The 55,715-nt window shown below is 46.2% G+C and carries 70 protein-coding genes, 1 pseudogene and 1 other annotated feature (1 of these 72 running past the window's edge); of the genes and pseudogenes, 68 read left to right on the top strand and 3 right to left on the bottom strand.

Annotated features, from left to right (window positions below; all coding sequences use genetic code 11):
• From radA to rpsI, 62 genes are all read left to right on the top strand, one after another.
• Positions 1-1,334: the 3' portion of a DNA repair protein RadA gene (radA, locus tag ABIA61_RS25545; protein WP_134912279.1), read on the top strand. Its footprint begins 40 nt before the window's first position; 1,334 of the gene's 1,374 nt are visible here — the last part of the coding sequence; its start codon lies beyond the left edge, outside the window; the stop codon is at positions 1,332-1,334.
• Positions 1,335-1,346: 12 nt separating this feature from the next.
• Positions 1,347-2,423 carry a DNA integrity scanning diadenylate cyclase DisA gene (disA, locus tag ABIA61_RS25540; protein ID WP_134912280.1) on the top strand — a complete coding sequence of 359 codons (1,077 nt, stop codon included), beginning with the start codon at positions 1,347-1,349 and terminating at the stop codon, positions 2,421-2,423.
• Between the two features lie 54 nt (positions 2,424-2,477).
• On the top strand, positions 2,478-3,224 hold the full coding sequence (pssA, locus tag ABIA61_RS25535) for a CDP-diacylglycerol--serine O-phosphatidyltransferase (protein WP_044647190.1): 747 nt from the start codon (positions 2,478-2,480) through the stop codon (positions 3,222-3,224).
• A 192-nt stretch (positions 3,225-3,416) separates the two neighbouring features.
• A complete protein-coding gene (locus tag ABIA61_RS25530) occupies positions 3,417-4,502 on the top strand; it encodes a PIN/TRAM domain-containing protein (RefSeq protein WP_283653474.1) in 1,086 nt (361 codons plus the stop codon).
• Positions 4,503-4,572: 70 nt separating this feature from the next.
• On the top strand, positions 4,573-5,271 hold the full coding sequence (ispD, locus tag ABIA61_RS25525; RefSeq protein WP_283653473.1) for a 2-C-methyl-D-erythritol 4-phosphate cytidylyltransferase: 699 nt from the start codon (positions 4,573-4,575) through the stop codon (positions 5,269-5,271).
• Positions 5,268-5,759, top strand: a complete 492-nt coding sequence (gene ispF / locus ABIA61_RS25520) for a 2-C-methyl-D-erythritol 2,4-cyclodiphosphate synthase (RefSeq protein WP_283653472.1) — start codon at positions 5,268-5,270, stop codon at positions 5,757-5,759. Before ispD ends, ispF begins: the two co-directional genes overlap by 4 nt.
• Positions 5,760-5,783: 24 nt before the next feature.
• Positions 5,784-7,244 carry a glutamate--tRNA ligase gene (gene gltX / locus ABIA61_RS25515; protein ID WP_283653471.1) on the top strand — a complete coding sequence of 487 codons (1,461 nt, stop codon included), beginning with the start codon at positions 5,784-5,786 and terminating at the stop codon, positions 7,242-7,244.
• A gap of 491 nt (positions 7,245-7,735) precedes the next feature.
• Positions 7,736-8,416 (top strand): serine O-acetyltransferase, encoded by a 681-nt coding sequence (gene cysE / locus ABIA61_RS25510; protein ID WP_283653470.1) that lies wholly within the window; start codon positions 7,736-7,738, stop codon positions 8,414-8,416.
• A gap of 24 nt (positions 8,417-8,440) precedes the next feature.
• Positions 8,441-9,844, top strand: coding sequence for a cysteine--tRNA ligase (cysS, locus tag ABIA61_RS25505; protein WP_283653469.1), 1,404 nt, complete (start codon positions 8,441-8,443; stop codon positions 9,842-9,844).
• Entirely contained in the window at positions 9,841-10,299 is a 459-nt protein-coding gene (locus ABIA61_RS25500) for a Mini-ribonuclease 3 (protein ID WP_014278328.1), read from the top strand. The genes cysS and ABIA61_RS25500 overlap by 4 nt, the downstream gene beginning before the upstream one ends.
• Positions 10,300-10,357: 58 nt before the next feature.
• Positions 10,358-11,104 carry a 23S rRNA (guanosine(2251)-2'-O)-methyltransferase RlmB gene (gene rlmB / locus ABIA61_RS25495; protein WP_404521548.1) on the top strand — a complete coding sequence of 249 codons (747 nt, stop codon included), beginning with the start codon at positions 10,358-10,360 and terminating at the stop codon, positions 11,102-11,104.
• Positions 11,105-11,108: 4 nt separating this feature from the next.
• On the top strand, positions 11,109-11,630 hold the full coding sequence (locus ABIA61_RS25490; protein ID WP_044647198.1) for an NYN domain-containing protein: 522 nt from the start codon (positions 11,109-11,111) through the stop codon (positions 11,628-11,630).
• Between the two features lie 177 nt (positions 11,631-11,807).
• Entirely contained in the window at positions 11,808-12,452 is a 645-nt protein-coding gene (gene sigH / locus ABIA61_RS25485) for an RNA polymerase sporulation sigma factor SigH (RefSeq protein WP_014278325.1), read from the top strand.
• A gap of 333 nt (positions 12,453-12,785) precedes the next feature.
• Positions 12,786-12,935, top strand: a complete 150-nt coding sequence (rpmG, locus tag ABIA61_RS25480) for a 50S ribosomal protein L33 (protein ID WP_023990562.1) — start codon at positions 12,786-12,788, stop codon at positions 12,933-12,935.
• Between the two features lie 20 nt (positions 12,936-12,955).
• Positions 12,956-13,147, top strand: a complete 192-nt coding sequence (gene secE / locus ABIA61_RS25475; RefSeq protein ID WP_044647199.1) for a preprotein translocase subunit SecE — start codon at positions 12,956-12,958, stop codon at positions 13,145-13,147.
• Positions 13,148-13,169: 22 nt separating this feature from the next.
• Positions 13,170-13,703 carry a transcription termination/antitermination protein NusG gene (nusG, locus tag ABIA61_RS25470; RefSeq protein WP_014278324.1) on the top strand — a complete coding sequence of 178 codons (534 nt, stop codon included), beginning with the start codon at positions 13,170-13,172 and terminating at the stop codon, positions 13,701-13,703.
• Between the two features lie 73 nt (positions 13,704-13,776).
• Positions 13,777-14,202, top strand: coding sequence for a 50S ribosomal protein L11 (rplK, locus tag ABIA61_RS25465; protein WP_014278323.1), 426 nt, complete (start codon positions 13,777-13,779; stop codon positions 14,200-14,202).
• Positions 14,203-14,290: 88 nt separating this feature from the next.
• Positions 14,291-14,983 carry a 50S ribosomal protein L1 gene (rplA, locus tag ABIA61_RS25460; protein WP_014278322.1) on the top strand — a complete coding sequence of 231 codons (693 nt, stop codon included), beginning with the start codon at positions 14,291-14,293 and terminating at the stop codon, positions 14,981-14,983.
• Positions 14,984-15,051: 68 nt separating this feature from the next.
• Positions 15,052-15,203 (top strand) — a sequence feature (ribosomal protein L10 leader region).
• 72 nt (positions 15,204-15,275) lie between these two features.
• Complete coding sequence (gene rplJ / locus ABIA61_RS25455) at positions 15,276-15,779, top strand: 50S ribosomal protein L10 (protein ID WP_134912299.1); 504 nt, start codon at positions 15,276-15,278, stop codon at positions 15,777-15,779.
• Between the two features lie 69 nt (positions 15,780-15,848).
• Entirely contained in the window at positions 15,849-16,214 is a 366-nt protein-coding gene (gene rplL, locus ABIA61_RS25450) for a 50S ribosomal protein L7/L12 (RefSeq protein WP_025685943.1), read from the top strand.
• Between the two features lie 149 nt (positions 16,215-16,363).
• A complete protein-coding gene (locus ABIA61_RS25445) occupies positions 16,364-16,978 on the top strand; it encodes a class I SAM-dependent methyltransferase (RefSeq protein ID WP_283657362.1) in 615 nt (204 codons plus the stop codon).
• Between the two features lie 342 nt (positions 16,979-17,320).
• On the top strand, positions 17,321-20,866 hold the full coding sequence (gene rpoB / locus ABIA61_RS25440; RefSeq protein WP_044647202.1) for a DNA-directed RNA polymerase subunit beta: 3,546 nt from the start codon (positions 17,321-17,323) through the stop codon (positions 20,864-20,866).
• Between the two features lie 144 nt (positions 20,867-21,010).
• On the top strand, positions 21,011-24,625 hold the full coding sequence (gene rpoC, locus ABIA61_RS25435; protein WP_044647203.1) for a DNA-directed RNA polymerase subunit beta': 3,615 nt from the start codon (positions 21,011-21,013) through the stop codon (positions 24,623-24,625).
• A 234-nt stretch (positions 24,626-24,859) separates the two neighbouring features.
• Positions 24,860-25,111, top strand: a complete 252-nt coding sequence (locus ABIA61_RS25430; protein WP_014278316.1) for a ribosomal L7Ae/L30e/S12e/Gadd45 family protein — start codon at positions 24,860-24,862, stop codon at positions 25,109-25,111.
• A 143-nt stretch (positions 25,112-25,254) separates the two neighbouring features.
• The gene (gene rpsL / locus ABIA61_RS25425; protein ID WP_007432587.1) at positions 25,255-25,677 is read left to right on the top strand and encodes a 30S ribosomal protein S12; all 423 of its coding nucleotides are present in this window, start codon (positions 25,255-25,257) and stop codon (positions 25,675-25,677) included.
• Between the two features lie 50 nt (positions 25,678-25,727).
• Positions 25,728-26,198: a 30S ribosomal protein S7 gene (gene rpsG / locus ABIA61_RS25420; protein ID WP_007432586.1), complete on the top strand. Its 471-nt coding sequence runs from the start codon at positions 25,728-25,730 to the stop codon at positions 26,196-26,198.
• A gap of 47 nt (positions 26,199-26,245) precedes the next feature.
• Entirely contained in the window at positions 26,246-28,324 is a 2,079-nt protein-coding gene (gene fusA / locus ABIA61_RS25415) for an elongation factor G (RefSeq protein WP_283653466.1), read from the top strand.
• A 94-nt stretch (positions 28,325-28,418) separates the two neighbouring features.
• Positions 28,419-29,609 carry an elongation factor Tu gene (gene tuf, locus ABIA61_RS25410; RefSeq protein ID WP_028542619.1) on the top strand — a complete coding sequence of 397 codons (1,191 nt, stop codon included), beginning with the start codon at positions 28,419-28,421 and terminating at the stop codon, positions 29,607-29,609.
• A 339-nt stretch (positions 29,610-29,948) separates the two neighbouring features.
• Entirely contained in the window at positions 29,949-30,257 is a 309-nt protein-coding gene (rpsJ, locus tag ABIA61_RS25405; RefSeq protein WP_005544556.1) for a 30S ribosomal protein S10, read from the top strand.
• 32 nt (positions 30,258-30,289) lie between these two features.
• Positions 30,290-30,913: a 50S ribosomal protein L3 gene (gene rplC / locus ABIA61_RS25400; protein ID WP_013312161.1), complete on the top strand. Its 624-nt coding sequence runs from the start codon at positions 30,290-30,292 to the stop codon at positions 30,911-30,913.
• 26 nt (positions 30,914-30,939) lie between these two features.
• Positions 30,940-31,563: a 50S ribosomal protein L4 gene (gene rplD / locus ABIA61_RS25395; protein ID WP_013312160.1), complete on the top strand. Its 624-nt coding sequence runs from the start codon at positions 30,940-30,942 to the stop codon at positions 31,561-31,563.
• Complete coding sequence (rplW, locus tag ABIA61_RS25390) at positions 31,563-31,853, top strand: 50S ribosomal protein L23 (protein ID WP_013312159.1); 291 nt, start codon at positions 31,563-31,565, stop codon at positions 31,851-31,853. Before rplD ends, rplW begins: the two co-directional genes overlap by 1 nt.
• Positions 31,854-31,883: 30 nt before the next feature.
• A complete protein-coding gene (gene rplB / locus ABIA61_RS25385) occupies positions 31,884-32,714 on the top strand; it encodes a 50S ribosomal protein L2 (protein ID WP_134912313.1) in 831 nt (276 codons plus the stop codon).
• Positions 32,715-32,786: 72 nt separating this feature from the next.
• Positions 32,787-33,065, top strand: a complete 279-nt coding sequence (gene rpsS, locus ABIA61_RS25380; RefSeq protein WP_044647210.1) for a 30S ribosomal protein S19 — start codon at positions 32,787-32,789, stop codon at positions 33,063-33,065.
• Between the two features lie 36 nt (positions 33,066-33,101).
• Positions 33,102-33,434, top strand: coding sequence for a 50S ribosomal protein L22 (gene rplV, locus ABIA61_RS25375; protein WP_013312157.1), 333 nt, complete (start codon positions 33,102-33,104; stop codon positions 33,432-33,434).
• 13 nt (positions 33,435-33,447) lie between these two features.
• Positions 33,448-34,113 (top strand): 30S ribosomal protein S3, encoded by a 666-nt coding sequence (rpsC, locus tag ABIA61_RS25370; RefSeq protein WP_044647211.1) that lies wholly within the window; start codon positions 33,448-33,450, stop codon positions 34,111-34,113.
• A gap of 2 nt (positions 34,114-34,115) precedes the next feature.
• Positions 34,116-34,550, top strand: coding sequence for a 50S ribosomal protein L16 (gene rplP / locus ABIA61_RS25365; protein WP_007432576.1), 435 nt, complete (start codon positions 34,116-34,118; stop codon positions 34,548-34,550).
• Positions 34,540-34,737, top strand: a complete 198-nt coding sequence (gene rpmC, locus ABIA61_RS25360) for a 50S ribosomal protein L29 (RefSeq protein WP_014278310.1) — start codon at positions 34,540-34,542, stop codon at positions 34,735-34,737. The genes rplP and rpmC overlap by 11 nt, the downstream gene beginning before the upstream one ends.
• A 50-nt stretch (positions 34,738-34,787) precedes the next feature.
• Complete coding sequence (gene rpsQ / locus ABIA61_RS25355) at positions 34,788-35,051, top strand: 30S ribosomal protein S17 (protein ID WP_007432574.1); 264 nt, start codon at positions 34,788-34,790, stop codon at positions 35,049-35,051.
• 34 nt (positions 35,052-35,085) lie between these two features.
• Positions 35,086-35,454 (top strand): 50S ribosomal protein L14, encoded by a 369-nt coding sequence (gene rplN, locus ABIA61_RS25350; protein ID WP_007432573.1) that lies wholly within the window; start codon positions 35,086-35,088, stop codon positions 35,452-35,454.
• 36 nt (positions 35,455-35,490) lie between these two features.
• The gene (gene rplX / locus ABIA61_RS25345; RefSeq protein ID WP_013312155.1) at positions 35,491-35,844 is read left to right on the top strand and encodes a 50S ribosomal protein L24; all 354 of its coding nucleotides are present in this window, start codon (positions 35,491-35,493) and stop codon (positions 35,842-35,844) included.
• 31 nt (positions 35,845-35,875) lie between these two features.
• On the top strand, positions 35,876-36,421 hold the full coding sequence (gene rplE / locus ABIA61_RS25340; protein ID WP_014278309.1) for a 50S ribosomal protein L5: 546 nt from the start codon (positions 35,876-35,878) through the stop codon (positions 36,419-36,421).
• A 76-nt stretch (positions 36,422-36,497) separates the two neighbouring features.
• The gene (locus ABIA61_RS25335) at positions 36,498-36,683 is read left to right on the top strand and encodes a type Z 30S ribosomal protein S14 (protein ID WP_013312154.1); all 186 of its coding nucleotides are present in this window, start codon (positions 36,498-36,500) and stop codon (positions 36,681-36,683) included.
• 32 nt (positions 36,684-36,715) lie between these two features.
• Positions 36,716-37,114, top strand: coding sequence for a 30S ribosomal protein S8 (gene rpsH / locus ABIA61_RS25330; protein ID WP_014278308.1), 399 nt, complete (start codon positions 36,716-36,718; stop codon positions 37,112-37,114).
• A gap of 33 nt (positions 37,115-37,147) precedes the next feature.
• Positions 37,148-37,690, top strand: coding sequence for a 50S ribosomal protein L6 (rplF, locus tag ABIA61_RS25325; protein WP_014278307.1), 543 nt, complete (start codon positions 37,148-37,150; stop codon positions 37,688-37,690).
• A 115-nt stretch (positions 37,691-37,805) separates the two neighbouring features.
• Entirely contained in the window at positions 37,806-38,174 is a 369-nt protein-coding gene (gene rplR, locus ABIA61_RS25320; protein ID WP_010348806.1) for a 50S ribosomal protein L18, read from the top strand.
• A 27-nt stretch (positions 38,175-38,201) separates the two neighbouring features.
• The gene (gene rpsE / locus ABIA61_RS25315; RefSeq protein WP_013312151.1) at positions 38,202-38,699 is read left to right on the top strand and encodes a 30S ribosomal protein S5; all 498 of its coding nucleotides are present in this window, start codon (positions 38,202-38,204) and stop codon (positions 38,697-38,699) included.
• Positions 38,700-38,711: 12 nt separating this feature from the next.
• Positions 38,712-38,897 (top strand): 50S ribosomal protein L30, encoded by a 186-nt coding sequence (rpmD, locus tag ABIA61_RS25310; RefSeq protein ID WP_014278305.1) that lies wholly within the window; start codon positions 38,712-38,714, stop codon positions 38,895-38,897.
• A gap of 43 nt (positions 38,898-38,940) precedes the next feature.
• Positions 38,941-39,381, top strand: coding sequence for a 50S ribosomal protein L15 (gene rplO, locus ABIA61_RS25305; RefSeq protein ID WP_013312149.1), 441 nt, complete (start codon positions 38,941-38,943; stop codon positions 39,379-39,381).
• Positions 39,381-40,679, top strand: coding sequence for a preprotein translocase subunit SecY (gene secY / locus ABIA61_RS25300; RefSeq protein WP_025685931.1), 1,299 nt, complete (start codon positions 39,381-39,383; stop codon positions 40,677-40,679). Before rplO ends, secY begins: the two co-directional genes overlap by 1 nt.
• Before the next feature lie 90 nt (positions 40,680-40,769).
• Positions 40,770-41,414, top strand: a complete 645-nt coding sequence (locus ABIA61_RS25295; RefSeq protein ID WP_134912318.1) for an adenylate kinase — start codon at positions 40,770-40,772, stop codon at positions 41,412-41,414.
• A 5-nt stretch (positions 41,415-41,419) separates the two neighbouring features.
• Entirely contained in the window at positions 41,420-41,959 is a 540-nt protein-coding gene (locus tag ABIA61_RS25290; RefSeq protein ID WP_149096346.1) for a M24 family metallopeptidase, read from the top strand.
• 9 nt (positions 41,960-41,968) lie between these two features.
• Positions 41,969-42,277, top strand: coding sequence for a hypothetical protein (locus ABIA61_RS25285; RefSeq protein WP_404581452.1), 309 nt, complete (start codon positions 41,969-41,971; stop codon positions 42,275-42,277).
• Positions 42,278-42,279: 2 nt separating this feature from the next.
• Positions 42,280-42,495, top strand: coding sequence for a translation initiation factor IF-1 (gene infA, locus ABIA61_RS25280; protein ID WP_006212898.1), 216 nt, complete (start codon positions 42,280-42,282; stop codon positions 42,493-42,495).
• Positions 42,496-42,613: 118 nt separating this feature from the next.
• Positions 42,614-42,727 carry a 50S ribosomal protein L36 gene (rpmJ, locus tag ABIA61_RS25275; RefSeq protein WP_003333770.1) on the top strand — a complete coding sequence of 38 codons (114 nt, stop codon included), beginning with the start codon at positions 42,614-42,616 and terminating at the stop codon, positions 42,725-42,727.
• A 21-nt stretch (positions 42,728-42,748) separates the two neighbouring features.
• Positions 42,749-43,117, top strand: a complete 369-nt coding sequence (gene rpsM, locus ABIA61_RS25270) for a 30S ribosomal protein S13 (RefSeq protein ID WP_007432560.1) — start codon at positions 42,749-42,751, stop codon at positions 43,115-43,117.
• 19 nt (positions 43,118-43,136) lie between these two features.
• Complete coding sequence (gene rpsK / locus ABIA61_RS25265; protein WP_013312144.1) at positions 43,137-43,532, top strand: 30S ribosomal protein S11; 396 nt, start codon at positions 43,137-43,139, stop codon at positions 43,530-43,532.
• 134 nt (positions 43,533-43,666) lie between these two features.
• Entirely contained in the window at positions 43,667-44,611 is a 945-nt protein-coding gene (locus ABIA61_RS25260) for a DNA-directed RNA polymerase subunit alpha (protein ID WP_014278300.1), read from the top strand.
• A gap of 51 nt (positions 44,612-44,662) precedes the next feature.
• The gene (rplQ, locus tag ABIA61_RS25255; RefSeq protein WP_013312143.1) at positions 44,663-45,028 is read left to right on the top strand and encodes a 50S ribosomal protein L17; all 366 of its coding nucleotides are present in this window, start codon (positions 44,663-44,665) and stop codon (positions 45,026-45,028) included.
• 150 nt (positions 45,029-45,178) lie between these two features.
• Complete coding sequence (gene truA / locus ABIA61_RS25250) at positions 45,179-45,964, top strand: tRNA pseudouridine(38-40) synthase TruA (RefSeq protein WP_025685927.1); 786 nt, start codon at positions 45,179-45,181, stop codon at positions 45,962-45,964.
• A gap of 183 nt (positions 45,965-46,147) precedes the next feature.
• Positions 46,148-46,585 (top strand): 50S ribosomal protein L13, encoded by a 438-nt coding sequence (gene rplM, locus ABIA61_RS25245; protein ID WP_014278298.1) that lies wholly within the window; start codon positions 46,148-46,150, stop codon positions 46,583-46,585.
• A 20-nt stretch (positions 46,586-46,605) separates the two neighbouring features.
• Entirely contained in the window at positions 46,606-46,998 is a 393-nt protein-coding gene (gene rpsI / locus ABIA61_RS25240) for a 30S ribosomal protein S9 (RefSeq protein WP_013312140.1), read from the top strand.
• 362 nt (positions 46,999-47,360) lie between these two features.
• Here rpsI and maeA read toward each other — a convergent pair.
• Positions 47,361-48,150 (bottom strand): annotated as a pseudogene (maeA, locus tag ABIA61_RS25235) (oxaloacetate-decarboxylating malate dehydrogenase); the annotation flags it as partial.
• 372 nt (positions 48,151-48,522) lie between these two features.
• Here maeA and ABIA61_RS25230 point away from each other — a divergent pair.
• The 4 genes from ABIA61_RS25230 to ABIA61_RS25215 all read left to right on the top strand — a co-directional run bounded on the left by ABIA61_RS25230 (position 48,523) and on the right by ABIA61_RS25215 (position 52,449).
• The gene (locus ABIA61_RS25230; RefSeq protein WP_044647216.1) at positions 48,523-49,215 is read left to right on the top strand and encodes a phosphoadenylyl-sulfate reductase; all 693 of its coding nucleotides are present in this window, start codon (positions 48,523-48,525) and stop codon (positions 49,213-49,215) included.
• Between the two features lie 51 nt (positions 49,216-49,266).
• Positions 49,267-50,436: a sulfate adenylyltransferase gene (sat, locus tag ABIA61_RS25225; protein ID WP_283653462.1), complete on the top strand. Its 1,170-nt coding sequence runs from the start codon at positions 49,267-49,269 to the stop codon at positions 50,434-50,436.
• Positions 50,437-50,505: 69 nt separating this feature from the next.
• Entirely contained in the window at positions 50,506-51,282 is a 777-nt protein-coding gene (gene cwlD, locus ABIA61_RS25220) for an N-acetylmuramoyl-L-alanine amidase CwlD (protein WP_283653461.1), read from the top strand.
• Positions 51,283-51,342: 60 nt separating this feature from the next.
• Entirely contained in the window at positions 51,343-52,449 is a 1,107-nt protein-coding gene (locus ABIA61_RS25215; RefSeq protein WP_404581451.1) for an Mrp/NBP35 family ATP-binding protein, read from the top strand.
• Positions 52,450-52,483: 34 nt separating this feature from the next.
• Here the strand turns inward: ABIA61_RS25215 and gerD are convergent, their stop codons facing one another.
• Positions 52,484-53,224 (bottom strand): spore germination lipoprotein GerD, encoded by a 741-nt coding sequence (gerD, locus tag ABIA61_RS25210; protein WP_044647220.1) that lies wholly within the window; start codon positions 53,222-53,224, stop codon positions 52,484-52,486.
• 106 nt (positions 53,225-53,330) lie between these two features.
• Positions 53,331-54,110, bottom strand: a complete 780-nt coding sequence (gene pdaB, locus ABIA61_RS25205; protein WP_404581449.1) for a polysaccharide deacetylase family sporulation protein PdaB — start codon at positions 54,108-54,110, stop codon at positions 53,331-53,333.
• Between the two features lie 99 nt (positions 54,111-54,209).
• Between pdaB and ABIA61_RS25200 the strand changes: the two genes are divergently transcribed.
• Together ABIA61_RS25200 and ABIA61_RS25195 are read left to right on the top strand one after the other, a co-directional pair.
• The gene (locus ABIA61_RS25200; protein WP_283653458.1) at positions 54,210-54,824 is read left to right on the top strand and encodes a stage II sporulation protein M; all 615 of its coding nucleotides are present in this window, start codon (positions 54,210-54,212) and stop codon (positions 54,822-54,824) included.
• Between the two features lie 194 nt (positions 54,825-55,018).
• Positions 55,019-55,249, top strand: coding sequence for a hypothetical protein (locus ABIA61_RS25195; protein WP_013312131.1), 231 nt, complete (start codon positions 55,019-55,021; stop codon positions 55,247-55,249).
• Positions 55,250-55,715 lie beyond the last annotated feature (466 nt).

Raw genomic sequence — 55,715 nt, 5'->3', positions numbered from 1 at the left:
GTTATGAATCGCCCAAATGGTATGGAAAATGTCCCGGATGCCAGGCATGGAATTCCATGGTGGAGGAAACGGAAAGCGTTGTTAAAACTCAAGGAATGGGTTCTTCCCTTCTTACTCATAGCACAAAAGATAAACCGCTCCCTATTATCGAAGTGGAGAGCGGCAAAGAAGCACGAATTTTGACGGGAATAGGCGAATTGAATCGCGTGCTCGGGGGAGGCGTGGTGCCAGGTTCACTCGTTCTGGTGGGCGGTGATCCGGGGATTGGAAAATCTACGCTTATGCTACAGACATCGAATGAGCTGGCTTTAACCGGTTTAAAGGTGCTGTACGTGTCAGGTGAGGAATCGGTCCGTCAGACGAAGCTGCGTGCAGACCGTCTCGGTGCCCTGTCCCCCAATTTATACGTATTATGTGAGACGAATTTGGAGACGATTGAAGAAGCGGTAGACAGCTTGAAACCGGAGTTTCTGGTGATTGACTCTATCCAGACTGTATATTTGCCTGAGGTGACGAGTGCGCCGGGGAGTGTAGCACAGGTACGGGAATGTACTTCACGTTTTATGCGGATTGCCAAGGGATTAGGAATTGCAACGGTGCTGGTAGGACATGTAACCAAGGAAGGGGCCATTGCAGGCCCGCGTCTGTTGGAGCATATGGTCGATTGTGTGCTTTATTTTGAAGGAGAGCGCCATCATACGTATCGGCTGTTGCGTGCGGTTAAGAATCGTTTTGGCTCTACGAATGAAATTGGTATTTTTGAAATGGCTGAAAGCGGCTTGCGTGAGGTGTCGAATCCTTCCGAGCTGTTTTTGTCCGAACGACCGCTGGGGGTGGCTGGTTCGACTGTTGTGGCCAGTATGGAAGGAACACGACCTGTATTGGTTGAGCTGCAGGCGCTGATTGCGACCACGCATTTTCCTTCTCCACGCCGAATGGGTACAGGGGTTGACCATCATCGAATGGGATTGATTATAGCCGTGTTGGAAAAGCGGATGGGCATGTTTTTGCAAAATCAGGATGCGTATCTAAATGTGGCCGGGGGCGTAAAGCTGGATGAACCAGCGGTGGACCTGGCAATAGCGGTGAGTATTGCTTCCAGTTTTCGAGATGCGCCTACCAAGCCATACGATGTGATTTTTGGCGAGGTGGGGCTGACGGGTGAGGTGCGTGCTGTATCCAGAGCGGAGCAGCGTGTGCGGGAAGCGGAGAAGCTAGGTTTTAAACGGGTGATTATGCCAGAGAAGAGCCTGAAGGGCTGGACGCATCCGAAAGGGATACAAATTGTAGGAGTAGGAACGGTGGCAGATGCATTGGCAGCCGCATTAGATTAGGGGGCAATGAGAATGAAAGAAGCGAGCCAACTGGATAAAATGAATGATTTGCTGCGGCTTGTGGCACCGGGAACTCCCTTTCGCGACGGACTGGAAAACGTGTTGCGCGCCAAAACGGGCGCTCTTCTGGTCGTTGGCTATAGCCCGGAGGTAATGGAGGTCGTGGATGGCGGCTTCTCGATTAACTGTGATTTTTCACCGAACTATTTGTATGAACTGGCTAAGATGGACGGTGCCATCATACTGAGTGAGGATTTGAAACGGATTTTATACGCAAATACGCAATTGATTCCTGATTCTTCTATCTCATCGATTGAAACGGGTATTCGTCACCGGACAGCGGAGCGGGTCGCCAAGCAAACTGGCAAGTTAGTCGTATCTATTTCGCAGCGGCGCAATATTATTACATTGTATCAGGGAACGCTGAGATATGCGCTCAAGGAAATCGGAGTTATTTTAACCAAAGCCAATCAGGCCATTCAGACGCTGGAAAAGTATAGATCCGTGTTGGGGCAAGCCTCGACGAATTTGACGGCATCCGAATTTGAAGAATTAGTGACCATGCCCGAAGTGGTAAATGTTATCCAACGGATCGAAATGGTGCTGCGCATCAAAATGGAAATCAAACGATTTATTAACGAGCTTGGGAATGAGGGCCGTTTAATTAGCATGCAGATGGATGAGCTTGTCAGTAATATCGAGGAAGAGGCTTGGCTACTGTATAAGGATTATGCCAAAGACGATAGCGATGAGAAAATTCGTGGCATTATATTGGGCCTCAAGCGTTCCACGGACGATGAGCTGCTGGATGCAAATCATATTGTGCGTTTGCTGGGATACCCGTCTTCGGCTGCGACATCAGAAGAATATATCGTGGCGCGCGGTTATCGGGTGCTGAACAAGATACCACGTCTACCGAATGTGATCATTCACAATCTGGTGGAGCGGTTTGGACGTTTTCCGCATGTTATGACAGCGACGATTGAAGAACTGGATGAAGTAGATGGCATTGGAGAAGTCCGTGCGCGTACCATTAAAGAGGGACTCAAACGATTGCAGGAACAAGTTTTCATTGACAGGCAAATGTAAATGTAATACAGTGAAAGGATTATAATGGAACAATTCATACATTGAGGTGAAGAGATGATTACCAAATCAATTCCGAACATGTGTACCTTAGGTAACTTGTTTCTCGGAATGATCGCCATTTTATTGGCCGTAGACGGAAAATACAGTCTTGCCGCTATTATGGTTATTGTCGCCATGTTGTTGGACGGACTGGATGGACGAATGGCCCGGGCGCTAAATGCCCAGAGCGAATTCGGTAAAGAACTGGACTCCTTATCAGATATGATATCTTTTGGTGTAGCTCCCGCAGTTATTATGTACATGGTTGCTTTTCATGATGCTAATTCGGCTTTGGCCTGGACGGTTACGGCTATTTTTCCGATGTGCGGAGCGTTACGTTTGGCTCGTTTTAATGTACGTCCTGGTGTACCGGGTTATTTTACAGGCTTGCCGATTCCGGCAGCAGGTGGTGTGTTAGCCACTTTGTCCTTATTCCATAACGATATTTCTCTGTTATACATGTCGATTGCGATGCTGCTTGTCTCTTATTTGATGGTCAGCTCGATGAAATATCCGAACTTAAAAAAGGTGGGCCTTCCGAAGAAAGCGATCTGGATCGCTCCATGGGTTGTAATTGCTGCCGTTGTACTGGCGGTTAAATTCCCGGATCAATTATCGAAGCTGATTTTCGTGCCGTTGGTGCTGTATGCATTGTATGGCATGAAACTCAATATCCGTAAGCTGTCACGTAGACGTGGACGCGGTCGAGGACGTTCCACTCAGGAAGAACAGGATGATCAATATCGTCATTCACAGCATTAGTATTAAGCGAGAAAACAATTAAGCATTTATTTCCTTGGATCACTTTAGGGAGATAGATGTTTTTTTTATGCATAAAAAATCAAATACATAGGGTTAGTTGAGTGAAAATTGGATCATACTGGTAAGGAAAGTGATGTATATCCAATAAATACAGGGTGTACGAACAGAAAACAAAGGAGGTATAGAGACTCGATGTGGAGAAAGGCTATTTTAACTTTTACAGGTTTGTGCGGAGCGTGGTTCGGCTATACGTTATACCATCGGGTAGGAGGTATCGTATCATGGTTGCCCCATTGGCTGAGTGATGGTTCTTTACCGGGAATGGCTGTTTGGATGATTGCGGGAGCTGTGTTGTTTATGGCTGGATGCTCGCTCGCCGGAACAGCTGTGGCTAATCGGTTACAACAGGGGATCGAAGGTTTGGTACGGATTCCGATGAACGAGATGATGGCAGGTGCGATTGGATTAGCGGTGGGCTTGATCCTTTCCTTAGCGGTTTACCCGCTCTTGTCATGGCTAGGGGCACCAGGTCAACTGATTCAAACGGCCGTTACCATCGTATGCGGATATGTGGGAGTGATGGTCGGACTGGAAAAGCGGGACGAGCTGTCCTCATTTTGGAGTTCGGGTTTTTTTGGTCGAGGTACGGGTGTGGAAGAACGCAAGCTGGAGGAACATAAAATTTTGGACACCAGTGTTATTATAGACGGACGTATTGCGGATATTTGCAAGACTGGTTTTATCGAAGGAACGATTGTTATTCCCGAATTTGTGCTGGAGGAGCTTCAGCATATTGCAGATTCGTCGGATTTACTCAAGCGTAACCGCGGGCGGCGAGGTCTGGATATTTTGAACAAGATTCAAAAAGAGTTGGATGTAAATGTATTGATTTACGAAGGCGATTTTGAGGAGATTTCAGAGGTCGACAGCAAATTGGTCAAGCTGGCAAAGGTGCTACAGGGTAAGGTGGTAACGAACGATTTTAACCTGAATAAGGTGTGTGAGCTTCAAGGTGTATCGGTGCTGAATATTAATGACCTGGCAAATGCAGTGAAGCCTGTAGTGCTGCCCGGTGAGGAAATTATGGTGCAGATTATCAAAGACGGCAAGGAGCATGGGCAAGGTGTGGCCTATCTGGATGATGGTACGATGATCGTTGTGGAAGGCGGACGTGACTACATCGGTTCGCTGATGGAGGTGCTGGTTACAAGCGTACTTCAGACCTCTGCGGGCCGTATGATTTTTGCCAAACCGAAATTATTGGAAAAAGCTCAATAAACGCGGTATGATGAAGTAGATGTGTAATCATACGGATCGTCCAAGTGCGATCAAGGCAGGAGTCATTTCAATGAACAATCGGGTAGGAGTCGTCATTGTGGCGGCTGGGCGCGGCTCCCGTATGGGAACGCCGGAAAGCAAGCAATTTTTGCTTTTGCGGGACAAGCCCATCTTCATACATACACTTGAGATATTCGCAGCCATGCCCGAAGTGGATGAAATGGTGATGGTGACGGGGGCAGAAGATGTCGAGCGCTGTCAAGAGTGGATTAGTCAATACCGAATCGGCAAGGACGTACAGGTGGTGGCTGGAGGCAGTGAACGTCAGCATTCGGTATATCGCGGTCTGAGCCACCTGCAAGCAGATTGGGTGATGGTGCATGATGGTGTACGCCCGCTCATTCAGCCTGAGCTTATACGTTCATGTCTGGAGACAGCCCAGCGTACCGGTGCTTCTGTAGCGGCAGTACCTGTAAAGGATACAGTTAAGCAAGTGAACGGGGATGGTGTCATTACGGCAACGCCGGATCGCCGAAGTCTGTGGAGCATTCAAACGCCACAGACTTTTCGTCTTTCCGATCTGCTGCTGGCTTACGAGGAAGCGGAGCAGGCAGGATTTTTGGGGACAGACGATTCGATGCTGGTGGAGCGATTAGGTATTCCGGTCACTGTCGTTCAGGGCAGCTACAAAAATATCAAAATTACCACGCCTGAGGACTTGGATATGGCGGAGTTATGGGTAAAGACAGAGGGAGAGGATATCAGATGATCAGAGTGGGACAAGGGTTTGACGTTCACCAGCTGGTGGAAGGAAGGCCGTGCATTATCGGGGGCGTGAATATTCCTTATGAAAAGGGATTGCTGGGTCATTCCGATGCTGACGTGCTGCTGCATGCGGTTAGCGACGCCATTCTGGGCGCGCTCGGTCTGGGTGACATTGGGAAGCACTTTCCGGATAACGATCTGGAATTCAAGGATGCCGACAGTCTCAAGCTGCTGGAGCATGTATGGAGTTTGGCCAAAGAGCGGGGATACCGCTTGGGGAATATTGATTCTACGATTATTGCGCAAAAGCCCAAAATGGCATCTTACATCCCGAAGATGAATGAAGTTATCGCTCGTGCGTTGGAAGCAGAAGATCCTTCCCAAGTAAACGTTAAGGCAACTACGACGGAGCAGCTTGGCTTTGCCGGGCGGGGTGAAGGAATCGCGGCTCAATCGGTTGTCTGTCTTGTAAAGGGTATGCTATCATCTTGAGAACTTAGATTTGGAGGAGATTTTATGAGCACGGAAGTTCGTGTACGTTATGCCCCAAGCCCAACAGGGCATCTGCATATTGGAAATGCCAGAACGGCATTATTTAATTATTTGTATGCTCGGAACCAAGGTGGCAAGTTTATTATTCGTATTGAAGATACAGATGTGAAACGCAACATTGCAGGCGGGGAAGAAAGCCAGCTTAAATATCTGAAATGGTTGGGTATGGATTGGGATGAAAGCGTGGATGTCGGAGGCGAGTATGGACCTTACCGTCAGACTGAACGTTTGGATATATACAAAACCTATTGGCAGGATCTGCTGGATCGTGGCTTGGCTTACCGCTGCTACTGTACCGAAGAAGAACTGGAACGCGAACGTGAAGAACAGACGGAACGTGGGGAGACACCACGCTACTCCGGGAAACACCGTGATCTGACGGAGGAACAGTGTCAGGCATTCGAAGCGGAGGGTCGTGTACCAAGTATCCGTTTCCGCGTACCAGAAGATCGCGAATATACGTTTAATGATATGGTCAAAGGCCAAATCACGTTCAATTCGAAGGAAAGCGGCGATTTTGTTATCGTCAAAAAAGATGGTATTCCGACATATAACTTTGCAGTGGCGGTGGACGATCATTTGATGAAAATATCGCATGTGCTGCGAGGCGAGGATCATGTCTCCAATACACCGCGACAATTGATGATCTTTGAAGCGCTTGGCTGGGAGCCTCCAATCTTTGGTCATATGACACTGATCGTGGGCGATGATCACAAAAAGCTTAGCAAACGCAACGAGTCCATTATTCAGTTTATGGAGCAGTACGACAAATTAGGCTACTTACCAGAAGCTATATTCAATTTTATTGCGCTGCTGGGTTGGTCCCCGGAAGGCGAAGAAGAAATTTATGACCGGGAACAATTGATTTCGATTTTCGATCCCAACCGTTTGTCCAAAAGTCCGGCTGTCTTTGATACCAACAAGCTGGCTTACCTGAACAATCATTATATTAAAAAAGCCGATCCTGAGCGGATTGCTGGTATGGCGATTCCTCATTTGCAAGCAGCGGGGCTGTTACCGAATGAATTATCTGCGGAGCAGCAGGACTGGGCCAAGGCTCTTGTTCGCTTGTATCAGGAACAAATGAACTCTGCGTCCGACATTGTGGCTTTGTCTGAGTTGTTTTTCCGTTCGCATCTGGAGCTTGATACGGAAGCTGCGGCTGTGCTGGCTGAAGAGCAGGTTCCTGAGGTGCTTAAAGCCTTTGCTGGCAAGGTGGAAGCGAGTGAGGAATTTGCGGCTCCACAAATGGCCAAGCTGATCAAGGAAGTTCAAAAGGAAACCGGCTTTAAAGGGAAACAGTTGTTTATGCCGATTCGTGTGGCCCTTACAGGTCAAACTCATGGACGAGATTTGAATGAAACGATCTTTTTGCTCGGACGTGACAAGGTACTGGACCGTCTCAGGGCACAAATTAAAGGCTGATATTTCTTGTCAATTTGTTGTCTTTTCGCTATAATGACTCCATTGATACGGATTGATATTTACGTGTAAAGGCTGAGAACAGGAGAAGTACACTGCATAAGGGCATTTGCCAGAGAGGACGGCCGAGGGGAACCCCGGGGCTGGAAGCCGTCCAGATGACCTGCGGAGGAAATGCACCTGGGAGCCGTGCGCCCGAACCCTAATTAGCGTCAGCGTCGACTGCTGATATGGCAAGGGTGTGCCGAATCGTTCTCGTTACCGGACGCCAAAGACGGGCTTCTCTGCTTATATGCAGCAGGTTTGCCTGAAGCAGAGTGGGACCACGTTCATGCGTCTCTGCAGCTTAGGCTGCGGAGGCGCTTTTTCATTTTTATCAGACTCAAGCTCGTTAAAGGTGAAAAATGTCGAAGTGTGCTGACGAATGCGAAAATTGGCGAAACATGGAGTTGTGTGAAGATGCGGCAAGGAAATGGGGGAAATAGGAGGGCGACATGTTCAGACATATCAAATCCGACATTCAAACTGTTTTGGATAATGATCCGGCCGCCCGGAGTAAGCTGGAGGTTATTTTTACGTATTCCGGCGTTCATGCCCTTTGGGCACACCGAATCGCACATTGGTTTTATCTGCGAAAGTGGTGTACTCTAGCCCGTATTATATCTCAGGTATCGCGGTTTATGACAGGGATTGAAATCCATCCCGGCGCTCGTATTGGAGATCGGCTGTTCATTGACCATGGCATGGGAGTGGTCATCGGCGAAACCTGTGAGATCGGCGACGATGTTGTGTTATACCAGGGGGTCACTCTTGGAGGGACGGGGAAAGAGAAGGGGAAGCGCCATCCCACCATTGGGAATAATGTTGTTATAGGCTCCGGCGCAAAGATATTGGGCTCTTTTACAATTGGGGCGCAGTCCAACATTGGCTCCAACTCGGTTGTACTTAAAGAGGTTCCGCCAAACAGTACGGTGGTGGGGATCCCGGGGCGAGTGGTCAGACAAGATGGCAGACGTCCAGACCGACTTAGTCACCAACTGCCTGATCCGGTTGTGGATTCTATGCGGGAGCTTCAATTGGAAATAGAACGATTACGTGCAGAATTGTCTGATTTGAAGGATGAGCGATCTGCTCAGAAACATCAGGTGACTCAAGAGAATAAATTACAAGGATAATTTTCATGAGGGAGGAATACAACGATGCCGCTTCAAATTTATAATACAATGTCGAGGAGCCGAGAGCCTTTTGTTCCACTGGAGCCTGGAAAGGTTAAAATGTATGTATGCGGACCTACTGTGTATGATTACATTCATATTGGTAATGCACGACCTGTAATTGTGTTTGACGTGGTGCGCAGCTACCTGGAGTATCTGGGCTATGATGTGAATTATGTGGTGAATTTTACGGATGTCGATGATAAGCTGATCCGCAAAGCTCGGGAACTTGATATGGATGTTCCGGCAGTTGCCGAGAAATTTATTGCAGCCTACCATGAGGATCTGACAGGATTGAATGTTCCTGCCGCCAGTATGAATCCGCGTGTAACTGAGAGTATGGATCTGATTATTGATTTTATCAAGGAACTGGTAGATAAAGGATATGCCTATGAGAATGATGGCGATGTGTTCTATAGGACGAAAAAATTCAAATGCTACGGTCAGTTGTCGGGTCAGAATCTGGAGGAGCTTCAGTTCGGGATTCGCATTAATGTGGATGAACGTAAGGAAAATGCCGAGGATTTTGTTCTCTGGAAGGCTGCCAAGCCAGGAGAAATTTATTGGTCAAGTCCTTGGGGCGACGGCCGCCCGGGCTGGCATATCGAATGCTCTGCCATGGCCCGCCACTATCTGGGAGATACGCTGGATATTCACGGGGGCGGACAGGATTTGCAATTCCCACATCATGAATGCGAATGCGCACAATCGGAGGTGATTACGGGTAAGCCATTGGCGCGTTACTGGATGCATAACGGATATATTCGCATTGATAATGAAAAAATGTCGAAATCACTCGGTAATGGTATTTTGGTTAAAGATCTGCGTGTTCGTCACAAGCCCGAGGCTTTACGTTATTTTATGCTGTCGACGCATTACCGGAATCCGTTAAACTACAATCATGAGACGATGAGTCAGGCGGAGAACAGTGTCGAACGGATTGCCAATGCAGTGGCCAACGTGCAGCATCGTTTAGCTAATGCGTTGAAAGGTAATGAAGAAGTATCGGCCGAGCTGCAAACGAAGCTTGACGGAATTTTGCAGCAGTTTGTCGAAAAAATGGATGATGATTTCAATACGCCTGATGCGATTACTGCTGTATTTGAATGGGTTAGCGAAGCCAACCATTTGTTGCAGCGTGACGTTGTCAATCAGGCAGAATTGCAGGCGGTGCTGCATACCTTTCATTCGATGAATAATGTACTTCGCATATATTCGGAACCAAAAGAAGAACTGCTGGATGATGAAATTGAGCAATTAATTGCAGAACGTGTCGAAGCTCGTAAAACCAAGAACTGGGGCAGAGCCGATGAAATTCGCGATCTGCTCGCTGTCAAAGGAATCGTGCTTGAGGATACAGCGCAGGGTATGCGGTGGCGGCGAAAATGAGTGATAAGCCATTGAACACGGGGGCTTCGGAAGGTGCGGGAAACTGGTTCCCGTATCCTGCGTCCAAGCCAGCCCGCCTGATGCCGCCGATTGCACTGGCTTACATTGGCGATGCTGTGTATGAGGTCGCGGTGCGGCAATATTTGCTGGCGCAGCCCAATCTGCGTCCGAACCATTTACATCGGCGGGCCACAGGGCTGGTCTCTGCCAAGGCGCAGAGCCGTATGCTCGTGCTGCTGGAGACGGTGCTGACGGAGGAAGAACGTGATATTGTCAGACAAGGCAGAAATGCCAAGTCAGGAAGCCTGCCCAAAAATGCGGATGTACTTGAGTATCGTCATGCTACTGCGCTGGAGGGATTGTTTGGCTTTCTTTATTGTGACGGACGTTTGGACAGAATGAGAGAATTGATTACGTATGGTATTGCACAAATGGAAAATACAGAAAAATCTTAATTGGGAACGTCGGATCAAATGCGCCAAACATCCGCCGTTTTCCGGGAGGAAGCTAGATATGGAAGAAGAATGGATTGCCGGTAAGCATTCGGTAACGGAGGCGCTTCGCTCAGGCAGAACGATAAATAAAATATGGATTGCGGATAATGCACAAAAGCATCTGACATTGCCCATTACGGCTGAGGCTAAAAAAGCGGGGATCATTGTTTTACAGGTGGATAAGCGAAAGCTTGATCAAATGGTTCCGGGAATACAGCATCAGGGAGTGGTTGCACAGGCTGCACCTTTTGCCTACGCTGAAGTGGAAGAACTGCTTGCAACTGCACGTAGTAAGGGAGAAGAGCCGTTTTTGATCCTATTGGATGAGATTGAAGATCCACATAATCTGGGGTCTATCCTTCGGACAGCGGACTGCACAGGGGCACATGGCGTAATCGTGCCGAAAAGACGTTCAGCGGCAGTAACTGTAACGGTGTCCAAAACATCAGCGGGGGCGGTTGAGTATGTTCCGGTGGCGCGTGTAAACAATTTGGGGCAAACCATCGACCGTCTCAAAGAGGAAGGTGTATGGGTAGTTGGCACAGATGTGACAGCTACGGACCCGGTTTTTGGAAATGGTGTATTCACAGGGCCAGTTGCTATCGTCATTGGTAACGAAAATAAAGGGATGGGCCGTTTGATCCGCGAGAAATGTGACGTACTCGTTAAGCTGCCGATGGCTGGGCAAATCAATTCCCTGAATGCTTCTGTAGCCGCAGGTGTCGTGATGTACGAAGTGTTGCGCGGCCGACAGGCACGGGGCTAATGATATGGCTGACACGCGGGATGTTCTGCTTGTGGACGGTTACAATATGATTGGAGCCTGGCCCGAACTTTCCGCACTGGTACAATCTGGTATGCAGGAAGCGAGGGACAGACTGCTTGAACGACTCGCGGATCATCAGGCGTATTCCGGCAGAAGAGTCATCGTCGTTTTTGATGCTTACCGGGTGCCAGGATTGGGTAAAACGTATTCCCAGAGTAAAGTACAGATTTATTTTACCAAAGAAAAAGAGACCGCTGACGAGTGCATCGAGCGATTGGTTCGGGAGTTAAGCAGCCGGAGAAGAAGCATTTATGTGGCAACAAGTGATCAGGTGGAACAACATGTCGCTTTTGGGCAAGGAGCGCTCAGGGTGTCGGCGCGTGAGCTTCTGATCGAGATTGAGGAATCTGAAAAGGAAGTGAAAAAGCGGATAGAGCAGGATAGCGCTAAGTTGTCCCGCAATTCGCTGGATGCCAAGCTGAGCCCGGAAATTCGAAAGCTGTTTGAGCGCTGGAGAAGAGAATAGCCCAGAGAAAAAAAATCCATTAATTGGACACTTCCCCATTTTGAAACCATTGACAATTTTGTTAGCGCTCTTCTTTTTTAGGCTGTTGTGGTTGACGGTATTAGGTTACATCGCGTATACTTGTCGTATATTTGAGAGAGTAACGGGTATCTTGCGTTGCAGCCGGAGGGATTGTTAGTGAGTGTGGACCTCAAGGATATCATGTTGTCAAAGTTTGATTACAAAAATGATGAAGACATTGTCGGAGCAGTCCATGAAGGTGATGGGGAGGCACTGGAGTTTCTGATTAATAAATATCGGAACTTCGTGCGGGCCAAGGCCAGATCCTACTTCCTGATCGGCGCTGATCGCGAGGATATTATTCAGGAGGGCATGATTGGTCTCTACAAATCTATTCGTGATTTTAAGGGAGACAAGTTTGCTTCGTTCAAGGGCTTTGCCGAGCTGTGCATTACAAGACAGATTATTACGGCAATCAAGACAGCTACACGACAAAAGCACATTCCTCTGAATTCCTACGTATCTCTGGACAAGCCCATTTATGATGAAGAGTCGGATCGAACGTTACTGGACGTGATTTGCGGAACACAGGTAAGTGATCCTGAAGAGCTGATTATCAATCAGGAAGAGTTTGTGGGCCTTGAGGACAAGATGTCCGAGATTCTGAGCGAGCTGGAACGGAAGGTACTTATGCTGTATCTGGACGGACGTTCATATCAGGAAATTGCCGAGGACCTTGACCGCCACGTGAAATCTATTGATAATGCGCTGCAACGGGTCAAGCGCAAACTTGAAAAGTATTTGGAAGTAAGGGATAGCTGAAAGTAGAGGCTGGCAGGGAAAAGGCTCGAGTCTGAGTCTTTTTTTATTCGTTAAGGGCAGGATATGCAGGTTTATATGTGTTAAGAATGATTTATACTGAAAAAGACAAATAATAGATATCGCATGGATCTTGGAGAGGTTTTTCAGAGATGACTTTTAAAGGATGAACAGATGTTAAAATGCACCACAGCCGGGACTGCGAAATGTATGCAAACATTCGTTGACATGCAAAACCGCGTGTGATAAAGTGTTTTAGGTAGGCCTAAATTCGCGGTTTTTTTTAGGATCAATTATGAGACTTCCGGTGTTGGATGTCTTCGGGAGGTGCACATCATGCGGGTAATTATTACTTTGGCTTGTACAACATGCAAACAAAGAAATTACACAACGACGAAAAACAAGCGTAATCACCCCGACCGCATGGAGATGAAGAAATTCTGTAAGTCCTGTAACGAACAGACTTCTCATCGGGAAACTAGATAGTTTTTGGAGGTGTAGTCGGCGTGAAACGCAGTTTCAAGTCTCTGTTTTCCTTTTTCTCTGAAAGCTGGGCTGAACTCAAGAAGGTTCGCTGGCCCAATCGTAAAGAACTGACCAACTATACGCTGATTGTCATTGGGACGATTGCGTTTGTCACGATTTATTTTTGGGTTCTCGATATCGGCATTTCCGCTGCGATCGAAGCGATTATCTAGGAAGGGTTCCAGGTGGCTTGATATGGAAAAAAGATGGTACGTCGTTCATACCTATTCAGGGTATGAGAACAAAGTCAAAGCCAATTTGGAGAAACGCGTTGAGTCCATGGGCATGGAGGACAAGATTTTCCGCGTTCTTGTTCCAATGGAAGAAGAACTGGTAACCAAGGACGGTAAGAAAAAGACCGTTATGCGTAAAGTTTACCCTGGTTATGTCTTGGTCGAAATGGTTCAAACTGACGACTCTTGGTATGTTGTGCGCAACACACCAGGTGTTACGGGATTTGTAGGATCAACAGGCTCGGGTTCCAAACCGACAGCTTTGCTTCCAGAAGAAGTTGAACAGATTCTGAAGCATATGGGCATGGTAGAGCCGAAACCGAAGATCGAATTCGATGTTAAGGAATCCGTGCGAATTAAAGTTGGTCCTTTTGCGAATTTTGTGGGCTCCGTGGAAGAAATTTTGGTTGAGAAGAGCAAGCTTAAGGTTCACGTCAACATGTTTGGACGGGAAACCCCGCTTGAGTTGGATTATACTCAGGTGGAGAAAATATAGATTTTTCTTACAGGTTTCTTGTGGGAGGATCATTAGGTCCGTCTACCACTATTGAGTCAAGGAGGTGTCATCCGTGGCAAAAAAGGTAATCAAAATGGTAAAACTGCAGATCCCTGCAGGTAAAGCTAATCCAGCGCCTCCAGTAGGTCCAGCTTTGGGTCAAGCAGGTGTCAACATCATGGCATTCTGTAAAGAGTTCAATGCTCGTACTGCTGATCAAGCAGGCCTGATCATCCCGGTTGAAATTTCGGTGTTTGAAGATCGTTCTTTTACGTTCATCACCAAAACTCCACCGGCTGCTGTGCTGTTGAAAGTTGCTGCTAAAATCGAAAAAGGTTCCGGTGAACCGAACAAAACGAAAGTTGCAACTGTAAATCGCGCTACCGTTCGTCAAATTGCTGAGCAAAAAATGCCTGACCTTAACGCAGCTTCCGTAGAATCGGCAATGCGTATGGTTGAAGGTACTGCTCGCAGCATGGGTATCACCATCGTAGACTAATTTTTATTAGTCTTCGTGTGCCGGCAGTTTGACTGTCCGGCAAGTGTGGGAGGAATATCCGCTAATACCACATAAGGAGGAAAAGATTATGGCTAAACATGGTAAGAAGTACTTGGAAGCCGCTAAGCTGATCGACAGCGAAGCGACTTATGAGCCTTTGGAAGCCGTTGAATTGGTGAAAAAAGGCGCAACTGCTAAATTTGACGAAACTGTTGAAGCAGCAGTCCGTCTGGGCGTAGATTCCCGTAAACAAGACCAGGCTGTTCGTGGTGTTGTTGTCCTGCCGCATGGTACGGGTAAAACACAACGTGTTCTGGTATTTGCAAAAGGTGACAAAGTGAAAGAAGCCGAAGCGGCTGGCGCTGATTTTGTTGGCGATCAAGATATGATCAACAAAATTCAACAAGGCTGGTTCGAATTCGACGTCTGCGTTGCGACACCTGATATGATGAGTGAGGTTGGTAAACTGGGTCGTTTGCTCGGTGGTAAAGGCTTAATGCCAAACCCTAAAGCAGGCACAGTTACTTTCGACGTTGCCAAGGCTGTTCAAGAAATTAAAGCCGGTAAAATCGAATACCGTCTCGACAAAGCAGGTCAAATTCATGCGCCAATCGGCAAAGCTTCCTTCAGTGCTGAACAACTGAACGAGAATCTTAAAGCTTTGATCGAAGCCTTGAACCGTGCGAAGCCAGCGGCTGCTAAAGGTGTATACCTGAAAAACATCGCTATTTCTTCGACTATGGGACCAAGTGCTCGTGTGAACGCATCTGTTTACAAATAATATTTTGATTGACACGTTCAATTGATTTTGTTATTCTGTAAAAGTTGTAAGTCCGTGTGACTGACCATTAAAGTTGAATATGCTTACCGTAGACAGTAGGTGCCTTCGGGCTTAATTTCCTACCGAGGTGTTATGATAGAACGTTTCATGTGACGGGCTCGTCTCGTCCATGTAGATTTATCAAGCCTTCGTACTCTACGGAGGCTTTTTTCATGCTCATGAAGGTAGCTTTGGACGACCACCGGATAGGTTGGTCGAGCAGAGCGGATAAATTGATCAGGAGGTGTACAGTTTGGCAAATGCAAAAGTGATTCAAGCAAAACAAGAAGCTGTTGAAGTTGTAGCTGCAAAATTGCGCGAGAGCGTAACGACTGTGGTTGCTGACTATCGCGGTCTGAATGTTGCCCAAGTAACTGAGCTGCGTAAGCAGCTTCGCGAAGCAGGAATCGAATTTCAAGTGCTGAAAAACACGCTGCTTCGTCGTGCAACTGCGGCAGCAGAATTGACTGAACTGGACGCAGTATTGACAGGTCCTACTGCAATCGCGTTCGGCAAAGATGATGCAGTGTCTGCAGCTAAAATCTTGAATGATTTCGCTAAGAAAAACACTGCGCTGGAACTAAAAGGTGCAGTTGTAGAAGGCCGTGTTATCGGTGTTGAGGAAATTAAAGCGCTGGCAGAACTGCCATCCCGCGAAGGTCTCCTTTCCATGCTCCTCAGCGTGCTTCAAGCTCCTGTGCGCAACTTCGCGCTTGCAGTTAAAGCTGTTGCAGAAAAAGAAGAGCAAAGTGCATAAGTTAGGGATTAAAGCTGCTGTATAGCAGATTGAAAACAAAAAAATAAGAATTTAAATGGAGGTTCAACCATGAGTAAAGAGCAAATCTTGGAAGCGATTAAAGGTATGTCCGTATTGGAACTGAACGATCTCGTGAAAGCAATCGAAGAAGAATTCGGCGTAACTGCAGCAGCTCCAGTAGCTGTAGCAGGCGGCGCAGCAGGTGGCGCAGCAGAAGCTGAGCAATCCGAGTTCGACGTAATTTTGACAAGCGCTGGCGCTTCCAAAATCAACGTTATCAAAGCAGTTCGCGAAATCACAGGTCTTGGCCTGAAAGAAGCAAAAGAACTGGTTGACAACGCTCCAAAACCACTGAAAGAAAAAATCGCGAAAGAAGAAGCTGATTCCTTGAAAGCAAAATTGGAAGAAGCAGGCGCTTCCGTAGAAGTGAAATAATTGACTGCTATCTAGCAGACAATGCACTAAAACAAACCCCTTGAGGTGATCTTCAAGGGGTTTGTTGCTGTAAATCGGCAGTACAAGCATGTCTGGAACGTAATAGTGAAGGCTATGATGGTATTACCAACCAAAGGAGGTGGTCATGAATGTCTGATCATTATTACTCCAAACGGCCAGAAACGGCGCATGAACGGCGGAGCCTCGAAACAGAGCTGCGGGGGCGGACATACCGTTTTGCCAGCGATTCAGGCGTTTTCTCCAAGCAGGGAATTGATTACGGTAGCCGTGTGTTAATTGAGGCGATGCAGCTTCCAGCACAGGCTTCGGTGCTGGATGTAGGGTGCGGCTATGGACCGATTGGTTTGACGGCAGCGACGCTTGTACCGAATGGTCACGTTACAATGGTAGATATTAACGAGCGAGCCGTTCAACTGGCAATAGAGAATGCCGAACGGAATGGGATTACCAATGTGACCATAAAGCAAAGCGATCTGTTTGAGCAAGTGAAAGATGATCGTTTTGACGTGATTCTAACGAATCCCCCTATACGTGCGGGTAAGGAAACGGTTCATACCATTTTTGAGCTTGCTTATGAACATTTAAATGAAGGTGGAACTTTGTGGGTGGTTATTCAGAAAAAGCAGGGTGCCCCTTCGGCAAGCGCTAAAATTGAGAGCCTTTTCGGACGTGTGGAGGAAGTTACGAAGGATAAAGGTTACCGTATTTTGAAGGCGAAAAAAAGTTTTAGAAAAATGCAATAGGACCATTGACTTGAATCCTGGTCTGTGATATTATTATAAAATGTCAGTATTAGGATGCCCTCCATGGCTTTAGTTTGTTGAAATGTCAATAGATTTATGCGTAGAAGGGTATAGTATTTATACCTATTACGTATAATACAATCATTTTGGGCAAATCTACAAGTGATGAAGATCTTCCGGTAAGAGGATTCTGCAGATACGTCGCTCTTTTTTCGAATGCATTCGAGTAAGGGCTTTTCTGTATTTGTGGATTGAATCTTCTGTCTGTGTCTTATTATAAGGTCACAAACAAAGGTTCGCAATGAATTTTTAAAGTGAGTAGACATGAGGGGTGAGTTTAAGTTGGCAGGACATCTTGTTCAATATGGTCGACGCACTCGGCGCAGTTATGCACGTATTAACGAGGTACTCGAGGTTCCGAACCTGATTGAGATCCAGCAAAAATCCTATGATTGGTTTTTGGAGGAAGGATTGCGGGAAATGTTTCGGGATATTTCGCCAATTCAGGATTTCACAGGAAATCTGATTTTGGAGTTTATCGATTATTCTCTCGGAGAACCCAAATATACCGTTGACGACGCAAAGGAACGCGACGTAACGTATGCAGCACCGCTTCGGGTAAAAGTCCGGCTTATTAATAAAGAGACCGGGGAAGTGAAAGAGCAGGAAGTATTCATGGGAGACTTCCCGCTGATGACTGATACGGGTACGTTTATTATTAACGGTGCGGAACGGGTTATTGTCAGCCAGTTGGTTCGCTCTCCCAGCGTCTATTTCAGCACAAAAGTCGACAAGAATGCGAAAACAACATACACCGCAACGGTAATTCCTAACCGGGGGGCTTGGCTCGAACTGGAGATGGATGCGAAGGACATTATCTATGTCCGGATTGACCGTACCCGTAAAATTCCGGTTACGGTGTTGCTGCGTGCGCTTGGCTTTGGCACTGATGCTGAGATTCTGGATTTGCTCGGCAATGACGAATATATCCGTAATACTCTTGATAAAGACAACACGGACTCTACGGAAAAAGCGCTGATTGAGATTTATGAGCGTCTTCGTCCGGGTGAGCCACCTACACTGGATAATGCAAAGAGCTTGCTCGTTGCACGTTTCTTTGATCCAAAACGTTATGATCTGGCCAACGTAGGCCGTTACAAAATCAATAAAAAGCTTCATATCAAAAACCGACTGTTCAATCAACGGCTTGCTGAGACTTTGATTGATACGACAACCGGCGAAATCATCGCTGAAGCAGGACAAATGGTGGATCGCCGCCTGTTGGACGAGATTTTGGCCCAGCTTGAGGAATCGGTAGGACACCGTACGTATCATGTTGCTACTGGCGTGCTGGAAAGCAACGATATTCCTCTTCAAACGATCGATATATTCTCGCCGATTGAGGATGGTAAAGTTGTAAAACTGATTGCCAACGGAAATATTGATAAATCGGTTAAAAATATTACGCCTGCCGATATTATTTCCTCCATCAGTTATTTTATTAACTTACTTCACGGAATCGGAAGCACGGACGATATTGACCATTTGGGCAACCGTCGTTTGCGCTCTGTCGGTGAATTGCTCCAGAACCAGTTCCGTATCGGTTTATCCCGTATGGAACGCGTGGTGCGCGAAAGAATGTCGATTCAGGATGCTAATGTGATTACGCCACAGGCACTGATTAACATACGTCCGGTAATTGCTTCGATCAAGGAGTTCTTTGGTAGCTCCCAGCTGTCCCAGTTTATGGATCAGACGAATCCACTTGCTGAATTGACACACAAACGCCGTTTGTCCGCACTCGGACCCGGCGGTTTGACACGTGAACGCGCAGGCATGGAAGTACGTGACGTCCATCCGAGTCACTACGGTCGTATGTGTCCTATCGAGACACCAGAGGGACCAAACATTGGTTTGATCAACTCCTTGTCTACCTTCGCACGTATCAACGAGTACGGATTTATCGAAGCTCCTTATCGTTGGGTAGATCCGAAAACCGGAAAAGTTACAGACCAAATTGATTACCTGACGGCTGATGAAGAAGATAACTACATCGTAGCCCAGGCAAATGAGGAACTGACAGAGGACAGCACTTTTAAGGAAGAAGTTGTCATTGTCCGTTACAACAAGCAGTCTGATAACATCATTCCAATGGCAAGTAGCCGTGTTGACTATATGGACGTTTCGCCTAAGCAGGTCGTGTCAGTGGCAACTGCACTGATTCCGTTCTTGGAGAACGATGACTCGAACCGTGCGTTGATGGGTTCCAATATGCAACGGCAGGCCGTTCCTTTGTTGATTCCGAAGTCTCCTTTGGTCGGAACAGGAATGGAGCATAAGGCTGCGAAAGATTCCGGGGTATGTATTGTATCCAAATACGACGGTGTAATCGAACGTTCTTCAGCTAACGAAATTTGGCTGCGTCGCATCGAAACAGTAGATGGTTCTGAAGTGAAGGGCGACATAATTAAGTATAAATTACACAAATTTATGCGTTCAAACCAAGGAACATGCATTAACCAACGTCCAATCGTCAATAGAGGCGATGTGGTGAAAGCTGGCGATATTCTCGCAGATGGTCCTTCCACAGAGATGGGCGAGCTGGCATTGGGACGTAACGTTGTCGTTGCCTTCATGACTTGGGAAGGTTACAACTACGAGGATGCGATCCTGCTGAGTGAGAAGCTGGTAAAGGAAGACGTATACACCTCCATTCATATTGAGGAATACGAATCCGAAGCCCGCGACACGAAGCTTGGACCGGAAGAAATCACCCGTGATATTCCGAATGTCGGTGAAGAAGCGCTCCGTAATTTGGATGAGCGTGGAATTATCCGCATTGGTGCCGAAATCGGCGCAGGTGACATTCTCGTTGGTAAAGTAACGCCTAAGGGTGTGACGGAGCTGACAGCCGAAGAACGCCTTTTGCATGCGATCTTTGGTGAGAAGGCACGCGAGGTTCGCGACACTTCTTTGAGAGTTCCTCACGGAACAGACGGGATTGTTGTGGACGTCAAAGTATTTACACGTGAGAATGGCGACGAACTGCCACCAGGCGTGAACCAACTGGTTCGTGTATACATTGCTCAAAAACGCAAAATTTCCGAAGGCGATAAAATGGCCGGACGTCACGGTAACAAGGGTGTCGTTGCCCGTATTTTGCCTGAAGAAGATATGCCGTTCCTGCCGGACGGTACACCAGTACAAGTCGTTCTGAACCCGCTGGGGGTACCTTCACGGATGAACATCGGACAGGTGCTTGAAATTCATCTGGGTATGGCTGCAATGCGCCTTGGTATTCATGTGGCAACGCCTGTATTTGATGGTGCCAAGGAGTATGACGTGTTCGATACGATGGAAGAGGCAGGCATGCAGCGCAATGGTAAGACGGTGTTGTATGACGGACGTACCGGTGATCGTTTTGAACGTGAAGTTACTGTCGGTGTCATGCACATGATCAAACTGGCGCACATGGTTGACGATAAAATCCATGCTCGTTCTACAGGTCCTTACTCTCTCGTTACGCAACAGCCGTTGGGTGGTAAAGCTCAATTCGGTGGTCAGCGCTTCGGGGAGATGGAAGTATGGGCACTGGAAGCCTACGGCGCGGCTTACACGCTTCAGGAAATTTTGACTGTCAAATCCGATGATGTGGTTGGACGTGTTAAAACATACGAATCCATCGTCAAAGGTGAAAATGTACCTGAACCGGGTGTGCCTGAATCATTCAAGGTCTTGATCAAAGAGCTGCAAAGCTTGGGTATGGACGTGAAGATTCTGTCCGGAGACGAACAAGAGATCGAAATGAGAGAGCTTGATGATGAAGATGATACAACCAGCGACAAGCTGAGTTTGAATCTGGAAGGCTCTGAGGTTGGCGTAGAGTAGTCTGTCTGCTGACTGAATCATATCAGCTTTGTTATATGCCTCGATCCATTTTCTACAGGATGGATCGGGCTTCTTGATACCGCCCGGTGCTGCCGGGCGGTATCAAACCTAAAAACTCAGGATTTGGTTAAGGAGGGTTGCTCCTTGTTGGACGTTAACAATTTCGAATATATGAAAATCGGGCTTGCTTCCCCCGAAAAGATTCGTTCTTGGTCCCGCGGAGAAGTCAAAAAACCGGAGACGATTAACTATCGTACGCTTAAACCGGAAAAAGAAGGACTATTTTGCGAGAAAATTTTCGGACCTACGAAAGACTGGGAATGTCATTGCGGTAAGTACAAGCGCGTGCGCTATAAAGGTGTTGTCTGTGACCGTTGTGGTGTAGAGGTTACCCGCGCTAAGGTTCGTCGTGAGCGTATGGGTCACATCGAGCTGGCTGCCCCTGTATCGCATATTTGGTACTTTAAAGGCATCCCGAGCCGTATGGGTCTTGCTCTTGATATGTCTCCAAGATCTCTGGAAGAGATCATTTACTTCGCATCTTATGTTGTAACTGATCCAGGAGATACGCCATTGGAGAAAAAGCAACTCCTGTCCGAGAAAGAATACCGCAGCTACCGTGAAAAATACGGCTACGGATTCCAGGCAGGTATGGGTGCTGAAGCGGTTAAGAAGCTCCTTCAAGATTTGGATATAGACAAAGAACTGGAATTCCTGAAAGAAGAGCTGCGTACAGCTCAAGGACAACGCCGCAACCGTGCGATCAAGCGTCTTGAAGTAATTGAGGCGTTCCGTAACTCCGGCAACCAGCCGGACTGGATGATCATGGACGTGCTGCCTGTTATTCCTCCGGAGCTTCGTCCGATGGTACAGCTGGATGGTGGACGTTTTGCTACCTCTGACTTGAATGACTTGTACCGCCGTGTTATTAACCGTAACAACCGTCTGAAACGCCTGCTAGATCTGGGTGCTCCGGATATTATCGTACAAAATGAAAAACGGATGCTGCAGGAAGCTGTTGACGCCCTGATCGATAATGGTCGTCGTGGCCGCCCTGTTACAGGTCCGGGTAACCGTCCTTTGAAATCCCTCAGCCATATGCTGAAAGGTAAACAAGGACGCTTCCGTCAAAACTTGCTCGGAAAACGTGTTGACTACTCCGGTCGTTCCGTTATCGTTGTAGGTCCGTACTTGAAAATGTACCAATGCGGTTTGCCGAAAGAAATGGCATTGGAACTGTTCAAACCTTTTGTCATGAAAGAACTTGTGAACAAAGGTCTTGCACACAACATTAAGAGCGCGAAACGTAAAGTAGAGCGCGTGAGCGCAGAAGTATGGGATGTGCTCGAAGAAGTAATCAGGGAGCATCCGGTTCTTCTGAACCGTGCCCCTACGCTGCATAGACTCGGTATTCAGGCGTTTGAACCGATTTTGGTTGAAGGTCGTGCAATCCGTTTGCATCCGCTCGTATGTACGGCATATAATGCCGACTTTGACGGTGACCAAATGGCGGTTCACGTTCCATTGTCTGCGGAAGCCCAAGCAGAAGCTCGTTTGCTCATGCTGGCATCCGGTAACATTTTGAATCCGAAAGACGGCAAACCTGTTGTTACTCCTTCCCAGGATATGGTCCTTGGTTCTTTCTATCTGACTATGGATAACAAAGAAGAAGAAGGCAGCAACATGATCCTTCGCAATATGAACGAGGCTATATCGGCTTACCAGCGCGGTACAGCGGGTCTTCATGCTCGTGTAGCTATTCCGGTTAAAGCTTTGAATAAAACGAGCTTTACGGAAAAACAACAGGATGCGATGCTGATCACTACGGTTGGTAAAATTATCTTTAATGAAATTTTTCCGGCCAGCTTCCCGTACATCAATGATGCTACCCGTGCTAACCTGCTTTATGGTACTGCTGAGGAGTTCTTTGTTTACGAAAAGGGTGTAAACCTTACAGAAGCGATTCAAAATGCTCCGCAAGCTAACGGGGTAGGTAAGGATTACCTTGGTAACATTATTGCCCGTTGCTTTGAAACTTACCATACAACAGAAACAGCTGTGATTTTGGATAAAATCAAACAGCTTGGCTTTACGTATTCTACTCGTTCAGGTGTAACTGTTGCTGTGTCGGACGTTATCGTGCCGGTGGAAAAACAAGGAATTCTTAAAGGTTCTGAGGACAAAGCGCAAGTCGTAACGAATCAATACCGTCGTGGTCTGATTACGAACGAGGAACGCTATGACCGGATTATTGATATTTGGTCCAAAGCGAAAGATGATATTACCGAAGTGCTGATGAAGTCCATGGATCGCTATAACTCCATCATGATGATGGTAGACTCCAAAGCGCGGGGTAACAAATCACAGATTACCCAGCTCGGCGGTATGCGTGGTCTGATGGCGAATCCATCCGGTCGTATTATCGAGCTCCCAATTAAATCGAACTTCCGTGAAGGTTTGACAGTACTCGAGTACTTCATCTCCACTCACGGAGCGCGTAAAGGTTTGGCGGATACAGCGCTTCGTACGGCTGACTCAGGTTACCTGACACGTCGTCTTGTCGATGTGGCGCAGGATGTTATCGTGCGTGAAGAAGATTGCGGAACGGACAAAGGCTTTACAGTAAGCCGTATTCAGGACGGTAAAGAAGTTATTGAGGATCTGTATGACCGTCTGGAAGGTCGCTATTGCTTTGAAACGGTACGTCATCCGGAGACTGGCGAGATTTTGGCTGGCCGTAACGAATTGATCGATTCCGACAAAGCGGAAGCAATTGTTAAAGCTGGTGTACAAAAGCTTCAAATTCGTTCAGTACTGAGCTGTCGTGCCAAACATGGCGTCTGCAAGAAATGCTACGGTCGCAATCTGGCTACTGGCAAACACGTTGAGATTGGTGAAGCAGTTGGTATTATCGCGGCACAATCCATCGGTGAACCAGGAACCCAGCTTACAATGCGTACATTCCACACAGGCGGTGTAGCGGGCGACGATATTACACAAGGTTTGCCGCGTATTCAGGAGCTTTTCGAAGCACGTAATCCTAAAGGTCAGGCAACCATCAGTGAAATTGACGGTACAGTTAAAGAAATTCGTGAAGGTAAAGATCGCCGTGAGATCGATATTCAGGGTGAAGCTGAAACGAAAACTTATTCGGTTACGTATGGTTCTCGTCTGCGCGTAAGCGAAGGCATGACTGTTGAAGCCGGGGATGAACTGACAGACGGTTCAATCGACCCTAAAGAAATGCTGCGCATTAAAGGTATTCGCGGGGTACAGAACTATATCCTTCAGGAAGTTCAACGCGTATATCGGAATCAGGGCGTAGAAATCAATGATAAGCACGTGGAAGTTATGATTCGTCAAATGTTGCGTAAAATCCGTATCCTTGATGCGGGGAATACCACGCTGCTTCCAGGCTCCTTTGTTGATGTGCACGAGTATGAAAATGCGAACAAGACAGCAATTCTCAGTGGCCAAGAGCCAGCGGTAGCCAAACCGGTTCTGCTTGGTATCACCAAGGCATCTCTGGAAACTGACTCCTTCTTGTCAGCAGCTTCCTTCCAAGAGACCACACGCGTGCTGACCGATGCAGCTATAAAAGGCAAAGTCGATCAGTTGCTTGGTCTGAAAGAGAACGTTATTATTGGTAAGTTGATCCCTGCAGGTACAGGAATGAACCGTTACCGCAGTGTGAAATTTGCCCAACCGGAAGGGGAGCAATCCTCGTCCGAAGAACTCGAACCGATTTCGGCCGAGTAATATAACGTTAACAAATGGCATGATGGGCCCGGAACATCGTTCTCTGGTGGAGCTTTTAGATTATGCTCTATCAGACGGTGTTCCGGCGCTTTTTCTTGAAATGAAATTTATTGTATTGCTTTGTTAAGCAAACTATAGTCGATAATTGTCTTGACATTGCTTATAGTCAATGCTAATATAGCAAAGGTGCGTGAGCAGCCTATATGCTATTGTGTCTTTTCGGAGGAATGAGATATGTCTAAAGAACAGGGACTGCAAGATGCTCATGTCAAAATCGGTACCAAACAAACCATACGTATGGTCGAATTGGGCTTCGCCTCTGAAGTATATGTGGCAGAAGACGCAGATCCACGTCTCACTTCCAACATCATTGCTTTGTGCAACAAGCAAGGAGTCAAAGTGACTCTTGTAGATACAATGAAAAATCTCGGAGCTGCATGTGGGATTGAAGTGGGAGCCGCTATGGCTGCTATCGTAAAACAATAGGGTAAGGAACGTTTTTGTCTAAGAGAATGAATTCTTGGCGGCAAAGACTTTTCATTTGTTCTTTTATGAACCGCCTGGGTCTGTGGGCTTAGAAATGGTTTGTGAAGCAACAGTAAAAATTGAGGAAGGGGGTGGCAACCACAATGCCAACTATTAACCAACTGGTTCGTAAAGGACGTCAAGCCAAAATCGAGAAATCGAAATCACCGGCTTTGCAAAAAGGTTTTAACGCCTTGAAACGTGAAGCTACCGACATCAGTGCCCCGCAAAAACGCGGAGTATGCACTCGTGTAGGTACTATGACTCCCAAAAAACCAAACTCCGCACTTCGTAAATATGCTCGTGTTCGTTTGACGAACCGTGTAGAGGTGACTGCTTACATTCCGGGTATCGGACACAACCTGCAAGAACACAGCGTAGTGCTGATTCGCGGGGGTCGTGTAAAAGACCTTCCAGGTGTACGTTACCATATCGTTCGCGGTGCTTTGGATACTGCAGGCGTAAACAACCGCATGCAAGCTCGTTCCAAATACGGCGCAAAACGCCCTAAAGCTAAAAAATCCTAATGAATATAAACCGAATAAATCGGTTTAACATGTAAGAAAGGGGGATATCCATGCCACGCAAAGGTCCAGTTACCAAAAGAGACGTGTTGCCAGATCCGGTATATAACAGCAAGTTGGTTACCCGCCTGATCAACCGCATCATGCTCGACGGAAAACGAGGCGTTGCTCAAAGCATTCTGTACAATGCGTTCAAGCTTATCCAAGAACGTACGGGGAATGACCCGATGGAAGTTTTTGAAGCAGCTATTAAGAATATCATGCCAGTCCTGGAAGTTAAAGCACGCCGTGTCGGCGGTGCCAACTACCAAGTACCAATCGAGGTAAAACCAGAAAGACGTACTTCCCTGGGTTTACGTTGGCTCGTAAACTACTCCCGCAACCGCGGCGAGAAAACTATGGAAGAGCGTTTGGCAGCTGAGATTATCGACGCTTCCAACAACACAGGCGCTTCCGTGAAGAAACGCGAAGATACGCACAAAATGGCTGAAGCGAACAAAGCGTTTGCTCACTATCGTTGGTAGGATTCAGCTCAAAAAAATAACTTCAATTTTGAAGGGAGACCCATTTCATGGCAAGAGAGTTCTCCTTGACGAATACACGTAATATCGGGATCATGGCTCATATTGACGCGGGTAAAACCACAACAACAGAGCGGATCTTGTTCTACACAGGACGTACGCACAAAATCGGTGAAGTTCACGAAGGCGCTGCGACAATGGACTGGATGGAACAAGAACAAGAGCGCGGAATCACGATTACTTCCGCTGCGACGACCGCTGCCTGGAAAGGTCACCGCGTCAATATCATCGACACCCCGGGGCACGTTGACTTCACTGTTGAAGTTGAACGTTCCCTTCGTGTATTGGACGGAGCAGTTGGTGTTTTCAGTGCGAAAGAAGGCGTTGAGCCTCAGTCCGAAACCGTATGGAGACAGGCTGATCGCTACGGCGTTCCACGGATCGCATATGTAAACAAAATGGATATCATTGGTGCCGACTTCCTGAATGTTGTCTCCGACATGCGTGATCGCCTTCAAGCGAACGCAGTTGCGATTCAATTGCCAATCGGCGCAGAAAATGATTTTACTGGTATCATCGATATCGTTGAACAAAAAGCTCATATGTACAAAGATGATCTTGGTCAAGATATCGAAGAAGTCGAAATTCCTGCGGAATTCAAAGATAAAGTTGAAGAACTCCGTAATGAATTGATTGAGAAGGTTGCTGAACTGGACGAAGATTTGACAATGAAATACCTGGAAGGCGAAGAAATTTCGGTTGCTGAAATTAAAGCCGCTCTCCGTAAAGGTGTTGTAGAAGTTAAAATCTTCCCAGTTATCTGTGGATCTTCTTACCGTAACAAAGGTGTTCAGCTGATGTTGGATGCTGTTCTCGACTATTTGCCGGCTCCTACTGACGTGCCAAGTATTCAAGGGCATTTGGAAGACGGTACGGAAGTTGAACGTCACTCTTCCGATGAAGAGCCTTTCTCCGCATTGGCCTTCAAAATCATGACGGACCCTTACGTTGGTAAGTTGACATTTTTCCGCGTATACTCCGGTGTTCTTCAATCCGGTTCATACGTATTGAATGCAACAAAAGGCAAGCGCGAACGTATCGGACGTATTCTTCAAATGCATGCGAACAGCCGTCAAGAAATCACTGTAGTTTACTCCGGTGATATTGCGGCAGCCGTAGGTTTGAAAGATACAGGTACAGGTGATACACTGTGTGATGAGAAGAATCCAGTTATTCTTGAGTCCATGAATTTCCCTGATCCGGTTATCGAAATCGCGGTTGAGCCTAAAACCAAAGCCGACCAAGATAAAATGTCTGTTGCCCTCGGTAAATTGACCGAAGAAGATCCAACTCTTCGCGCTCATACTAACGAAGAAACAGGCCAAACCATCTTGGCAGGTATGGGTGAGCTTCACCTTGATATCATCATCGACCGTATGCGTCGTGAGTTTAAGGTGGAAACCAATGTGGGTAAACCACAGGTTGCTTACCGTGAAACGTTCCGTGCTCCAGCACGTGTCGAAGGTAAATTCGTTCGTCAATCCGGTGGTCGTGGTCAATATGGTCACGTATGGGTTGAGTTCGAACCGCTTGAGCCAGGTACTGGTAGCCAATTCGAAAGTAAGGTAGTCGGCGGCTCTGTTCCTAGAGAGTACATCGCTCCTGCTCTTGCTGGTATTGAGGAACAAATGAAAAACGGCGTTATCGCAGGCTTTCCGCTTGTGGACGTTAAAGCTACAATCGTGGACGGATCATACCATGATGTCGATTCCAATGAAATGGCGTTTAAAATTGCCGGATCAATGGCGCTGAAAGCAGCGAAAGACAAATGTAAACCAGTATTGCTTGAGCCGATTATGAAAGTTGAAGTAACGGCTCCTGAGGAATACATGGGAGACGTAATGGGTATGTTGAACTCCCGTCGTGGCCGGATTGAAGGTATGGATTCCCGTAGTGGAGCTCAAATCATTCGTGCAAAGGTGCCTTTGTCCGAAATGTTCGGATACTCGACTACACTTCGTTCCGGTACACAAGGACGCGGCGTGTTCTCCATGGAGCTTTCTCATTATGAAGAAGTTCCGAAGAGCATTGCTGAAGAGATCGTTGCTAAAACCAAAGGCGGCGAGTAATACAATGTATCAGCTGACCGGTATAATCAAGGTTTTTCCAAGAGAAAGCCGGCAGCCTAAAAATAAAACAAGTTATTGAGGAGGAATTGTTCAAATGGCAAAGGCTAAGTTTGAACGTAACAAACCGCACGTTAACATCGGTACTATTGGTCACGTCGATCATGGTAAAACTACTTTGACTGCTGCAATCACAACTGTATTGTCCAAAACTTACGGTGGTGCTGCTGTAGCATTCGACCAAATCGATAAAGCTCCAGAAGAGCGCGAACGCGGTATCACAATCTCCACAGCACACGTGGAATACGAAACACCTAACCGTCACTATGCACACGTTGACTGCCCAGGTCACGCCGATTATGTTAAAAACATGATCACTGGCGCTGCACAAATGGACGGAGCGATTCTGGTTGTATCCGCAGCTGACGGCCCAATGCCGCAAACTCGCGAGCACATCCTGTTGTCCCGCCAAGTAGGCGTTCCTTACATCGTTGTATTCCTGAACAAATGTGACATGGTTGAAGACGAAGAGTTGTTGGAACTGGTTGAAATGGAAGTTCGTGACTTGCTGAGCGAATATGACTTCCCAGGCGACGACACTCCAATCATTCGCGGTTCCGCTCGTGAAGCTCTGCAAAACCCAGAGGGCGACTATGCTAAGAAAATCGTTGAAATGTTCGAAACAATCGACACTTACATCCCAACTCCAGAACGCGACACTGACAAGCCTTTCTTGATGCCTGTCGAGGACGTATTCTCCATCACAGGTCGTGGTACAGTTGCTACAGGCCGTGTAGAGCGTGGTACTGTTAAAGTGGGCGACGAAATCGAAATCATCGGTATTCAAGAAGAATCCCGTAAATCCGTAGTAACAGGCGTAGAAATGTTCCGTAAATTGCTTGACTCTGCTCAAGCTGGCGATAACATCGGCGCATTGCTTCGCGGTGTAGACCGTGCACAAATCGAGCGTGGCCAAGTATTGGCTAAACCAGGTTCTGTTAAACCTCATACAGAATTCTCTGCTCAAATCTACGTTTTGACTAAAGAAGAGGGTGGACGTCACAAACCTTTCTTCACTGGTTACCGTCCACAGTTCTACTTCCGTACAACTGACGTAACTGGTATCATCACTTTGCCAGAAGGTTCCGAAATGGTAATGCCTGGTGACAACATCACAGTTACTGTTCAACTGATCAACCCAATCGCTATCGAAGAAGGAACTAAGTTCTCTATTCGTGAAGGTGGACGTACAGTTGGCGCCGGTGCGGTAGCAACAATCTCTAAATAAGAAGGCTTTGGCTTTTAAATAAAGCAACATTGTACTGGAACGAGTAACATTGTATTGGAACGGAGCTGAAAAAAGCCCCCGCCCTAGTGCGGGGGCTTTTCTCTTGAATAAATCGCGAGCTGCGAGTGCAATTGTGTCTTTTCAAAATAAGATACATTGTTTTTTCGTTTTTGCTTGCAATAGGCAGAACTATTAGATATAATAACTAATGTTGTTTGTGACTGTGCGATGATGTGAGAGGTTACTGACACACCCGGCCCCTTTGCCATGGGAGGGATGTCGGAAAATTTTCACGGAGTATGTCCGATACCAAATTGGGCGATAGAAGGAGGGACTAAAATGGCAAAGCAAAAGATTCGTATTCGTTTGAAAGCTTACGACCACAGAATTCTTGATCAATCCGCTGAGAAAATTGTTGAAACAGCTAAACGTTCGGGCGCAGGTGTATCCGGACCAATTCCGCTGCCAACTGAAAAACAAATCATTACTATTCTCCGTGCGGTACACAAGTACAAGGATTCCCGGGAGCAGTTCGAAATGCGCACACATAAGCGTCTGATCGACATTGTTAACCCGACTCCACAAACTGTGGATGCCTTGATGCGCTTGGACCTGCCGTCCGGTGTAGATATCGAAATTAAATTGTAATTTGTGATTAGGAAAAGAAAAGAGGTGTCAACATGAAAGGTATCTTAGGAAAAAAACTCGGAATGACTCAAGTGTTTACCCCTGAAGGTAACGTACTTGCTGTTACAGTTATCGAAGCGGGCCCTTGTGTTGTTCTGCAAAAGAAAGATCTGGAAAACGATGGATACGAAGCTATTCAACTCGGTTTCTCTGATAAAAAAGAAAAAAGATCCAATAAACCTGAAGCAGGACATGCGAAAAAAGCAAATACTGCACCTAAGCGCTACGTTCGTGAACTTCGTGGCATCGACCTTGCTGCGTACGAGGTTGGCCAAGAACTGAAGGCTGATGTCTTCACAGAAGGCGAATTCGTTGACGTAACAGGTATTTCTAAAGGTAAAGGTTTTGCCGGCGTTATCAAGCGTTGGGGACAAAGCCGCGGACCAATGGCACACGGCTCGCGTTACCACAGAGGTCCAGGTTCGATGGGCTCCATTCAAGCTAACCGCGTTCCTAAAGGTAAACACCTGCCAGGACACATGGGGCATGAAACGGTAACGATCCAACGCCTTGAAGTTGTTAAGATCGATACAGAACGTAATGTATTGCTCGTGAAGGGCTCCATTCCAGGACCTAAAAACAGCTTCGTTAAAGTATTAGAAACGGTGAAAAAATAAACAACTGAAGAAAGGAGGAACACGAAATGCCAAAAGTAGCACTTTTTAATATTAGCGGCAGCCAAGTTGGCGAAATTGAATTGAACGACGCAGTATTCGGTATCGAACCGAATAAACACGTTCTTCATGACGCTGTTGTTATGCAATTGGCTTCCCTGCGTCAAGGTACTCACAAAGTAAAAGGACGTTCTGAAGTACGTGGTGGCGGACGTAAGCCTTGGAAACAAAAAGGTACTGGCCGCGCTCGTCAAGGTTCGATCCGTGCGCCGCAATGGGTTGGTGGCGGTACTGTATTTGGTCCGACTCCACGCAGCTATGCTTACAAATTGCCTAAAAAGGTTCGTCGCTTGGCGATTAAATCGGCTTTGTCTTCCAAAGTGATTGAGAATGAAATCATCGTATTGGACGCTCTTACACTGAACGGACCTAAAACGAAAGAATTCGCAGCCATTTTGAACAACCTTAAAGCTGACCGTAAAGCATTGATCGTAGCTCCTAGCTATGATGATAATGTGGCCCTGTCCGCTCGTAATATTCCTGGTGTGAAGTTTGTAGCCGCAGACGGCATTAATGTTCTTGACGTGCTTGGACACGACAAACTGATCATTACGAAGGAAGCAGTTCAGAAGGTAGAGGAGGTGCTCGCGTAATGAAGGATCCTCGTGATATTATCAAACGTCCGGTTATCACCGAACGTACGGCTGGTATGATGAATGACTTGAAATACGTTTTCGAGGTAGACATTCGTTCCAATAAAGTCGAAGTTAAAAAAGCAATCGAAGCGATCTTTAACGTGAAAGTAAGTAACGTAAACACGCTTCGTGTTCCTGCAAAACCAAAACGCTACGGACGTCATTCCGGCTATACGAGCGAGTGGAAAAAAGCGTTCGTAACGCTGAGCAAAGACAGTAAGCCGCTTGAGTTTTTTGAAACGGTATAATTGAAACTGTAAAGTAAGGAGGGAAACTCAGTGCCAATTAAAAAGTATAAACCGACGTCCCCGGCCAGACGCGCTATGTCTGTATCTACTTTCGAGGAGATCACAACTAATCAGCCCGAGAAATCGTTGCTGGCGCCTCTGAGCAAGCAAGCTGGACGTAATAACCAAGGTAAAATTACGGTTCGTCATCATGGCGGTGGACACAAACGTAAATACCGTATTATCGACTTCAAACGTAACAAAGATGGAATACCGGGCCGCGTTGCTACGATCGAATATGATCCGAACCGTACGTCCAACATCGCACTTATCCACTATGTGGATGGTGAAAAACGTTATATCATCGCTCCTAAAGGCTTGAAAGTAGGGGACGAAGTGGTTTCCGGCGTAGGTTCCGATATCAAAATCGGTAACTCTTTGCCTTTGGAGAACATTCCAGTAGGTACGGTTATCCACAACATCGAATTGAAACCGGGCAAAGGTGGTCAACTCGTTCGCGCTGCCGGTACGGAAGCCCAGCTTCTTGGTAAAGAAGAGAAGTATGTAACAATTCGTTTGACTTCTGGTGAAGTTCGTCGCGTTCTGAAAGTTTGCCGCGCTACAATCGGTTCTGTTGGTAACGAAGACCATGAATTGGTGAAGATCGGTAAAGCCGGACGTAGCCGTTGGTTGGGACAACGTCCTGAAGTTCGTGGTGTTGTTATGAACCCTAATGATCACCCACACGGTGGTGGTGAAGGTCGCGCTCCAATCGGACGTAAATCTCCAATGTCTCCATGGGGTAAACCAACCCTTGGTTACAAAACACGTAAAAAAGGCAAAGCATCTGATAAATACATCGTTCGTCGTCGTACTAAGTAATAAGACGTGCGCTTAAGTCGCACGTTAACATATTAAGGAACGACAACGTTTTAACGAAGGGAGGATTCATACATGGGTCGCAGTCTCAAAAAAGGACCATTCATTGATGGTTACTTGCTGAAAAAAGTAGAGGTTTTGAACGAATCGGACAAAAAAGTCGTGATCAAAACTTGGTCCCGTCGCTCTACAATTTTCCCGCAATTTATCGGACATACGTTTGGTGTATACGATGGTCGTAAACACGTGCCAGTATACGTAACGGAAGATATGGTCGGACACAAATTGGGCGAATTCGCTCCAACACGTACCTATAAAGGCCATTCGGATGACGATAAGAAAACAAGAAGATAATCAACACAGCGTAGTGTTTGAGAGGAGGTAAACTCAATGGAAGCAAAAGCACATGCTAAATCCGTACGGATTTCCGCTCGTAAAGTTAAACTCGTTATCGATTTGATTCGCGGCAAGCAGGTTGGTGAGGCGATCGCAATTCTTCGCCATACTCCGAAATCCGCTTCTCCAGTCGTTGAGAAGCTGTTGAACTCTGCTATTGCAAATGCAGACCACAACTACTCTTTGGACGTGAACAAGTTGGTTGTATCGCAAGTTTTTGTGAACCAAGGTCCTACAATGAAACGGTTCCGCCCGCGTGCAATGGGACGTGCAAGCCGCATCAATAAACGCACCAGTCATATTACTTTGGTGGTATCTGAAAAATAAGGAGGGAAAACGTGTGGGCCAAAAGGTAAATCCAATCGGACTCCGAATCGGTATTATCCGTGATTGGGAATCCAAATGGTATGCAGGCAAAGATTTCGGTGATCTTTTGCTAGAAGACGTTAGAATTCGTGAACATCTGAAAAAAAGATTGAAAGATTCCGCTGTATCCCGTGTTGAAATCGAGAGAGCAGCTAACCGTGTCAACGTAACGATTCACACTGCGAAGCCTGGTATGGTTATCGGTAAGGGTGGTTCCGAAGTTGAAAACTTGCGTAATGAAATTACTAAAATCGCAGGTGGTAAAAAGGTACACATCAATATTTCTGAAATTAAAAATCCTGAGCTGGATGCAATCTTGGTTGCTGAGAGCATTGCACAACAATTGGAACGTCGCGTTTCTTTCCGTCGTGCTTTGAAACAAGCAATTCAAAGAACTATGCGTTCTGGAGCAAAAGGAATTAAAACTCAAGTAGGCGGACGTCTTGGCGGTGCCGAAATCGCTCGTTCCGAAGGGTACAGCGAAGGAACAGTTCCACTGCATACGCTTCGTGCCGACATTGACTACGGTACAGCGGAAGCTCATACAACTTACGGTCGTATTGGCGTAAAGGTATGGATCTATCGTGGAGAGGTTCTTCCTCCAGCTAAGAAACAAGCTCCTCAGGAAGGAGGCAACTAATCATGTTGGTACCAAAACGCGTAAAACATCGTAAGCAACAACGTGGTCATATGAAGGGTCGTGCAAAAGGCGGCACTACACTGAACTTTGGTGAGTATGGTTTACAAGCTACTGAACCTGCATGGATTACTAACCGTCAGATCGAAGCTGCTCGTATCGCGATGACTCGTTACATCAAACGTGGTGGTAAGGTTTGGATTAAAATTTTCCCTGACAAACCAATTACTCAGAAGCCTCTTGAGGTTCGTATGGGTAGTGGTAAAGGTAACGTAGAAAAATGGGTTGCAGTAGTGAAACCAGGTAAGATCATGTTCGAACTTGCTGGTGTTCCGGAAGAGATTGCTCGTGAAGCAATGCGTCTTGCCGCTCACAAACTGCCAATCAAAACTAAGTTTGTGAAACGTGAAGAATTGGGTGGTGAAGCAAATGAAGGCTAGTGAATTTCGCAACCTAACCACTGCTGAAATTGAACAAAAGATCTCTGGGTTCAAAGAAGAACTCTTTAACCTTCGTTTTCAACTCGCTACCGGTCAGCTTGATAACCCGACTCGGATCGGCGATGTACGTAAGGAAATTGCTCGTGCTAAAACCGTGATCCGTGAAAGAGAACTTGGGATTAGCTAAGATATCAGACCGGGTGGAGATTCCGCCTGTAATTAGGAAGGAGGCCAACAATGAGCGAACGTAATGCCCGTAAAGTGTTAGTCGGTAAAGTAGTCAGCGATAAAATGGACAAAACGATTGTGATTGCTGTAGAAACTTACAAAAAACATGATCTCTACCATAAACGCATTAAAGTAACAAAGAAATTCAAAGCTCATGATGAAAACAACACCGCACAAATCGGTGATACTGTTAAAATCATGGAAACTCGTCCTTTGTCCAAAGACAAAAACTGGAGACTGGTCGAAATCGTTGAAAAAGCTGTTATAATCTAATGTAGTGTAGTTTTTCCGAAAGGAGGATAAATAAATGATTCAACCATTTACACGTTTGACTGTAGCTGACAATTCCGGCGCGAAGGAACTGATGTGTATCCGTGTGCTCGGTGGTACGGGACGTCGTACAGCTCAAATTGGTGACCTGATCGTTTGTTCCGTAAAACAAGCAACACCAGGCGGCGTTGTCAAAAAGGGTGATGTAGTAAGAGCGGTTGTCGTTCGTACTAAACGTTCTATCCGCCGTAAAGACGGTTCCTACATCGGATTTGACGAGAACGCAGCAGTGGTCGTTAAAGAAGACAAGAGCCCACGTGGTACTCGTATTTTCGGACCAGTTGCTCGCGAGCTTCGTGACAAGGACTTCATGAAAATCGTTTCCTTGGCTCCGGAAGTGATCTAAATTCACCTTAAAATGTGCCCGTAGGAGGTGTACTAAATGCCAAAAGTGAAAAAAGTTCTGGAATCCCATAACAACAAGCTGCACGTCAAAAAAGACGATACTGTTCTGGTGATTACAGGTAAAGATAAAGGTAAAAAAGGTCGCGTTATCGCTGCTTACCCTCGTCAAAACCGTGTGCTTGTGGAAGGTGTTAACATGATTAAAAAACACCAAAAGCCTAATCAGCTGAATCCACAAGGCGGCATCATCGAGAAAGAAGCTCCGATTCACGTTTCCAACGTTATGCACATTGATCCGAAGAGCGGAAAAGTAACTCGTGTTGGTTACAAAGTATTGGACAACGGAAAAAAAGTGCGCATTGCAAAACGTTCTGGCGAAGTGATCGACTAATTATTTTTTAATGAAAGGAGGTCTATGATTCATGGCAACAACAAGAATGAAAGAGCGTTTCTTGAAAGAAATCACTCCTGCCTTGATGCAGAAGTTCAGCTATACATCGGTAATGCAAGTGCCTAAAATCGAGAAGGTTGTAATCAACATGGGTGTTGGCGACGCAGTCCAAAACTCCAAAGTGCTTGATTCGGCTGTGAACGACATGCAGTTGATCGCTGGTCAAAAACCAGTAATCACTCGCGCAAAAAAATCTATTGCAGGTTTTAAATTGCGTGAAAACATGCCGATCGGTGTAAAGGTAACACTTCGTGGTGAGCGTATGTATTACTTCTTGGACAAATTGTTCAATATCACGCTTCCTCGCGTACGTGACTTCCATGGTGTTTCAACAAAAGCTTTCGATGGACGTGGTAACTACACGCTTGGTCTGAAAGAACAATTGATCTTCCCGGAAATCGAGTACGATCAAGTTGATAAAGTTCGTGGTATGGACATCGTTATCGTAACGACTGCCAAGACTGACGAAGAGTCCCGTGAGCTTCTGACTCAGCTGGGCATGCCTTTCGCAAAGTAATGTTGGCATATCGTTTCGGGCGTCTGATATAAAAGACACCCTGTTCTCCGAAACTATTTAGGAGGTGTCAGGCTAAGTGGCAAAAACTTCAATGAAAGTCAAACAACAACGCACACCAAAGTTTAAAGTTCGTGCTTATACTCGTTGCGAGCGTTGTGGTCGTCCACATTCGGTGCTGCAAAAGTTTAAGATCTGCAGAATTTGCTTCCGTGAATTAGCTTATAAAGGCCAGATTCCTGGCGTGAAAAAAGCAAGCTGGTAAAAAGTCCTGTTTGGGAAGGAGGTTTATACACAATGACTATGTCTGATCCAATTGCAGATATGCTTACTCGTATTCGTAACGCGAACACAGTTCGTCACGAAACAGTAGAAATGCCTGCATCTACAATGAAAAAACAAATTGCCGACATCCTGAAACGTGAAGGATTCATTCGTGATGCGGAATTTGTTGAAGATAGCAAACAAGGGATCATCCGTGTTTTCTTGAAATACGGTGCAAACAACGAACGTGTTATTACAGGTTTGAAAAGAATCAGTAAACCAGGTCTTCGCGTTTACACGAAGAGCAATGAGATTCCACGCGTTCTGGGTGGACTCGGAATCGCGATCATTTCGACATCCAAAGGTATCATGACCGACAAAGAAGCGCGTCAGTCTAAAGCCGGCGGAGAAGTGGTTTGCTACGTTTGGTAAGATAACGTTTAAAAGATAGGAGGTGCAACAGATATGTCCCGTATTGGTCGTAAGCCAATCACAGTACCAAGTGGTGTTGACGTAACTTTGAACAACACAGCGATCACAGTTAAAGGTCCTAAAGGAACATTGACTCGTGAGCTTCATAAAGACATGTCCGTTACTGTGGAAAACAATGAAATCAACGTAATTCGTCCTTCGGACAACAAACTTCACCGCTCTTTGCATGGAACAACCCGCAGCGTTGTCAACAACATGGTAAGTGGTGTAACTGAAGGATTTTCAAAATCTCTGGAGCTGGTTGGGGTCGGATATCGTGCAAGCAAATCCGGAGATAAAATCGTTCTGAACGTTGGATACTCTCATCCGGTTGAAATCACACCGGAAGCGGGCATCGAATTCGAAGTTCCTTCGAACACTAAAATCATCGTTCGCGGAATTGATAAAGAGCGTGTAGGTGCCTACGCTGCTAAAATTCGTTCCGTTCGTGAACCTGAGCCGTATAAAGGTAAAGGGATTAAATACGAAGGCGAGCGCATCATTCGTAAAGAAGGTAAAGCCGGTAAGAAGAAATAAGTTTCTTACCGACTTTGTGCGGTCTTTCTACCGGAAAGACTTCGTACTTCTTTTTTACCCAGTGCGTCTTAGTATAAAGCTTTAAAAGGCAAACTGAAGGGAGTGAAAACTTAAGATGATTACAAAACAAGATAAAAATAAAGCACGTGTCAGAAGACATCTGCGTGTACGTAAGAAAATCGAAGGTACGGCTGTTCGTCCTCGTCTGAACGTGTTCCGTTCTTCCAAACATATCTACGCACAATTGATTGATGATGTAGCTGGTGTAACATTGGTATCTGCATCCACTATGGATAAAGAACTGAGCAGTGAAATCAAAAGCGGCGGTAGCGTAGAAGCAGCTCGTAAGGTTGGCGAACTCGTTGCTAAACGTGCAAAAGAAAAAGGTCATGCTAACATTGTATTTGACCGTGGTGGATACTTGTATCATGGACGGATTCAGGCTTTGGCTGATGCTGCTCGCGAAGCAGGCCTTGAATTCTAAGACATTTCTCAAAAGGAGGTTAACGACTTGCGTGTAGATCCGAACACTTTGGAACTGACTGAAAGAGTAGTAAATATTAATCGCGTAGCTAAAGTTGTCAAAGGCGGACGCCGTTTCAGCTTTAGTGCTCTGGTAGTAGTAGGCGACGGTAACGGCTGGGTAGGCGCTGGAATCGGTAAAGCTGGCGAAGTACCTGATGCGATTCGCAAAGGTATTGAAGATGCTAAGAAAAACCTGGTTCACGTTCCACTCGTAGGAACAACTATTCCTCACCTTGTTACAGGTAAGTTCGGTGCTGGCCGGGTTCTGTTGAAACCGGCATCGGAAGGTACTGGAGTTATCGCTGGCGGTCCGGTTCGTGCTGTACTGGAACTTGCTGGTGTAGGTGATATCTTGACAAAATCTCTGGGTTCTTCGAATTCCATGAACATGGTCAATGCGACACTGGAAGGTTTGTCCCGCTTGAAACGCGCTGAAGAAGTTGCAAAATTGCGCGGCAAATCCATCGAAGAGCTGCTGGGCTAAGGAGGGAATGTCATGGCGAAATTAGAAATTACCCTCGTTCGTTCGTTGATCGGTCGTCCTGGTACTCAAAGAACGACTGTTAAAACGCTCGGCTTGCGTAAAATCAACCATAAAGTAATTCAACCCGACAATCCAGCGATTCGCGGGATGATTAATCAAGTTAGCCATTTGGTTTCTGTTAAAGAAATCGAGGCTTAAGAAATAAAGCATTTTAACAATAATCAAGGAGGTGCAACGAACGATGAAGTTACATGAGCTTTCCCCAGCTCCAGGCTCCCGCAAAGAACGTAAACGTTTGGGTCGTGGTCCTAGTAGCGGTACGGGTAAAACTTCTGGTCGTGGTCATAAGGGTCAAAACGCTCGTTCCGGCGGTGGTGTACGTCCGGGCTTCGAGGGTGGTCAAAACCCACTGTATCGTCGCTTGCCTAAACGCGGTTTCGTAAATCCTACTCGTAAAGAGTATGCGGTTTTGAATATCGAAGATTTGAACAGTTTTGCAGCAGGTACAGAAGTAAGCCCTGAGTTTTTGCTGAACAATGGCATTGTGAAAAACGCGAAATCCGGAATTAAAATTCTGGGTAACGGTGAAATCACTGTGAAATTGACAGTTAAAGCGAACAAGTTCTCTCAATCTGCGGTAGAGAAAATTGAAGCTGCCGGCGGTAAAACCGAGGTGATCTAATGTTCAAGACCCTGAAAAATATATGGCGGGTTGAGGATCTTAGAACCCGAATCCTGTTTACCCTGTTTATACTGTTTGTATATCGTATTGGCTCCTTCGTGCCGGTTCCCGGCGTGAATAAGCAAGTCTTTACTTCTCAGGATCAGGCAGGAAGCGAGTTGTTTGGACTCCTTAACACCTTCTCAGGGGGCGCTTTGTATCAGTTCTCGATCTTCGCCCTCGGGATTATGCCATATATTACAGCGTCCATCATTGTACAGTTGCTGTCAATGGACGTTATTCCGAAACTTGCGGAATGGGCTAAACAAGGAGAGCATGGTAAAAAGAAGTTGGCTCAACTTACACGGTATGGTACGGTAATACTGGGCTTGATTCAAGCATTCGGAACGTCGATCGGCTTTAACCGACTGTATGGTGCAGCGATGATTCCAGGAGCCACTTTTGCAGATTATCTGGTAATAGCTATTGTGCTTACAGCAGGAACTACGTTCCTTATGTGGCTAGGTGAGCAAATTACCGAAAAGGGAATCGGCAACGGTATCTCTATCGTTATCTTTGCAGGGATCGCGGCAGGTATTCCAAGACATATTCGGACGGTTGTAGAATCCCAGTTTATTCAGGCAGATCAGCTGTTTATGAATATTCTGAAGGCAATTATTATTGCCTTGGTGATTATTCTGATTATTGTGGGTGTTATCTACATCCAGCAAGGTATTCGGAAAATCCCGGTACAATACGCCAAACGTGTAGTTGGTAACAAAATGTACGGTGGCCAGAATACGCATATTCCGATGAAAATTAATGCGGCAGGCGTTATTCCGGTAATCTTTGCGGTATCATTGCTGCAATTCCCGACAATTATTGCGAGTTTTTGGGCAGATCATGCTTGGGCGAAGTGGATTACCACTTACTTGTATTATGACAAGCCGCTGGGTATGGTTTTGTATGTCGTAATGATTATCGGTTTCACATTCTTCTATACCTTTGTACAGATGAATCCGCAGCAAATGGCCGACAACATGAAGAAAAACGGCGGTTATATTCCGGGAATTCGCCCGGGTAAAGCCACGGAGAAATACCTGACACGAGTAATGTCACGTTTGACAATGACAGGAGCTTTGTTCCTGGCAGTCATATCCGTATTGCCGGTATTCTTCGGTTCGCTTTCGGGCTTGCCTCGTTCCGTGCAAATTGGCGGTACTTCATTGCTCATCATTATCGGTGTAGCATTGGATACGATGAAGCAGATTGAAAGCCAACTGATCAAACGCCATTACAAAGGCTTCATCAACAAATAGGCAACAGGTTCCGGCTTAGGATGTTCGCATACTTACCGGCACCTTTTGTGCTGTTTCTTGTGTAGGGGTCGTCTTGAGGAGTGACAGATTGTGAATATTTTAATCATGGGCCCTCCGGGGGCTGGTAAAGGTACACAAGCAGATGTCATTGTGAAGGAATTCGGCATTCCTCATATCTCGACAGGTGACGCGTTTCGCCTGGCGATGAAACAGGGAACACCTATTGGCATTAAAGCCAAGGAATATATCGACAAGGGTGAACTTGTTCCGGATGATGTAACGATTGGCATCGTTGAAGAGCGGCTGCAACAGCCGGACTGTAAGAAAGGTTTCTTGCTGGACGGTTTTCCAAGAACTTTGGCTCAGGCTGAAGCCTTGGATCAAATTTTGGGTCGTTTGGATACGAAGCTTGATGATGTCATCAACCTGAAAGTGGATCGTGACAAATTGTTGGTACGAATCACAGGACGGCGAGTTTGCAAAATCTGTGGAACTAGCTATCATGTTGTCTTTAATCCTCCGAAGGTTGAAGGCATTTGCGATAAAGATGGCGGGGAGCTCTATCAGCGCCCTGACGATAACGAGGATAGCGTAAGAACACGACTTGACGAATATAGTAATAAAACAGCACCACTCCTCACGTTTTATGAGAACCAGAATCTTCTGCGTCATATTGACGGAGAACAGGATATTGATGTGGTTTCCAAAAATATCGTGTCCTTGTTGCGGGGTTAGCTGTAATGATCATTTGCAAGTCGGGGACGGAATTAAGCTTTATGAGGAAAGCTGAGAGAGTGGATACGGAAACGAATCATTTCTTGGTGGAACACATCGAGCCCGGTATGACGACCGGTGAACTTGATCATTTAGCTGATCGGTATATTCGCAGTCAAGGAGCTGTGCCGTCTTTTAAAGGTTATAACGGTTTTCCTGCCAGCATTTGCGCTTCAGTCAACGAACAACTGGTGCACGGATTTCCCGGCAAACGCAAGTTAAACAAAGGCGATATCATCGCGAAGACTCGCCAGTTTACAATGTCGCATGCCATTCGGCAATATATTGAGAATCCAAACCGTGGTATTCCCGAGCAGGGGCCGAGGCTGAAAACCGGCATGGTGCTGGCTATTGAACTCATGGTTCATATAGGTTCTCGCCATGTGGGGGCGCTGGAAGACAACTGGACGGTCGTAACGGTGAACGTGGCCTCTCGTGCTCGTAACGAGCAAGCGGTGGCGGTCACAACGGACGGCATGGACATTTTCACGAAACTGAGTGCGTAGGTGATTTGAATGATTCAGCAAGGAAACCTGCAAATCGGTCAGCTGGTGAAGATTCTGAAAGGCAGAGATGACGGACAGATTGCGGTTGTCGTTTCTATAGCGGACAGCAGGTTTGTATATATTGCGGATGGGGACAAACGAAAGTTTGATCAGTCGAAGAAGAAAAACGTTCTTCATCTGATGCCTCAGCCCAAGATTAGTAGCGAGGTTGTAAACAGTTTAAACGAAAGCGGTCGGGTGACAAATGGAAAGCTGCGTCATGCAGTGAAAACTTTCTTGGAGTCGTCCGAATACCAAGCTGAAGAGAAAGGAGACTGACTTTGGCCAAAGAAGATGTCATTGAGGTTGAAGGTACGGTAATCGAGCCACTGCCGAACGCTACGTTCAAGGTAGAGCTGGAGAACGGTCATCAAATTCTTGCACATGTTTCCGGAAAACTGCGGATGCACTTTATCCGTATTTTGACAGGCGACAAGGTGGTTGTACAGTTATCGCCTTACGATTTAACTAAAGGCCGTATTACGTACCGCAAGTAATTCATGCAGGTTTAATTAAACGTACGTCATTTTAAAAAAACTTGTTTTGCTCGGCAAAACGATGTGAATGTTCACGAAGCGAGTTTTACCAGGGTAAAGCTTGGAGGAGGTAATCAACATGAAGGTAAGACCTTCTGTAAAACCTATTTGCGAGAAATGCAAAGTCATTCGCCGTAAAGGGAATGTAATGGTTATTTGCGAAAATCCGAAACACAAACAAAAACAAGGTTAATAGAAGGGGGTGTAGCGTAAAATGGCTCGTATAGCTGGTGTGGATTTGCCACGTGACAAACGCGTTGAGATCGCCTTGACTTACATTTTCGGAATCGGTAAAACGACTTCTCAGAAAATTTTGAAGGAAACAGGCATCAGTGCAAACACGCGTGTTCGTGATTTGACTGAAGATGAAGTGAGCAAATTACGTGAAACGATCGACAAAGAAGTTAAAGTAGAAGGCGATCTGCGTCGTGAAATTTCCTTGAATATTAAACGTCTGACTGAGATTGGCTGCTACCGTGGTGTTCGTCACCGTCGTGGATTGCCTGTTCGCGGACAACGTACTAAAACTAATGCTCGTACCCGTAAAGGTCCTCGTCGGACTGTAGCGAACAAAAAGAAATAAGAAGGGAGGATAACATTCAATGGCTAAACCGAAAAAAGTTGTACGTACAAAACGCCGTGACCGTAAAAATATCGAGACTGGCGTGGCACACATCCGTTCCACGTTCAACAACACGATCGTTACGATCACAGATCCACACGGTAACGCAATCTCTTGGGCCAGCTCAGGCGGCATGGGATTCCGTGGTTCCCGTAAATCTACTCCATTCGCAGCTCAAATGGCCGCAGAAACAGCTGCTAAAGCTGCAATGGAACACGGCATGAAGACTGTCGAAGTCATGGTTAAAGGACCAGGCGCAGGACGCGAAGCAGCAATCCGCTCTTTGCAAGCAGCTGGACTGGAAGTTAACCTGATTAAAGACGTAACTCCGGTACCTCATAACGGATGCCGTCCTCCAAAACGTCGTCGCGTCTAATGAGATTTCTCCTCTGCGTGTAGTATAAATCCGGCACAAACTGCCAAGAATGGATGTTTAGGCATACTGCATGATAGACTATGGATAGGTGAATGTTTCATATAGGAGCGACGTTTTGAAGGAGGGATATTGCAGTGATAGAAATCGAAAAGCCGAAAATTGAGACGGTAGACGTCAATGATGATGGCACCTATGGAAAATTCGTAGTAGAACCGCTGGAACGCGGGTACGGTACGACGCTGGGAAACTCGCTTCGCCGTATTCTGTTATCCTCATTACCGGGGGCAGCAGTCACATCGGTTCAGATCGATGGAGTTTTGCACGAATTTGCAACGGTTCCCGGTGTGAAGGAAGACGTAACGGAGATCATACTGAACCTGAAAGCTTTATCGCTTAAAATCCACTCGGATGAAGAGAAGGTACTCGAAATCGATGCGGAAGGCGAAGGAGTTGTAACGGCAGGAGATATCCGTGCGGACAGTGATGTGGAAATTCTTAATCCGGATCTTCACATTGCTACGCTCGGACCGGGTTCGAGACTTCACATGCGTATTTTCGCCAATCGCGGTCGCGGTTACGTTAAGCAGGATCGGAATAAACGTGATGACCAGCCGATCGGCGTCATTCCCGTCGACTCCATCTACACTCCGATTTCACGCGTGAACTATGGCATAGAAAATACGCGTGTCGGCCAGGTTACGAATTATGACAAGCTGACACTTGAGGTTTGGACTGACGGAAGTATCCGCCCTGAGGAAGCAGTAAGCCTTGGAGCAAAAATTTTGACCGAGCATGTGATGTTGTTCGTGGGTCTAACCGACGAAGCAAAAGATGCGGAAATTATGGTCGAAAAAGAAGAAGACAAGAAAGAAAAAGTTCTTGAAATGACGATCGAAGAGCTGGATCTCTCCGTCCGTTCCTATAACTGCCTTAAGCGCGCTGGTATCAATACGGTACAAGAACTCACTACTAAATCTGAAGAAGATATGATGAAGGTCCGCAACCTGGGCCGCAAATCTTTGGAAGAAGTACAAGAGAAGCTCGAGGAACTTGGTTTAGGACTTCGTACGGAAGAATAGTACAGCCGGAAGAATAGTACAGCAACGTTTTTGTGAAGGAGGGGAAACTACATGGCATACCAAAAATTGGGCCGTAACTCCAGTGCCCGTAAAGCTTTGTTTCGTGATTTGGTAACCGATTTGTTCTTGTACGAGCGTATCCAAACTACTGAGGCTAAAGCGAAAGAAGTTCGTTCTATTGCTGAAAAACTGATCACCAAAGCGAAAAAAGGAGATCTGCACGCACGCCGTCAAGTGGCTGCGTTCGTTCGCCGTGAAACTTTGGATGGTGAGCAGGATGCAATCCAAAAGCTGTTTAGCGAATTGGCTACACGTTACACCGAGCGTCCAGGTGGATACACTCGTATCCTGAAATTGGGACCTCGTCGTGGCGATGCCGCTCCAATGGTATATCTGGAACTGGTTGACCGCGCGTAAACAGGCGAAGATGAGGGAAGGGTGGACAGAATCAGCTTGATTCTGAACAACCCTTTTTTTCTCTTGGAGGAGTCCTTGAGGGGCTTCTCCTTTGTTATGTACGGTTATTCCTTATAAGGCCAGTGAATACCCCGCAAAGGTGTGAGAGACATGCGGAACTTGTGCATGAAGGTGAACTATGACGGAACCCGCTATGATGGCTTTCAGACGCAGCCCAGTGGTAATACCATTCAGGACTATCTTGAAAATGCTATTTACTCATTGACGGGCGAACGTCTAAAAATCACAGGCTCAGGCCGCACAGACGCAGGTGTACATGCATATGGACAGGTATTCAATTTTCATACTGAATCACCGATCCCGATACAGCGCTGGTGTCTGGCACTCAATGCCTGGCTGCCTCGTGATATCATCGTTACGGATGCGAAAGAGGTGCCGTTGTCCTTTCATGCACGCCGTATGGCGAAGCGGAAGACGTATCGGTACAGCATTAATGCGAACCGATTTCCGGACATCTTTCACCGTCGTACACAGGCACATCACCCGACGAGTTTGGATATACGAGCGATGGAGGAAGGGCTGGCCCATTTGATCGGCACTTTTGACTATACATCGTTCGCATCCCGACGTTCCCAGAAAACGAACCATGTCCGTACAATTTACGAAGCCTACATGACGGTAGACCATTCCTTTTCACGTCCGGGTTCGGATGATCAGGGAATTATTCATACGTATATTACTGGCAGCGGTTTTTTGCAGCACATGGTTCGGATCATTATGGGGACTTTGCTGGAAGTGGGAGAAGGCAAAAAATCGGCGGATGATATTCCTTCCATTTTGGAGGCTAAAAATCGCTCAAAGGCCGGTCCTACGGCTGTTGGACATGCTTTAACCCTCTGGAATGTGGAGTACGACGAAAACATCAAAAAACATTGATTTTACCCTTGCAGAATTGATGGTTATCCTGTAATATAAAAGTTGTGTTTTCTTAATGGCTTTCCCACAGCCCCAATTAAGACGATCACTTTCAAACAACATCTAATCCATCAATAATGCAGCAACTTAACGAACGAAGATAAATGATGATTTCTGTTAACGAACTTAAGGAGGAAACTTTTCATGCGTACTACGTATATGGCGAAGCCAAATGAAGTTGAGCGCAACTGGCACATCATTGATGCCGAAGGCAAAACGCTCGGCCGTCTGGCAAGCGAAGCGGCTGCGTTGATTCGCGGCAAACACAAGCCACAGTTTACACCACATGTGGACACAGGTGATTTTGTTGTTGTAATCAATGCGGAGAAAATCGTATTGACTGGTAAGAAAATGGAGAAGAAGAAATACTACCGTCACTCCCTGCATCCGGGTGGTCTGAAAGTAACGGTTGCACAAGACATGGTTAAGAACAAACCTGAGCGTATGCTGGAACTGGCTGTTCACGGTATGCTTCCTAAAACTCGTCAAGGCGAGAAAATGAAGCTGAGACTTAAAGCTTACAAAGGCGCAGAGCATCCACATGCAGCACAAAAACCTGAAGTTTACGAACTTCGCGGATAATTAAAAGGGAGGACAGTTTCATGGCACAAGTACAATACTATGGGACAGGTCGTCGTAAACATTCGGTAGCTCGTGTTCGTCTCGTACCGGGTGAAGGACGCATTGTCATCAACAAGCGTGATATTAATGAATATTTCGGTTTGGAAACACTCAAACTGATCGTAAAACAACCATTGAACCTGACTGAAACAGTGGGTAGCTATGACGTACTTGTTATCGCTCATGGTGGTGGTATCTCTGGTCAAGCGGGCGCAATCCGCCACGGCATTTCCCGTGCTCTGCTGAAAGCAGATCCGGAATTCCGTCCAGCTTTGAAAAAAGCAGGCTTCCTGACTCGTGACCCACGTATGAAAGAACGTAAAAAATATGGCCTCAAAGCCGCTCGTCGTGCTCCACAGTTCTCGAAACGTTAATATTTCGAATACAGAAGAACCTTTTCCTTATGGAAAGGGTTCTTTTTTTGCTGTTATAAATATTTTTTGAAAATATCCACATGTGGATAAGTGCTATAGCTGCCCTAACTAGAACGTTTGATTCGTCCTCAACCCTTCATGTAACCAGATAGTAAAGTGTAGGAGTGAATTATAAAGCCGTATGGGTACAAAATAACCGCCTTGATTGCAAGGAACACTCGAAGTTGTCCACGTTGTGATCAGAGGCAGTTACGTTATGCATAATTTTATTTGTTTTTTAACTCAGTTTATCCCGTTATGTTCATAACCTGTGACTAAATACAACAAGAAGTGAATACTTAACATACTTCCGTATAATCGTCTTAGCTTAGCGCAGTTACACGTCTATAGTTCGGTTTCCACATGAGTTCACGAAGCGACTGTTCTATATGATCTGTTTGGACACTGGCTGTACCGTCCTGTATAGCTGCTTTGGCCACGGCTAAGGCTACAAGCAAAGGATACCTCTTTCAGCTTGTGTACACTGGGGAGAAGGGCGCTTCCGGGTTTAGTGCTGTCCACCATCTCGGCTACAGCATTTGCAGCGGCAGTAAACATACTTCCAGTGATCGTCTTGGCCTGTACTGCAATCGCGCCAAGCCCCAATCCTGGGAACACAAATGCATTGTTCGATTGTCCAATCTCATAAACCGTCCCTTCATAGGTGACAGGCTCAAAGGGGCTTCCAGTAGCGATAAGCGCCCTACCTTGTGTCCAGCGGATCAGATCCTCTGGAATTGCCTCTGCGAGCGCTGTAGGGTTAGACATAGGCATAATGATAGGCCGTTCAACGTGGTTAGCCATTTCTTTTATAATTTTCTCTGAGAAAGCCCCGTGGACACCTGAGGTGCCGATCAGTATAGTAGGCTTAATCTGACGAATGACCTCAAGCAGAGTAATTTTACCGTCATCGGACCGTGCCCATGAACGTACTTCGTCTTCGGAACGTAGAAAGGGCTTTTGGAAATCGAATATATTCTCCATCCCCTCGATTAACAGCCCTCGGTAAACATAAAGCCAAAAACGTTGGCTATTTTCTTTCTCAGATAGTCCTTGCTTCATCATAGCATCTCGAATCTGGTCGGCATTTCCAATCCCTGCAGCACCGGGGCCAATCTTTTCCTTTGAGCGGAGTAGCGAGCGAACCGTCTTCGTTGACGTAAAAAGCTTCCATTCAAGCAAACCTTCTTTCTTTGACTAATTACTTTTAGTTGCCAAGTAACTTTAGGATCATTCCCAAATGAACTGTATAAGAATATTTTATATAAAGTCAATGAACCTGGTCGGATACGAAGGATAGGGTTATAGAATGCTGACAGAACAACGATCCTGCTAATTTCAGGCTTAAAAATGGTTACCTCAGGCCCACATACTGTGGATTGACAATGAATATGAAAGTTTTATACTTTATTTATTCTTATTAGTTTAGTCGGCTTTTGGAATATGGCACTTATTTATGAATCTTCAGACGGAGGCGCATTAATAATGAACTTATTGGAGAAAGAAGCATTGATTAAGGTCAAGGCAATTGAGCTGGAAGAGGCTACGCCCGAGGAAATTATCCAGTATGCTGTTCATACATTCCCCAATCTAACCTTTGCTTGTAGCTTTGGGGCGGAGGATGTAGTGCTTGTAGATATGCTGCAAAAAATTAGTCCCTCCAGTGATGTTTTTTATTTGGACACTGACTTTCATTTTCAAGAAACTTACGATACGCGTGATCAGATGAAGGAAAAATACAACATGGATTTTGTGCGGGTATCTCCCTTAATTACTCCGGAAGAGCAAGCGGCTAAGCATGGAGAAGAGCTTTGGAAATCAGATCCCAACACATGTTGTGGTATACGTAAAGTAGAGCCGCTAACACGTATTTTATCGCAATACGATGCATGGATTACTGGCATTCGCCGAGATCAGGCTCCTACCCGTGCAAATGCAAAAAAGATTGAGTATGACGAAAAGTTCGGTCTCGTTAAATTCAATCCTTTGGCAAGCTGGACATCAGAGGACGTGTGGAACTATATTCATACGCATGAAGTGCTGTATAATCCGCTACATGATCGTAACTATCCCAGCGTCGGTTGTGAGCAGTGCACGCGTGAAGTCCTTCCGGGCGAAGATCCTCGTGCTGGACGCTGGTCAGGTAATGAGAAAACGGAGTGTGGACTCCATCAATAACGATACACAATTAGCTGTGAATGGCATTTATGAACAGAAAGGAAGTGCATTATGACTGCAATTCTCCCGCATGGTGGAACGCTTATAGATAGAATCATTACAGGTTCAGAGCAAAAAACACTTTTGCAGGCCGCCCGTGAATTGTTTCCTATCCGTGTAAATTCGTGGACTATTTCCGATCTGGATTTGATTGGAGTGGGGGCATTTTCTCCGCTGACAGGGTTTATGAACGAAGCCGACTATCGGTCAGTGGTAGCGGATATGCGTCTTGCCGATGGCACAGTCTGGAGTATCCCCATTACGCTTGCGGTTACGGAGAGCATAGCCGGGGAACTGACATTAGGGCAACAGGTCGCTCTAGTGGGCGAAACGGACGGTACCATTTATGCTGTACTTGATATTGAGAGTATATATCAGGTTGATCAGGCAGAGGAGGCCAGACGTGTATTCAAGACGAATGATCCGGCGCATCCTGGTGTCAATAAACTTTTGGAGCGACCAACTACTTATGTAGGGGGATCTGTACAGGTATTGAATCGGCCAGAACCCGCGCAATTTGGTGAGTTTTATTACACACCGGCGCAGACGCGCAATCATTTTGCTGAAAAAGGCTGGAAAACAGTAGTAGGATTCCAAACACGTAATCCCGTACACCGGGCGCATGAGTATATCCAAAAAAGCGCGATGGAGATTGTAGATGCGTTATTTCTGAATCCGCTCGTTGGTGAAACCAAGTCAGATGACGTTCCAGCAGATGTGCGGATGAAGAGCTATCTGGTGCTGCTGGACAACTATTATCCGGCTGACCGTACTTTTCTGGGTGTGTTTCCTGCTGCCATGCGATATGCTGGTCCGAGAGAGGCCATTTTTCATGCGATTGTGCGGAAGAACTACGGTTGTACCCATTTTATTGTAGGAAGGGACCATGCGGGTGTAGGAGACTATTACGGCACATACGAAGCACAGGACATTTTCAGAAACTTCACACCTGAGGAACTGGAGATCATCCCGTTGTTCTTCGAACACAGCTTTTATTGCACCCGATGTGGAAATATGGCCTCTAGCAAAACATGCCCTCATCCCAAGGAACATCATTTGACGCTTTCAGGCACCAAAGTTCGGGAATTGTTACGTTCGGGGGTTTGTCCGCCGCCTGAATTTACACGACCGGAAGTCGCCCAAGTGTTGATTGAAGGTATGAAAGAATTTGTTCATTCCTGAGTTGTACTATTTACACGCCTCGTCCCATATAGATCATTAGTATCTGTATAGGGACGGAGGCGTTTTGTTATGCAAAAAAATAATCGTAAACACGAGGTTACACTGTGGATTCGCTATCGGACGCTGAAAAAAATACTGCTGGGCTGCTGTCTCGCCGTTCTGTTTATCACGCTGGCTCTATATGAGATACCTGCTTCGAGAGCCTGGACCCATTGGAGTCTTCCGCTTACTGGTAAAGTAATTGCCATAGATGCAGGACATGGAGGGCCCGATGGAGGGGCTGTCAGCAAAGAAGGTGTCATTGAGAAGGACATTAATCTGGCGATTGCCTTTTTTTTGCGAGATTATTTGCAACAAGCAGGAGCCGTTGTCGTCATGACTCGGGAGGCTGACCGTGATCTGGCACAGCAAGAAACAAGGGGCTATGCGAGAAGAAAAACGGAGGACCTGAAGCAGCGTGTACGCATGATTGAGGAGCATAAAGCGGATCTCTTTTTAAGTATTCACATGAACAGCGTCCCGTCGAGCCGCTGGAGTGGAGCCCAAACCTTTTACGTCCCTAATCATGCGGATAACGAAAATTTGGCCTCCCTCATTCAGGAGGAGATTAAACGCAACCTGGAGAACACAAACAGAGTGGCCAAGACGGTGAATACGGTATATTTGCTCAAGGCCCTCAAAATGCCATCAGCCCTCGTAGAAGTCGGCTTTTTATCCCATCCAGAGGAAGCCAGACGACTGAGTGACGAGACCTATCAGAGACAGGTGGCGGCAGCAATATACAAGGGATTGTTGCGTTATAGCGCTGGGGAAAAGAGGTCATCGTCAGCACCTGAGGTCAGATAGTGGTATACTGTAAGTGTTTACAACTACGTAAATTCATTGAAGCAGAGGTGCTGATTATTCATGCAATCCAGAGAGCAAGTTATAGAGCTACTTCAACAGGTACGAGAGCCTCACACGGGTCATCGTTTGGTCGATCTTCATTTTATTCGGGATGTTGTTATTAAAGAGGATCGTGTATCCTTGACCGCGATTAGTCTGAACCCAGAGGAAGGGGCGAGGGTAGAGCTGGAGAGGGAAATCAGACAGACGTTGGAAGGAGCGGGGCTGAACCATATTCATATTCGTATCCGTGAAGCGTCTGAGCATGAAAGATCCGCCATTCACAAGGGAGAGAATGCGGAGGAAGTGGCTGACCCGGTTTTGACCAAGGGACATGCTGTTGGTATGGAAGAACATGAGCTGCTGAATCCGGCATCTGGCGTACGATTTATTGCGATTGCCAGCGGAAAAGGGGGTGTCGGTAAATCGACGGTGGCTGTAAATTTAGCGGCTGCTTTGGCTAGACAGGGCAAACGTGTGGGTTTGATTGATGCTGACATTTATGGATTTAGCGTACCGGATATGATCGGAGTCGAGGACGTTCCTACCGTAGAAGACGGTATTATTCAGCCGGTGGAGCGATTTGGCATCAAGATTATGTCTATGGGCTTTTTTGTCAGGGAGAACAACCCCGTGATTTGGAGAGGTCCCATGCTGGGAAGAATGCTCAGACAGTTTTTTAGCGATGTGGAATGGGGCAAGCTGGATTATATGATTCTTGATTTACCACCGGGAACCGGGGATGTAGCGCTTGATGTACACCAGATGATCCCTCAGAGTGAAGAAATTATTGTGACTACCCCTCATGCCACGGCAGCCTTTGTCGCCGCACGTGCAGGAGCAATGGCGCTCCAAACGGATCATAAGGTCATTGGCGTTGTGGAGAACATGTCCTATTATGTATCCTCTACCGGAGAGAAGGACTATGTTTTCGGCCGTGGAGGTGGGGCTATGCTGGCGGACACCCTTCATACAAAGCTGCTGGCGCAAATTCCGCTGGGTATTCCAGATAACCATCCGTCAGAGGCGGATTTCTCACCATCTGTATATAAATCCGAATCGGCAACGGGAGCGATCTATAACGATATCGCCACTCAAATTACGACGCTACACGCCGAATCTGAATAAGAAAAAAAGGCTGGTTGCTGAACCAGCCTTTTTATTATTGACCTCCTTGTCCGCCGCTGCTATCACCACTACCGCCACCTTGTTTTTCACCGCTTGATCCGTCTTGACCACCACTTTTTTTCTCAACCTTGGGTTGAAGCTCTTCTTGTACGACAGTTTTGAGTAAATTCATGACCTCAAGTCGGAAAATAGGATTCTGCATCGCATCGTGCATAACCGTCATAGATTGTTTGCGGTATTCAGGGGTTTTAGTTAAATCCATATACATTTTGGTCAGTTCTGGAGATTTGAGCATCGCTTCAATAGATTTTTGATAAGAAGGGTCTTTAATAAGTTGCATATGAAGTTGCTTACTTTGGCTGTTGATGGCCTTGGCAAATTCACCGGCAAAGCGCGGATCAGTCATAATTTTTTCGATTTCCTTTTTGTATTCCGGAGAAACCAGGGTATCCTTGACTGCGATTTTCATCTGTTCTGCTGACTGTGTGGGCATAATCATTTTCATCCCCATACTGCCGCCGCCGGAACCTCCCCCAGATCCACCGCTTTCGCTGCCTTGACCGGATTGCCCTTCTTTGGAGGAGCTGCTTTCTCCCGTCAAAGCCTCCTCCACTGCTTTTTTCCCGTCATCGCTTTTTAAAATATCGACAACCATCGTTTTCATTTCTTTATAGCTGTTCTGGGGAGGCGCGGAGCTCTGGTCCGAACCACAGCCGGTCAGCGCAACGCCCAGTACACATATCATGCTGACTAATCGCAAACGAGTCCAATTCATGGCCGTATTCCTCCTTCATCATGAATGTGGATAGTATGCGAATGGATAAGGTGAAATATGTCGCCTGACTTTTGGTTTTTTGTTGAGAACGTTGTAAAATAACTCCTTAAAGCCCCATGGCCTGATCACGAACCTCTTTGCCTTTTACTGTGCCCTGTTGAAGCAGTTCGGATACAGTTACAAATTCATAACCTTGCGCACGCAATTTGTCGATAATGACGGGCAGCGCTTCATGAGTTTGTTTACAGGAATCACTGGCATGCAGAAGAACAATGTCGCCGGGATGTGCTTTCTTCACAACACGGTCAATAATGACCTGAGTACCTGGGTTTTTCCAATCTAAAGAATCCGTGTCCCACTGGATTGTTTTGTAGCCTAAAGTGCTGGCGACCTGAAGAACCCTTTTGTCGAAATCACCATTAGGCATACGGATCAACTTCGGCGGCTGCCCGGTCAGCTCAGTCAACGTGGTGTGGGCTGTTGAAATCTGCTTACGAATGTCCTCATCACTTAGACTGCTGTAATTTTCATGTTTATGTCCATGGCTGCCGATCTCATATCCGCTGTCTTTAATCCAATTCACAAGCTCCGGATGCGTTTTACTCCATGGGGAAGAAAGAAAGAAGGTGGACTTGGTCACTTTTTTGTCCTTGAGAACCTTTAGGATGGGTTCAGTACGCTTATCTCCCCAACTAATGTCAAAGGTAAGAGCGATCAGCTTTTTGTCTGTGGGTACACTATAAATGGCCGCTGGTGCTTCCTCGGAAAAAACGGTAACATTATCGGTTTCAACATAAATAACCCCAATAGCGAAAATGGCCGCCGCTGCTACGATAAAGAACCGTTTAATTTTTTTGCCGTTCAGTACATAGAAAAAAGAATTCATGGTTAATAACGCCCCTTTCATCATAGAAGTGCTTGTTTACTTAAAGCTATGCCTGGGGTTGTCAATTATGCCATTGGACTAACAGGAGGGATTGATCTGATGGGATTAAAAGCATTTCTTCACGATTTACACACTACAAGACGGTTGATTTTAGTTTCCGCATTTCTGTTTTGCATAAGTATTCTGGTGGGTTGGTTAAGTACAGGCGCTATTCAATCCATATTGGCTCAACAAATGGCAGGGTTGGGGGAAGTGGCTCAGCGTTTACAACAGTCTGAACATCCTCAATGGAGCTTTTTTGTGTTCATCTTTTTCAATAATGCGATCAAGTGTGTGCTGGTTATATTTATCGGGTCTTTATTTGGAATCGTACCGATTGTATTTTTGATTATGAATGGGATGGTTTTGGGGTTTGTCGTACACTTACAGACGGATATGGGCAGAAGCTTGTATGAGGTTATTGTAAAAGGACTGCTTCCGCATGGTGTGATTGAATTACCTGTTTTAATTATCGCCTGTGCTTTCGGTTTGAAGTTTGGGGGGCAAGTAATGTCCTCGATCAGTGCAGGCATAGGTTTGAAACGAAAAGGGCTTGCCCAAACGTGGGAGCTCTTTATGAAACAGACGTTGAGGGTGTCTATATGGTCCGTTGTTCTGCTGCTTATTGCAGCTGCAATTGAGAGTGGAATAACATATCGTTTAATGTCACATTAAAATATTATGGTCGGTTATTTATATTTTTCCTGAAAATTGAACATAACAAAGGGGAGAGCCCAAAGAGAAAACATGGAATTAAATCCGAATAAGTTTGAAACCTTAGCAGTTGAGTTTAAAAACAGGTAAAGACTGGAACAATAGTTGGGCAAATATAAGCACTATATAATAAGCTGATAAGGGAGTATGATCATATGCTGGGAATGCTGTTTAACGAAAAAGAATGCAAGGAACTGGATTATGTTCTTCGTAAGGAACTTGATGAAATGCTGCTTGATATGAGCGATACCCGATTGGATCAGGATATTCGTTATGCGATAGCGCTTCGGTATAAAACAGTTTTCCGCATGTACGCCCGCTTTGCACCCGCCAAGGAACTATCCAAATATGCCCGTAGAGGGCGCGTCCCGCAAACCAAACAATAAAAGATATAAGAGCCAACTTATAAATCCAGAGATATCAGGAAGTTAACTCTTAAGAAGTTTATACTTTCTGATATCAAAATAAGTATTGACTCTATTTAGGATTCATGGTAAATTAATTTTCGTTCCTTTTTAAGGAATTTGCTCGAAAAAAGAAATTTAAAAAAACTCTTGCAAATCTTAAAAAGTAATGATATATTATAAAGGTCGCCACTGAGACGCGGTGATGAAACAAAGTAAGAACGAAAACAAGAGAACAAGAAGGTTTGATCTTTGAAAACTGAACAACGAGTGAGTAAATGATTTTGTTCGCAAAATCAACCGCGAAGATTTCGGTACCTACCGCAAGGTTGTATGAAATCGGAGTGAAAAAAGAGATATTTTATCTCGTCAGTTTCAAAATGAGCATATCGCTCTTTCTATAAACCAGCTTCGGTTGGTCTTTAATGGAGAGTTTGATCCTGGCTCA

The organism is Paenibacillus sp. RC21, from assembly GCF_044907935.1.
GTDB lineage: Bacteria > Bacillota > Bacilli > Paenibacillales > Paenibacillaceae > Paenibacillus > Paenibacillus terrae_A.
This window is presented reverse-complemented; position numbering and strand designations above follow the sequence as displayed.

Excerpts from the sequence above, each read along its gene's own strand:
- disA (WP_134912280.1), top strand. The coding sequence starts at position 1,347 with ATGAAAGAAGCGAGCCAACTGGATAAAATGAATGATTTGCTGCGGCTT.
- pssA (WP_044647190.1), top strand. The coding sequence starts at position 2,478 with ATGATTACCAAATCAATTCCGAACATGTGTACCTTAGGTAACTTGTTT.
- ABIA61_RS25530 (WP_283653474.1), top strand. The coding sequence starts at position 3,417 with ATGTGGAGAAAGGCTATTTTAACTTTTACAGGTTTGTGCGGAGCGTGG.
- ispD (WP_283653473.1), top strand. The coding sequence starts at position 4,573 with ATGAACAATCGGGTAGGAGTCGTCATTGTGGCGGCTGGGCGCGGCTCC.
- ispF (WP_283653472.1), top strand. The coding sequence starts at position 5,268 with ATGATCAGAGTGGGACAAGGGTTTGACGTTCACCAGCTGGTGGAAGGA.
- gltX (WP_283653471.1), top strand. The coding sequence starts at position 5,784 with ATGAGCACGGAAGTTCGTGTACGTTATGCCCCAAGCCCAACAGGGCAT.
- cysE (WP_283653470.1), top strand. The coding sequence starts at position 7,736 with ATGTTCAGACATATCAAATCCGACATTCAAACTGTTTTGGATAATGAT.
- cysS (WP_283653469.1), top strand. The coding sequence starts at position 8,441 with ATGCCGCTTCAAATTTATAATACAATGTCGAGGAGCCGAGAGCCTTTT.
- ABIA61_RS25500 (WP_014278328.1), top strand. The coding sequence starts at position 9,841 with ATGAGTGATAAGCCATTGAACACGGGGGCTTCGGAAGGTGCGGGAAAC.
- rlmB (WP_404521548.1), top strand. The coding sequence starts at position 10,358 with ATGGAAGAAGAATGGATTGCCGGTAAGCATTCGGTAACGGAGGCGCTT.
- ABIA61_RS25490 (WP_044647198.1), top strand. The coding sequence starts at position 11,109 with ATGGCTGACACGCGGGATGTTCTGCTTGTGGACGGTTACAATATGATT.
- rpmG (WP_023990562.1), top strand. The coding sequence starts at position 12,786 with ATGCGGGTAATTATTACTTTGGCTTGTACAACATGCAAACAAAGAAAT.
- nusG (WP_014278324.1), top strand. The coding sequence starts at position 13,170 with ATGGAAAAAAGATGGTACGTCGTTCATACCTATTCAGGGTATGAGAAC.
- rplA (WP_014278322.1), top strand. The coding sequence starts at position 14,291 with ATGGCTAAACATGGTAAGAAGTACTTGGAAGCCGCTAAGCTGATCGAC.
- rplL (WP_025685943.1), top strand. The coding sequence starts at position 15,849 with ATGAGTAAAGAGCAAATCTTGGAAGCGATTAAAGGTATGTCCGTATTG.
- ABIA61_RS25445 (WP_283657362.1), top strand. The coding sequence starts at position 16,364 with ATGTCTGATCATTATTACTCCAAACGGCCAGAAACGGCGCATGAACGG.
- ABIA61_RS25430 (WP_014278316.1), top strand. The coding sequence starts at position 24,860 with ATGTCTAAAGAACAGGGACTGCAAGATGCTCATGTCAAAATCGGTACC.
- rpsL (WP_007432587.1), top strand. The coding sequence starts at position 25,255 with ATGCCAACTATTAACCAACTGGTTCGTAAAGGACGTCAAGCCAAAATC.
- rpsG (WP_007432586.1), top strand. The coding sequence starts at position 25,728 with ATGCCACGCAAAGGTCCAGTTACCAAAAGAGACGTGTTGCCAGATCCG.
- fusA (WP_283653466.1), top strand. The coding sequence starts at position 26,246 with ATGGCAAGAGAGTTCTCCTTGACGAATACACGTAATATCGGGATCATG.
- tuf (WP_028542619.1), top strand. The coding sequence starts at position 28,419 with ATGGCAAAGGCTAAGTTTGAACGTAACAAACCGCACGTTAACATCGGT.
- rpsJ (WP_005544556.1), top strand. The coding sequence starts at position 29,949 with ATGGCAAAGCAAAAGATTCGTATTCGTTTGAAAGCTTACGACCACAGA.
- rplC (WP_013312161.1), top strand. The coding sequence starts at position 30,290 with ATGAAAGGTATCTTAGGAAAAAAACTCGGAATGACTCAAGTGTTTACC.
- rplD (WP_013312160.1), top strand. The coding sequence starts at position 30,940 with ATGCCAAAAGTAGCACTTTTTAATATTAGCGGCAGCCAAGTTGGCGAA.
- rplW (WP_013312159.1), top strand. The coding sequence starts at position 31,563 with ATGAAGGATCCTCGTGATATTATCAAACGTCCGGTTATCACCGAACGT.
- rpsS (WP_044647210.1), top strand. The coding sequence starts at position 32,787 with ATGGGTCGCAGTCTCAAAAAAGGACCATTCATTGATGGTTACTTGCTG.
- rplV (WP_013312157.1), top strand. The coding sequence starts at position 33,102 with ATGGAAGCAAAAGCACATGCTAAATCCGTACGGATTTCCGCTCGTAAA.
- rplP (WP_007432576.1), top strand. The coding sequence starts at position 34,116 with ATGTTGGTACCAAAACGCGTAAAACATCGTAAGCAACAACGTGGTCAT.
- rpmC (WP_014278310.1), top strand. The coding sequence starts at position 34,540 with ATGAAGGCTAGTGAATTTCGCAACCTAACCACTGCTGAAATTGAACAA.
- rpsQ (WP_007432574.1), top strand. The coding sequence starts at position 34,788 with ATGAGCGAACGTAATGCCCGTAAAGTGTTAGTCGGTAAAGTAGTCAGC.
- rplN (WP_007432573.1), top strand. The coding sequence starts at position 35,086 with ATGATTCAACCATTTACACGTTTGACTGTAGCTGACAATTCCGGCGCG.
- rplX (WP_013312155.1), top strand. The coding sequence starts at position 35,491 with ATGCCAAAAGTGAAAAAAGTTCTGGAATCCCATAACAACAAGCTGCAC.
- rplE (WP_014278309.1), top strand. The coding sequence starts at position 35,876 with ATGGCAACAACAAGAATGAAAGAGCGTTTCTTGAAAGAAATCACTCCT.
- rpsH (WP_014278308.1), top strand. The coding sequence starts at position 36,716 with ATGACTATGTCTGATCCAATTGCAGATATGCTTACTCGTATTCGTAAC.
- rplF (WP_014278307.1), top strand. The coding sequence starts at position 37,148 with ATGTCCCGTATTGGTCGTAAGCCAATCACAGTACCAAGTGGTGTTGAC.
- rplR (WP_010348806.1), top strand. The coding sequence starts at position 37,806 with ATGATTACAAAACAAGATAAAAATAAAGCACGTGTCAGAAGACATCTG.
- rpmD (WP_014278305.1), top strand. The coding sequence starts at position 38,712 with ATGGCGAAATTAGAAATTACCCTCGTTCGTTCGTTGATCGGTCGTCCT.
- rplO (WP_013312149.1), top strand. The coding sequence starts at position 38,941 with ATGAAGTTACATGAGCTTTCCCCAGCTCCAGGCTCCCGCAAAGAACGT.
- secY (WP_025685931.1), top strand. The coding sequence starts at position 39,381 with ATGTTCAAGACCCTGAAAAATATATGGCGGGTTGAGGATCTTAGAACC.
- ABIA61_RS25290 (WP_149096346.1), top strand. The coding sequence starts at position 41,420 with ATGATCATTTGCAAGTCGGGGACGGAATTAAGCTTTATGAGGAAAGCT.
- ABIA61_RS25285 (WP_404581452.1), top strand. The coding sequence starts at position 41,969 with ATGATTCAGCAAGGAAACCTGCAAATCGGTCAGCTGGTGAAGATTCTG.
- rpmJ (WP_003333770.1), top strand. The coding sequence starts at position 42,614 with ATGAAGGTAAGACCTTCTGTAAAACCTATTTGCGAGAAATGCAAAGTC.
- rpsM (WP_007432560.1), top strand. The coding sequence starts at position 42,749 with ATGGCTCGTATAGCTGGTGTGGATTTGCCACGTGACAAACGCGTTGAG.
- rpsK (WP_013312144.1), top strand. The coding sequence starts at position 43,137 with ATGGCTAAACCGAAAAAAGTTGTACGTACAAAACGCCGTGACCGTAAA.
- rplQ (WP_013312143.1), top strand. The coding sequence starts at position 44,663 with ATGGCATACCAAAAATTGGGCCGTAACTCCAGTGCCCGTAAAGCTTTG.
- truA (WP_025685927.1), top strand. The coding sequence starts at position 45,179 with ATGCGGAACTTGTGCATGAAGGTGAACTATGACGGAACCCGCTATGAT.
- rplM (WP_014278298.1), top strand. The coding sequence starts at position 46,148 with ATGCGTACTACGTATATGGCGAAGCCAAATGAAGTTGAGCGCAACTGG.
- rpsI (WP_013312140.1), top strand. The coding sequence starts at position 46,606 with ATGGCACAAGTACAATACTATGGGACAGGTCGTCGTAAACATTCGGTA.
- ABIA61_RS25230 (WP_044647216.1), top strand. The coding sequence starts at position 48,523 with ATGAACTTATTGGAGAAAGAAGCATTGATTAAGGTCAAGGCAATTGAG.
- sat (WP_283653462.1), top strand. The coding sequence starts at position 49,267 with ATGACTGCAATTCTCCCGCATGGTGGAACGCTTATAGATAGAATCATT.
- cwlD (WP_283653461.1), top strand. The coding sequence starts at position 50,506 with ATGCAAAAAAATAATCGTAAACACGAGGTTACACTGTGGATTCGCTAT.
- ABIA61_RS25215 (WP_404581451.1), top strand. The coding sequence starts at position 51,343 with ATGCAATCCAGAGAGCAAGTTATAGAGCTACTTCAACAGGTACGAGAG.
- gerD (WP_044647220.1), bottom strand. The coding sequence starts at position 53,224 with ATGAATTGGACTCGTTTGCGATTAGTCAGCATGATATGTGTACTGGGC.
- pdaB (WP_404581449.1), bottom strand. The coding sequence starts at position 54,110 with ATGAATTCTTTTTTCTATGTACTGAACGGCAAAAAAATTAAACGGTTC.
- ABIA61_RS25200 (WP_283653458.1), top strand. The coding sequence starts at position 54,210 with ATGGGATTAAAAGCATTTCTTCACGATTTACACACTACAAGACGGTTG.
- ABIA61_RS25195 (WP_013312131.1), top strand. The coding sequence starts at position 55,019 with ATGCTGGGAATGCTGTTTAACGAAAAAGAATGCAAGGAACTGGATTAT.